Origin of the sequence: Psychrobacter sp. DAB_AL62B, from assembly GCF_028895345.1 — a bacterium.
GTDB lineage: Bacteria > Pseudomonadota > Gammaproteobacteria > Pseudomonadales > Moraxellaceae > Psychrobacter.
The window spans coordinates 346,029-403,699 of sequence record NZ_SAXC01000002.1 but is presented as its reverse complement, the minus strand read 5'-3'; the positions used below and the strand labels follow the sequence as shown (position 1 = coordinate 403,699).

The 57,671-nt window shown below is 42.1% G+C and carries 43 protein-coding genes; 23 read left to right on the top strand and 20 right to left on the bottom strand.

Annotated features, from left to right (window positions below):
• The first annotated feature begins 382 nt into the window (after nucleotides 1-382).
• The 4 genes from EPB74_RS04650 to EPB74_RS04635 all read left to right on the top strand — a co-directional run bounded on the left by EPB74_RS04650 (nucleotide 383) and on the right by EPB74_RS04635 (nucleotide 4,329).
• Entirely contained in the window at nucleotides 383-1,684 is a 1,302-nt protein-coding gene (locus tag EPB74_RS04650; protein ID WP_274903036.1) for a glutamate-5-semialdehyde dehydrogenase, read from the top strand.
• 160 nt (nucleotides 1,685-1,844) lie between these two features.
• Entirely contained in the window at nucleotides 1,845-2,615 is a 771-nt protein-coding gene (locus tag EPB74_RS04645) for a ribonuclease domain-containing protein (RefSeq protein WP_274903035.1), read from the top strand.
• A gap of 1 nt (nucleotide 2,616) precedes the next feature.
• Entirely contained in the window at nucleotides 2,617-2,955 is a 339-nt protein-coding gene (locus EPB74_RS04640; protein WP_274903034.1) for a barstar family protein, read from the top strand.
• 102 nt (nucleotides 2,956-3,057) lie between these two features.
• Nucleotides 3,058-4,329, top strand: a complete 1,272-nt coding sequence (locus EPB74_RS04635) for a sodium/glutamate symporter (protein WP_079690819.1) — start codon at nucleotides 3,058-3,060, stop codon at nucleotides 4,327-4,329.
• 79 nt (nucleotides 4,330-4,408) lie between these two features.
• Here the strand turns inward: EPB74_RS04635 and EPB74_RS04630 are convergent, their stop codons facing one another.
• From EPB74_RS04630 to EPB74_RS04615, 4 genes are all read right to left on the bottom strand, one after another.
• Nucleotides 4,409-5,545 (bottom strand): hypothetical protein, encoded by a 1,137-nt coding sequence (locus tag EPB74_RS04630; protein ID WP_274903033.1) that lies wholly within the window; start codon nucleotides 5,543-5,545, stop codon nucleotides 4,409-4,411.
• Nucleotides 5,546-5,699: 154 nt separating this feature from the next.
• Entirely contained in the window at nucleotides 5,700-6,956 is a 1,257-nt protein-coding gene (glyA, locus tag EPB74_RS04625; RefSeq protein ID WP_274903032.1) for a serine hydroxymethyltransferase, read from the bottom strand.
• A gap of 394 nt (nucleotides 6,957-7,350) precedes the next feature.
• A complete protein-coding gene (locus EPB74_RS04620) occupies nucleotides 7,351-7,857 on the bottom strand; it encodes a chorismate--pyruvate lyase family protein (protein WP_274903031.1) in 507 nt (168 codons plus the stop codon).
• Nucleotides 7,858-8,070: 213 nt separating this feature from the next.
• Nucleotides 8,071-9,426 carry a GNAT family N-acetyltransferase gene (locus EPB74_RS04615; RefSeq protein ID WP_274903030.1) on the bottom strand — a complete coding sequence of 452 codons (1,356 nt, stop codon included), beginning with the start codon at nucleotides 9,424-9,426 and terminating at the stop codon, nucleotides 8,071-8,073.
• Between the two features lie 650 nt (nucleotides 9,427-10,076).
• On the opposite strand from EPB74_RS04615, the gene EPB74_RS04610 reads away from it, so the two are divergent.
• The gene (locus EPB74_RS04610; protein WP_274903029.1) at nucleotides 10,077-12,296 is read left to right on the top strand and encodes an NADP-dependent isocitrate dehydrogenase; all 2,220 of its coding nucleotides are present in this window, start codon (nucleotides 10,077-10,079) and stop codon (nucleotides 12,294-12,296) included.
• A 251-nt stretch (nucleotides 12,297-12,547) separates the two neighbouring features.
• Here EPB74_RS04610 and icd read toward each other — a convergent pair whose 3' ends face one another.
• The gene (icd, locus tag EPB74_RS04605; RefSeq protein ID WP_274903028.1) at nucleotides 12,548-13,807 is read right to left on the bottom strand and encodes an NADP-dependent isocitrate dehydrogenase; all 1,260 of its coding nucleotides are present in this window, start codon (nucleotides 13,805-13,807) and stop codon (nucleotides 12,548-12,550) included.
• Between the two features lie 216 nt (nucleotides 13,808-14,023).
• Between icd and EPB74_RS04600 the strand changes: the two genes are divergently transcribed.
• The 3 genes from EPB74_RS04600 (at nucleotide 14,024) to EPB74_RS04590 (ending at nucleotide 16,152) form a co-directional block, all read left to right on the top strand.
• Nucleotides 14,024-14,644 carry an rRNA large subunit pseudouridine synthase E gene (locus tag EPB74_RS04600; RefSeq protein ID WP_274903027.1) on the top strand — a complete coding sequence of 207 codons (621 nt, stop codon included), beginning with the start codon at nucleotides 14,024-14,026 and terminating at the stop codon, nucleotides 14,642-14,644.
• Between the two features lie 209 nt (nucleotides 14,645-14,853).
• Complete coding sequence (copM, locus tag EPB74_RS04595) at nucleotides 14,854-15,639, top strand: CopM family metallochaperone (RefSeq protein WP_274903026.1); 786 nt, start codon at nucleotides 14,854-14,856, stop codon at nucleotides 15,637-15,639.
• A gap of 147 nt (nucleotides 15,640-15,786) precedes the next feature.
• Complete coding sequence (locus tag EPB74_RS04590) at nucleotides 15,787-16,152, top strand: glutathione S-transferase N-terminal domain-containing protein (RefSeq protein WP_274903025.1); 366 nt, start codon at nucleotides 15,787-15,789, stop codon at nucleotides 16,150-16,152.
• A gap of 149 nt (nucleotides 16,153-16,301) precedes the next feature.
• On the opposite strand, the gene EPB74_RS04585 is transcribed toward EPB74_RS04590, so the two are convergent.
• Nucleotides 16,302-18,197 carry a M61 family metallopeptidase gene (locus tag EPB74_RS04585; RefSeq protein WP_274903024.1) on the bottom strand — a complete coding sequence of 632 codons (1,896 nt, stop codon included), beginning with the start codon at nucleotides 18,195-18,197 and terminating at the stop codon, nucleotides 16,302-16,304.
• Nucleotides 18,198-18,525: 328 nt separating this feature from the next.
• Here EPB74_RS04585 and EPB74_RS04580 point away from each other — a divergent pair, with 328 nt between their 5' ends.
• Complete coding sequence (locus tag EPB74_RS04580; RefSeq protein ID WP_079690809.1) at nucleotides 18,526-19,011, top strand: FKBP-type peptidyl-prolyl cis-trans isomerase; 486 nt, start codon at nucleotides 18,526-18,528, stop codon at nucleotides 19,009-19,011.
• Between the two features lie 497 nt (nucleotides 19,012-19,508).
• Here EPB74_RS04580 and EPB74_RS04575 read toward each other — a convergent pair whose 3' ends face one another.
• Entirely contained in the window at nucleotides 19,509-21,719 is a 2,211-nt protein-coding gene (locus EPB74_RS04575; RefSeq protein ID WP_079690808.1) for a carboxy terminal-processing peptidase, read from the bottom strand.
• A 473-nt stretch (nucleotides 21,720-22,192) separates the two neighbouring features.
• Here EPB74_RS04575 and nagZ point away from each other — a divergent pair, with 473 nt between their 5' ends.
• Complete coding sequence (gene nagZ / locus EPB74_RS04570) at nucleotides 22,193-23,284, top strand: beta-N-acetylhexosaminidase (protein ID WP_274903022.1); 1,092 nt, start codon at nucleotides 22,193-22,195, stop codon at nucleotides 23,282-23,284.
• A 147-nt stretch (nucleotides 23,285-23,431) separates the two neighbouring features.
• On the opposite strand, the gene EPB74_RS04565 is transcribed toward nagZ, so the two are convergent.
• Together EPB74_RS04565 and EPB74_RS04560 are read right to left on the bottom strand one after the other, a co-directional pair.
• Complete coding sequence (locus tag EPB74_RS04565; RefSeq protein WP_274903021.1) at nucleotides 23,432-25,108, bottom strand: OmpA family protein; 1,677 nt, start codon at nucleotides 25,106-25,108, stop codon at nucleotides 23,432-23,434.
• A 485-nt stretch (nucleotides 25,109-25,593) separates the two neighbouring features.
• Nucleotides 25,594-27,132, bottom strand: a complete 1,539-nt coding sequence (locus EPB74_RS04560) for a hypothetical protein (protein ID WP_274903019.1) — start codon at nucleotides 27,130-27,132, stop codon at nucleotides 25,594-25,596.
• Nucleotides 27,133-27,655: 523 nt separating this feature from the next.
• Here EPB74_RS04560 and EPB74_RS04555 point away from each other — a divergent pair.
• The 6 genes from EPB74_RS04555 (at nucleotide 27,656) to EPB74_RS04530 (ending at nucleotide 33,002) form a co-directional block, all read left to right on the top strand.
• Nucleotides 27,656-28,264 (top strand): rhomboid family intramembrane serine protease, encoded by a 609-nt coding sequence (locus EPB74_RS04555; protein WP_274903018.1) that lies wholly within the window; start codon nucleotides 27,656-27,658, stop codon nucleotides 28,262-28,264.
• Nucleotides 28,265-28,384: 120 nt separating this feature from the next.
• The gene (locus tag EPB74_RS04550) at nucleotides 28,385-29,329 is read left to right on the top strand and encodes a metallophosphoesterase (RefSeq protein ID WP_274903016.1); all 945 of its coding nucleotides are present in this window, start codon (nucleotides 28,385-28,387) and stop codon (nucleotides 29,327-29,329) included.
• Nucleotides 29,330-29,449: 120 nt separating this feature from the next.
• The gene (gene purE / locus EPB74_RS04545; RefSeq protein WP_274903014.1) at nucleotides 29,450-30,010 is read left to right on the top strand and encodes a 5-(carboxyamino)imidazole ribonucleotide mutase; all 561 of its coding nucleotides are present in this window, start codon (nucleotides 29,450-29,452) and stop codon (nucleotides 30,008-30,010) included.
• Between the two features lie 210 nt (nucleotides 30,011-30,220).
• Nucleotides 30,221-31,552: a 5-(carboxyamino)imidazole ribonucleotide synthase gene (locus EPB74_RS04540; RefSeq protein ID WP_274903013.1), complete on the top strand. Its 1,332-nt coding sequence runs from the start codon at nucleotides 30,221-30,223 to the stop codon at nucleotides 31,550-31,552.
• Nucleotides 31,552-32,001, top strand: coding sequence for a YaiI/YqxD family protein (locus EPB74_RS04535; RefSeq protein WP_021814375.1), 450 nt, complete (start codon nucleotides 31,552-31,554; stop codon nucleotides 31,999-32,001). Before EPB74_RS04540 ends, EPB74_RS04535 begins: the two co-directional genes overlap by 1 nt.
• A gap of 362 nt (nucleotides 32,002-32,363) precedes the next feature.
• Nucleotides 32,364-33,002, top strand: coding sequence for an NAD(P)H-binding protein (locus tag EPB74_RS04530; protein WP_274903012.1), 639 nt, complete (start codon nucleotides 32,364-32,366; stop codon nucleotides 33,000-33,002).
• 94 nt (nucleotides 33,003-33,096) lie between these two features.
• Here the strand turns inward: EPB74_RS04530 and epmA are convergent, their stop codons facing one another.
• From epmA to EPB74_RS04515, 3 genes are all read right to left on the bottom strand, one after another.
• Nucleotides 33,097-34,155, bottom strand: coding sequence for an EF-P lysine aminoacylase EpmA (epmA, locus tag EPB74_RS04525; protein WP_274903010.1), 1,059 nt, complete (start codon nucleotides 34,153-34,155; stop codon nucleotides 33,097-33,099).
• A 60-nt stretch (nucleotides 34,156-34,215) separates the two neighbouring features.
• Entirely contained in the window at nucleotides 34,216-35,331 is a 1,116-nt protein-coding gene (locus EPB74_RS04520) for a 4-phosphoerythronate dehydrogenase (protein ID WP_274903163.1), read from the bottom strand.
• A 151-nt stretch (nucleotides 35,332-35,482) separates the two neighbouring features.
• Nucleotides 35,483-36,625 carry an AI-2E family transporter gene (locus EPB74_RS04515; RefSeq protein ID WP_079690798.1) on the bottom strand — a complete coding sequence of 381 codons (1,143 nt, stop codon included), beginning with the start codon at nucleotides 36,623-36,625 and terminating at the stop codon, nucleotides 35,483-35,485.
• A gap of 768 nt (nucleotides 36,626-37,393) precedes the next feature.
• Between EPB74_RS04515 and EPB74_RS04510 the strand changes: the two genes are divergently transcribed.
• Both EPB74_RS04510 and EPB74_RS04505 read left to right on the top strand, forming a co-directional pair.
• A complete protein-coding gene (locus tag EPB74_RS04510) occupies nucleotides 37,394-39,097 on the top strand; it encodes an NAD+ synthase (protein WP_274903009.1) in 1,704 nt (567 codons plus the stop codon).
• Between the two features lie 242 nt (nucleotides 39,098-39,339).
• On the top strand, nucleotides 39,340-40,617 hold the full coding sequence (locus tag EPB74_RS04505; RefSeq protein ID WP_089554886.1) for a hemolysin family protein: 1,278 nt from the start codon (nucleotides 39,340-39,342) through the stop codon (nucleotides 40,615-40,617).
• A 166-nt stretch (nucleotides 40,618-40,783) separates the two neighbouring features.
• On the opposite strand, the gene EPB74_RS04500 is transcribed toward EPB74_RS04505, so the two are convergent.
• Nucleotides 40,784-41,548 (bottom strand): YggS family pyridoxal phosphate-dependent enzyme, encoded by a 765-nt coding sequence (locus EPB74_RS04500; protein ID WP_274903008.1) that lies wholly within the window; start codon nucleotides 41,546-41,548, stop codon nucleotides 40,784-40,786.
• Between the two features lie 354 nt (nucleotides 41,549-41,902).
• Between EPB74_RS04500 and EPB74_RS04495 the strand changes: the two genes are divergently transcribed.
• Nucleotides 41,903-42,958 carry a type IV pilus twitching motility protein PilT gene (locus EPB74_RS04495; protein ID WP_089554884.1) on the top strand — a complete coding sequence of 352 codons (1,056 nt, stop codon included), beginning with the start codon at nucleotides 41,903-41,905 and terminating at the stop codon, nucleotides 42,956-42,958.
• A 331-nt stretch (nucleotides 42,959-43,289) separates the two neighbouring features.
• The gene (locus tag EPB74_RS04490) at nucleotides 43,290-44,411 is read left to right on the top strand and encodes a PilT/PilU family type 4a pilus ATPase (RefSeq protein ID WP_274903007.1); all 1,122 of its coding nucleotides are present in this window, start codon (nucleotides 43,290-43,292) and stop codon (nucleotides 44,409-44,411) included.
• A gap of 162 nt (nucleotides 44,412-44,573) precedes the next feature.
• On the opposite strand, the gene fur is transcribed toward EPB74_RS04490, so the two are convergent.
• Entirely contained in the window at nucleotides 44,574-45,008 is a 435-nt protein-coding gene (fur, locus tag EPB74_RS04485; protein WP_089554883.1) for a ferric iron uptake transcriptional regulator, read from the bottom strand.
• Nucleotides 45,009-45,325: 317 nt separating this feature from the next.
• Between fur and EPB74_RS04480 the strand changes: the two genes are divergently transcribed.
• The gene (locus EPB74_RS04480; protein WP_274903004.1) at nucleotides 45,326-45,742 is read left to right on the top strand and encodes an outer membrane protein assembly factor BamE; all 417 of its coding nucleotides are present in this window, start codon (nucleotides 45,326-45,328) and stop codon (nucleotides 45,740-45,742) included.
• A gap of 25 nt (nucleotides 45,743-45,767) precedes the next feature.
• Here the strand turns inward: EPB74_RS04480 and EPB74_RS04475 are convergent, their stop codons facing one another.
• The 4 genes from EPB74_RS04475 to EPB74_RS04460 form a co-directional block, all read right to left on the bottom strand.
• Nucleotides 45,768-46,166, bottom strand: coding sequence for an RnfH family protein (locus EPB74_RS04475; protein ID WP_274903003.1), 399 nt, complete (start codon nucleotides 46,164-46,166; stop codon nucleotides 45,768-45,770).
• Complete coding sequence (locus EPB74_RS04470; protein ID WP_274903002.1) at nucleotides 46,154-47,296, bottom strand: hypothetical protein; 1,143 nt, start codon at nucleotides 47,294-47,296, stop codon at nucleotides 46,154-46,156. Before EPB74_RS04470 ends, EPB74_RS04475 begins: the two co-directional genes overlap by 13 nt.
• Nucleotides 47,297-47,547: 251 nt before the next feature.
• Nucleotides 47,548-48,216, bottom strand: coding sequence for a c-type cytochrome (locus EPB74_RS04465; protein ID WP_089554880.1), 669 nt, complete (start codon nucleotides 48,214-48,216; stop codon nucleotides 47,548-47,550).
• 324 nt (nucleotides 48,217-48,540) lie between these two features.
• A complete protein-coding gene (locus tag EPB74_RS04460) occupies nucleotides 48,541-48,876 on the bottom strand; it encodes a c-type cytochrome (RefSeq protein ID WP_079690789.1) in 336 nt (111 codons plus the stop codon).
• A 386-nt stretch (nucleotides 48,877-49,262) separates the two neighbouring features.
• On the opposite strand from EPB74_RS04460, the gene yihA reads away from it, so the two are divergent.
• Complete coding sequence (gene yihA / locus EPB74_RS04455) at nucleotides 49,263-50,036, top strand: ribosome biogenesis GTP-binding protein YihA/YsxC (protein ID WP_274902996.1); 774 nt, start codon at nucleotides 49,263-49,265, stop codon at nucleotides 50,034-50,036.
• A gap of 90 nt (nucleotides 50,037-50,126) precedes the next feature.
• Here yihA and EPB74_RS04450 read toward each other — a convergent pair whose 3' ends face one another.
• Both EPB74_RS04450 and EPB74_RS04445 read right to left on the bottom strand, forming a co-directional pair.
• Nucleotides 50,127-50,840, bottom strand: coding sequence for an HAD family hydrolase (locus EPB74_RS04450; protein ID WP_274902995.1), 714 nt, complete (start codon nucleotides 50,838-50,840; stop codon nucleotides 50,127-50,129).
• A 132-nt stretch (nucleotides 50,841-50,972) separates the two neighbouring features.
• On the bottom strand, nucleotides 50,973-51,989 hold the full coding sequence (locus tag EPB74_RS04445; protein ID WP_274902994.1) for an RluA family pseudouridine synthase: 1,017 nt from the start codon (nucleotides 51,987-51,989) through the stop codon (nucleotides 50,973-50,975).
• 1,228 nt (nucleotides 51,990-53,217) lie between these two features.
• Here EPB74_RS04445 and EPB74_RS04440 point away from each other — a divergent pair.
• Nucleotides 53,218-57,606 (top strand): Rne/Rng family ribonuclease, encoded by a 4,389-nt coding sequence (locus EPB74_RS04440; protein ID WP_274902993.1) that lies wholly within the window; start codon nucleotides 53,218-53,220, stop codon nucleotides 57,604-57,606.
• Nucleotides 57,607-57,671 lie beyond the last annotated feature (65 nt).

Genomic DNA, 57,671 nt, shown 5'->3' with positions numbered 1-57,671 from the left:
TTCTGTTAAAAATACGTAACCATAAACTGGTCTTAAAATAGCGGCTACCTCATTAAATGGACAAGACTAAATATATAGAATTAAGCATAAAAAAATAACGTCGTAAAAAGACACTGTAACGCTTGCAGAAACAGTCTTTGTTCACAAAATCGACTTTACTATCGTCGTAATCTCCTCTATGTTAAATAGCAGAGCGCCATAAGGGTGCTAAAAACCATATCTTTGTAGATTATTGATGATATTTGGCAGCTTTACTGCCTTTTTAGTTACTTTTACAGCTACTTTAGCTGCTTTTATTTATTTTCGACAATTTTATAAAAATCTAGGGTCTATCATTACGGGTCTACAAACCGCTAATTTATAAATATAAGGAATAAGATTTATGAGTCAATCGAATACCACAGATATTACCGCTTATATGCAAACGGTCGGTAAGCAAGCGCGCGCGGCATCAAGGGCACTCGCTGCTGCTAATACTGGCGATAAAAACTCAGCACTTATGGCGATTCATGAAACGCTCAAAGATGCCAAACAAGATGTTTTGGCCGCCAATAAAATCGACATGGATAATGGGCAAAAGAACGATTTAGATGCGGCTTTACTTGATCGCTTAGAGTTAAATGACGCGCGCTTCGACGCTATGCTACAAGGTTTAAAAGACGTCGCGGCGCTGCCCGACCCTATTGGTGAAGTTACTGACATGACTTATCAGCCATCCGGTATTCATCTAGGTAAAATGCGTGTGCCACTTGGTGTGGTTGGTATGATTTATGAATCGCGTCCGAACGTGACTTTAGAGGCTGCCTCTTTGGCGCTAAAGTCGGGCAACGCTATCATCCTGCGTGGTGGTTCTGAGGCATTTGAATCCAATCAAGCGATTGCTAAGTGCATTTTAAAAGGGTTACAGAAAGTCGCTATGTCTGGGCATAGTGTCCAAGTGCTAGAAACCACCGACCGCGCTGCCGTCGGTGAGCTTATTACCATGACTGATTATGTCGATGTCATCGTACCACGTGGCGGTAAAGGCTTGATTGAACGCATCAGCCGTGATGCACGCGTCCCAGTTATCAAACACCTAGACGGTAACTGCCATACCTTTATCGATAGCGATGCGGATGCTGAGATTGCCATTAAAGTAAGCGTTAATGCTAAAACCCATCGCTACGGCACTTGTAATACCATGGAAACCCTGTTGGTTGATGAATCCGTTGCCAATGAGCTATTACCAAAAATTGCTGAAGCAATCATAAAAGCTGATGATGCCATGCAACTGCGCCTTGATGATAAGTCACAGGCTATCTTGAATGACAATGCCAAGCTTAAAGGTCATTTATCAGCCGCTACCGCTGAGGACTGGGATACCGAATATCTCGCTCCTATCTTAGCGATTAAAATCCTATCCGGTATTGATGAAGCGATTGAACATATTAATACCCATGGCAGTCATCATACCGACGTTATCATTACCGATAACTATACTAAGTCGCAACGCTTTATTCGTGAAGTCGACTCAGCAAGCGTGATGATTAATGCCTCTAGCCGTTTTGCAGATGGTTTCGAGTATGGTCTTGGCGCTGAAATTGGCATCTCAACCGACAAGATTCACGCGCGTGGACCCGTTGGACTCGAAGGTCTGACCTCACAAAAGTGGATTGTTTATGGTCATGGCGAAACGCGTGCCTAACGCATTACTTCTTCACTACAATTTATAGCTTTACTTAAAGTATAATTGACACAAAACGTCAGCTTAATTGCTGGCGTTTTTTTATTATTAATAAATATGTTATATATGACATATAAAAGCTATTTACATAGTAAAAATAATCGATAGGACGATGGCACCCATGCAAAGTGGCACAATTAAGCATTGGAATTCAGATAAAGGCTATGGCTTTATCAATGTCGATAATCAAAGTGAAGATGTGTTTTTTCATGTGAGTACAGTGCGGTTATCACAGCCAATCAACGAAGGGCAACGCGTCTATTTTAATAGTGAGCGTAATGAAAAAAATCAATTAAGAGCTACTGAAGTGACCTCTAATGAGTTGAGAATATTAGAAACCGCAGATTCAAAAAGTTCAGTGTTAAATTTAGCTCATCGCCGTGCAAAAAATACTGGTCGAAATGACTCCAAGAGTACTCAAACAAATCATAAAATAAAAAACCATCGTAACAGTCAACATAAAAAAAGCACCCTATCTACTTTATTTAGCATCATCGCCATTATTGCCATAGCGGTTTATTTTTTTGCCGACTTAAAAACTAGCTTTTTTGCAGATGGCACGCAACCGACTACGATATCGCAGACTTCCTCTGAATCAGCCAGCACCTCAAACGCAACTGCTATCACCGGTGATGTGCAGATAGATCGAACCATTGCGCTGATTCAGCAAGGTGGTCCTTTTCCTTATCCTAATAAAGATGGCACGACGTTTTATAATCGAGAAGGCAGCTTGCCTACGCAGTCACAAGGCTACTATCGCGAATATACCGTACCCACGCCAGGTGTTTCTCACCGCGGCGCCAGACGCATTGTCACCGGCGGTTATCCACCGACCATTTATTATTTGACTATCGATCATTATGATAGCTTCAAAAAACTGGAGGTAAACTGATATGAGCCAAGCGATTTATTACATTAATCAAAACAGCTCTGCCCTTATTGGCAGTATTCCTGAACAAGCGATTAACATCCCTACTGGCGACGTCTTAAATAAAGAAACTCTATTGACTAGCTTAGCAAAAGTAGGTAGTTTCCCCAGTTATTTTTCGCATAACTGGGACAGTGCTTGGGACTGTTTGACTGATAGCGATATAAAATACCTAAAGATTTACTTAAATGAGGTGGAAAAAATAAATACTGAGGACTTTAATGTCTTTAAACGCATCGTTGAGGACGCCTATAACGATTTTGGCAAACCACAATTATGGATTATTGTGGCATCAAACGACTGATTTTAGTCGCTAATATCACAAGAATCTGAATTCGAGATAAAAACAGATTTATCCCGAATTCAGGTTAATTTATAGAGTTATATTTATAGAAAGGATTAACTTATGGAAGTTACATTAAATGGATATTACACGCTAATATTTGCAACACTAGTGCTGTTACTTGGGCGCTTCTTGGTTAAAAAAATTAAGTTCTTAGAGGACTTTAATATTCCAGAGCCTGTCGCGGGTGGTCTAGTTGCTGCCGCAATTGTTTATGCGCTTAATTTGCTATGGGGTTATACTTTTAACTTTCACCAAGGTCTACAAACAGCGACCATGCTGATGTTTTTTGCCTCAATTGGTCTGAGTGCCGATTTTGGACGCCTTAAAGCGGGTGGCTCACCGTTACTCATTTTTACCATCGTTGTATCTGTTTTTATTGTTTTACAGGATGTGGTTGGGGTAGCAATGGCAAGCGCACTTGGGCTTGATCCGCTGCTCGGTTTGGTCACAGGTTCTATCGCTCTAACAGGCGGGCATGGTACTGCAGGGGCATGGGGTGTTGTGTTAGAAGAACAATACGGTGTGGTTGGCGCCACAACACTCGGTATTGCCGTTGCGACTTATGGTTTGGTTGCAGGCGGTCTGGTTGGTGGTCCTGTTGCACGCAGATTGATCAATAAAATGGGCATTAAGCCAGCACCCATAAATCCAAATCAAAGTGACGTTGAAAAGCTTGCTGGTCAGCAGTCTTTATACAGTACCAAACATACCGAAGATAGTGATGACAGACATGAAGAGATGTTTGAAAAGCCGGATAACATTCGTCTGATTACCGCTTCTTCTACCATTGAAAGTCTGGCATTATTTGCAGGCGCTTTAGCGTTTGCCGATTTGATGACCATCGTTGCAGAGGGCACGGCATTTGAGTTGCCAACCTTCGTTTGGGCATTGGCAGGCGGCGTGATTATTCGTAATGCGCTGACCATGGTCTTTAACTTTGATATGTTTGACCGCGCGATTGATGTGATTGGTAATGCTTCGTTAAGCCTATTCTTAGCCATGGCGCTGTTATCCCTAAAACTGTGGGAGTTGACAGATTTGGCGGGACCGGTCTTGATAATCTTACTCGTACAAACTGCCGTCATGATTGCTTATGCTTATTTTGTCACCTTTAGAATCATGGGCAAAGATTATGATGCCGCCGTTTTGGCAGCCGGACATTCTGGTTTTGGTATGGGTGCAACGCCAACGGCTATTGCTAATATGCAGGCAGTTACTGATCGCTATTTGCCGTCACCAAAGGCATTTTTGATTGTACCGATGGTTGGTGCTTTCTTTGTCGATATCGTTAACGCGACGGTATTGCAGATATTTACTAAGATACCGTTCTAAGCTATTAATGCAACGTAATTAGACTAAAATGAATAAGGCTGGACTACGATAATGTAGCTCAGCCTTTTTTAATACTCGATTATTCTTGTGCACTCATTGCCATAGTATCGTCCATTAAATTACCATGTACATGACAACCAAACAATAAACAGCCAAAAAATGTTCTAAGGAATTCTTTTTTTATACTATCGTCAGGCTTATGATAACTATCAGCTTTTAGCCTAACTCTTATATTACTAATGACATTTTTTGTATGTTCTATAGCTTCATTTTCTTGTTCAAGTAAATCTAGCTCATTTGCTACTCGATAATTTTCAGCCTCAGCTTGAGATTCAGCCAACGATTTGACTTCGTTTTCAAGCGTAACTTGTTTCATCCTATGCCATTTATCTTGATCAGCTTGGTAGATGGCATACCATATCCATTCCCATGAATCATCTATATAATTATCTGAAACCATTTCACTTGCCAGCTCATATTCGCCTATTATTGCATAAAGGTTAGCAATATCTAAGTTATCACACTGGGTGTTTTTCTGTAATTGACTTAATAGCATTAATGCTTGTTGCCTATTTCCTATCAAAATATACAGTCGAGTTTGATTGAGTAAAAGCTTATATTTTTCATCATCTAATATAGCTTGCGATATTGCTGCCCCAAAATCATAGCTATTCAGATTTTCTAATAATTGTATACACTGTAAAAAATAACTAAGCGCTCGATCATAGTCATCCAACATAGTACAGCTACATGCAATATTGTTATATAAACCGATAGGAATTAGTGGGTACAACTGACGATGTTTGAGTGGCGCATTAGAATACTTATCCATAGCTATCAAACAGTACTTTATAACTTCCTGATAGTGCTCGACAGACTTAAAAGCAAAGCTATCGTCTGTTAACCCAACATCAAAGCTGAGCATTTGAGCATAGCTCGCATATGGATAATAAGACTGTGGTTGCAGAAGAAGAGCCTGTTTTTGTAATTCTATACCCCTCTTTTCTTCACTCCAGTACTCTCGATTTAGTTGAAATGCTAAATTATGGGTATTTTCTATCGAAGGATTAGTTTGGTAAGCTTTTTCTAAATACTCTAAGTCCTTATCACCCTCTGGATTTTCGATATAGTAAAGCGCAATTATCGCTAATAAATTATCATCATCAGGATGCTGCCCTAACTGCTCGAGTAATTCATCTATATCATAGTCTGTCATTTTTATTACTCTTTAACGGCTGTCTATTGAAGATTTAGCTTGTAATCCATAACCTATACCAAGCTATCATTATATTACTCACAAAAAAACCGCCTAGCCATTAAGCTAAGCGGTTTTTTGTTTGATAAAACTCTTAATAAGAGCAGATTAAAAATTACTGGTTTTTAGCATAGACAGGGAGCTCTTTACAGATAGCTTCTACTTTACTACGTACTTCAGCGGTGACTGTTTCATCGCCGCGGCTGTCTAGTACATCACAAATCCAACCTGCCAATTCAGCGGCTTGCGCTTCATTGAAACCACGAGTAGTAATCGCTGGTGTACCAATACGAACACCTGAAGTCACAAACGGTGATTTAGGATCGTTTGGTACTGCATTTTTATTCACAGTAATGTGCGCATCGCCAAGCCATTTGTCCGCTTCTTTACCAGTCATTTCTTGCTTCACTAAGCTGATCAGCATCAGATGGTTTTCAGTACCACCAGAGATGATTTCATAGCCACGGTCGATGATTACTTTCGCCATTGCTTGGGCGTTTTTAACCACTTGCTGCTGATAAGTTTTGAAGTTGTCTTCTAATGCTTCTTTGAATGATACCGCTTTGGCAGCGATAACGTGCATTAATGGACCACCTTGGTTGCCTGGGAATACCGCTGAGTTTAGCTTTTTCGCCAGCTTCTCATCACGAGCAAGAATCATACCTGAGCGTGGACCACGTAAGGTTTTATGCGTTGTGGTAGTAACCACATCCGCAAAAGGTACTGGGTTTGGATAAACACCACCAGCAACTAGGCCAGCAACGTGTGCCATGTCAACTAACAAATAAGCGCCAACTTCATCAGAGATCTCACGGAAACGCGCCCAATCGACCACTTGTGAATACGCTGAAAAACCAGCGATGATCATTTTAGGTTTGTGCTCTTTTGCCAAACGCTCAACTTCGTCATAATCGATAAGACCAGTTTCTTCAACCAAGCCATACTGTACCGCGTTGTAGTTCAAACCTGAGAAATTGATATGCGCGCCATGCGTCAAGTGACCACCCGCGTCTAAGCTCATACCAAGAACCGTATCATTGGCATCTAACAATGCTAAGAAAACAGCAGAGTTTGCTTGGCTACCAGAATGCGGCTGGACGTTGACATACTCGGCACCGAATAGCTCTTTTGCACGGTCAATGGCCAATTGTTCAACGACGTCGACGTGCTCACAACCACCGTAATAACGCTTACCAGGATAGCCTTCAGCGTATTTATTGGTCAGGTCAGTACCTTGCGCTTCCATAACCGCTTGTGAGCAGTAGTTCTCTGAAGCGATAAGCTCAATGTGGTTTTCTTGACGAACGCTTTCAGCAGCCATGGCTTCAGCAAGTACGGGATCAAAATCTTTGATAGAAATATCTTTAAACATAGTAAAATCCTAAGTTGTGACTGTCGTTAGTAGTAACTTTCATTGAAAAGAAGTGAGTAACAAAAGAAGTTTGAAGTAGGCAAGCAAAAGTAGTCTGCTTGTTATTAGCTTGTCAGATTTAACAATAAATTCGATACGCGCTTGCATCGATATCATCGCTAAAGTTTAAGTGTAACATGAAAATTTATGTTACGACCGCAAAAAAATCTCACCTTATATTGAGTAGCCTACATGATGATATTTATTTCTTAAAAATATATATCAATCAGTATTTTGCGAACACATAACCCAAATACAAACTATAAGACACTTATTAACTAAAAACCTCTTAATAATAAAGAGTAAAATAATAGTTGACCAATTGGTCGATCATTTTATTTTGCTAATGAAGCATTTAAAGGTCCAGCTGTGTTTGACAGAATTGCGGCAAAAACGTCTCACTAATCAGTAATTTGCGCCCATACCAATCATAAAGCGTCTGCCGTTGCCAGCCATCTGCTGTATGTTCGATAAAGCGTTGATTAGGCAATATGCGACTGCGCTTAAACAATACATAGCCAATCGGTGTGCTTTTTAACTGTTGAAGACGGCGCGCGCGACCCTGCAAACTTGATAATGGGAAAATACTTTGAGCTTGCACCCACGGCAGCTCATCATTGCCATATAGCTGCGCCTCACGTACCCACGCTAATAATGGTCGACTCAACGCTGCGCCTTGCAGCCCTAATTGCTTTTTTTGTATTAAAGACAATAACCGATAACCCTCAAAGCTGCGTTTTACGCGTAGCGGCTGCCCCGCTTTTGCCTCTAGCAAGGCAGTAAGAGAGCCTTCGGTATTTAGCCAAGATAATAGCTCAGCCGGAGGTGATGAATTGGTAATACAAGAAAGAGTACTGGTCATAGTTTATGGCTAATAGGCGCTTATTAAATAGAAGCTTGTTAAAGAAGAAAGAAGATTAATCATTGCTATAGTCAGGTCTAAATAAAAAAGATACAAGTCAAACAGTGCGTTGCTGGTATAAAATTTCCTCGCTTGCTGTGCGCTTTGCACTCCAGAGGCTTCGAAAAATTCATTCCAGCAACGCTGTATTCTTTTAAAAGTGTATGAACTATATCAAACATTAGTACTATCAAACGTTGGCATATTATCAATATTAAATGGCAAAGCCTCAAATGCCTGCTTTCGATACTGCGCCATATGTAGACGATCTTTAGCACAAAAATCGCCAATCGCTGGTACAAAGCGCGAATCATAAATGCGATGTAAAGAGTGCGTTTTAGTAGGAATAAAGCCACGAATCAGTTTATGCTCGCCTTGGGTGCCGGGGTCAAAATAAATTAAGCCTTGCTCGATCGCAAAATCAATACCTTGATAATAACACAGCTCAAAGTGCAAGCTATCATACTCACCAAGCGCACCCCAGTAACGACCGTACAAAGTCGCATTTTTACTATCGGGTTTATCATATAAAAACAAACTACTAGCGATAACTTCACCATTTACGTCAACGGCTTGCGCCAACATTAGGTGCTCAGCCATACCATTCGCCAGTGCTTTAAAAAAATCCATGGTTAAATAAGGCTGTTGTCCACGTATGGCATAGGTCATCACATAACAATGATAAAACGTTTTCCAGTCAGCCTCAGTAATCTCATCACCGCATTTTCGCTGGCAAGTGATACCTTGCTCGGCGACTTTTCGTCGCTCAGCACGAATGGTTTTACGCTTTTTGGCTCTGAGCGTCGCTAAAAACCCTTCAAAGTCAGTAAATGGTTCATCATTTTGACTGAGATTTTTATTTTGCCATAAAAACTGGCAGCCCTGGCGCTCAAGTATCGGTGTATAAGCAAATGTCGAATCAAAAGCAGGATTTTGGGCTTCAACACCAAGATTGATATCGCTATCAACGGGCATTAACGTGGTTGCGATAGCAGCAAACTCAGGCGTGACAAACAGTCCATGCCAACCTGACGCACCAACTTGCTGAGCAATATCATCTACTCCTGCAATCGCAGTTTGCACAATCTCAGCATTCAGTTTTTCGCCACGCGCCAACCATAAACGCTCGCCAGTGACTGGGGTATAAGGTGCACTAGTGACTAGCCGAGGATAATAGTCGAGACCATACTGTGCATATGCCTGCGCCCACGCATGATCAAATACAAACTCGCCTTGATGATGACCCTTTACAAATACTGGCATCACCGCAATTGGCTCTGATATATCTAATGGCGATGATGACAATGGTGCCAATGATGCTGTTGAAGAATCTGTTATCGCTGTGCTGCTAGAATCCTCTACGCGATATATCAACACATAAATAGGTAACCAGCCCGCCTGCTCGCCAATCGCTCCGGTGTCACTGAGCGCCTGCCAAAAAGCGAATGACATAAAAGGGGTGTCTGGTATTTGCCACTCTGCTCGATTCTGCCAGCTCATATCGCCAAGTAGTGCGTACTGTAAACTCATAATGCTCACTTTTTATTTTTGTACAAGCCTAGCCTAGCAAAATTCCACTCATATGCTGTCACAATTTGCAGACTAAATGAGTAAAATAGATAAAAACGCTCTCTACCTAATTATAAATCAACCATAAAAAAAGCTATCTACAGGAATATAGATGACTTTTTATGATTGATTTGCTTTTTAAAATAGCATTAGAGGCGGCTTGTCTGTTACTTGTATCTACAATGTGACTATGCGCTTTATTATTTATATTAAAGAATAGCGTTTGTATAGAAAGGATGAAATTTTATCAGATGACTGGTAGAATAAGGCTCTTAATAGCTTAATGTAATTCAGATATATTAGAAACAAGCGAAAACGCTACACTTAGTTCATTATGCGAGATTGACATCGCAGCTGATTTATAATTAGTTAACTATAATGTGGCGTCCGCCATTCACTTTCAGGTAGTTCAGACAAGACAGTCAAATTGCCTTCTTAACGAAAGAAAAACTCTAAGTAGACTCGAAAGTCTTCAAGAGACTGCCTATAAAAAAACAGCTATAAGCTATTTAGTCTAACCGCATGGCCCATTATTACATAAGGGCTGTATAGCATTATTAAATTATATTTGTGCCTTATTATTAATTACAATCAAAAGGAATGTCCTACTAATGTCAAAAATTATTTATACAAAAACTGACGAAGCACCAGCGCTAGCGACCCTCTCATTTTTGCCTATTGTTAAAGCTTTTACTCACACGGCAGGCATTGAGGTTGAAAGCACTGATATCTCTGTTGCAGCGCGCGTGCTGGCTGAATTCCCTGAATACTTAAACGAAGAACAACGCGTTCCTGATAACCTCGCTGAGCTTGGTCGACTAACGCAAGATCCTAATACCAATATTATTAAACTGCCTAACGTCAGTGCCTCTATCCCCCAGCTAAAAGCCTGTATTAAAGAGTTACAAGACAAAGGCTATGCGATACCTGATTTCCCAGATGATCCAAAAACCGATGAAGAGACAGAAATTCGTCAGCGCTACGGCAAAAGCCTAGGCAGCTCGGTGAATCCTGTATTGCGTGAAGGTAACTCAGATCGCCGTGCACCGAAAGCGGTCAAAAACTACGCGCGCAAACATCCGCATTCTATGGGTGAATGGAAACAGTGGTCACAGACGCACGTATCACACATGCACAGCGGCGACTTCTATGCTGGTGAGCAATCTATCACTCTAGATAAAGCGCGTACCGTACGTATGGAGCGCGTCGCTGAAGATGGCACTATTAATGTCTTCAAATCAGGAATTGCTTTGCTGGACAAAGAAGTCATCGACCTGATGTTTATGAGCAAAAAAGCATTGCTTGAATTTTATGAGCGTGAAATGGAAGATTGCCGCGAAGCCGGTATTTTATTTTCATTGCACGTAAAAGCCACCATGATGAAAGTATCGCATCCTATCGTATTTGGGCATGCGGTTAAAACATATTATAAAGATGCCTTTAGCAAACATGGCGCTTTCTTTGACGAGTTAGGTATTAACGTTAATAACGGCATGGCAAGTTTGTATGAAAAAATTGCCGAGTTGCCAGCCAGTAAGCGTGAAGAGATTGAGCGCGATTTACATGCTTGCCAAGTACATCGTCCACGCCTTGCTATGGTTGATTCATCAAAAGGTATCACCAACTTCCATTCGCCAAGTGACGTGATTGTCGATGCTTCTATGCCGGCTATGATTCGCTCAGGTGGTAAAATGTGGGGCGCCGATGGAAAAATGTATGACTGTAAAGCCGTCATGCCTGAGTCCACCTTTGCTCGTATCTATCAAGAAATGATTAACTTCTGTAAATGGCACGGCAATTTTGATCCAACGACGATGGGTACTGTCCCTAACGTTGGCTTGATGGCACAAAAAGCAGAAGAATATGGCTCGCATGATAAAACCTTCGAAGCGAGCGATTCGGGTATGGCTCGTATTGTTGACGAAGAAACCGATGAAGTATTGCTTGAACAGCGTGTTGAAAAGGGCGACATTTGGCGCATGTGTCAGGTAAAAGATGAGCCTATCCAAGATTGGGTGAAACTTGCAGTACGCCGCGCACGCGAATCAGATACGCCAGTTATCTTTTGGTTAGACCCTTACCGTCCACACGAAAATGAGTTGATCAAAAAAGTTCAAACCTACTTAAAAGATTACGACACCGATGGTCTGCATATTGAAATCATGTCGCAGGTTCGTGCGATGCGTTATACCTTAGAACGCGTTGCTCGTGGTCTTGATACGATTTCTGCTACTGGTAATATCTTACGTGATTACCTCACTGATTTATTCCCAATTCTAGAGTTAGGAACGAGTGCTAAAATGTTGTCAGTCGTACCGCTTATGAAAGGCGGCGGTTTGTTTGAAACGGGCGCTGGTGGTTCAGCACCTAAGCACGTTCAACAATTGCTTGAAGAAAACCATTTACGTTGGGATTCATTAGGTGAGTTTTTAGCCTTGACGGTATCTTTGGAGCATTTGGCACAGAATGACGGTAACACCAAGGCTCAAGTATTGGCGGATACGCTTGATACGGCGACCGAAAAACTGTTATTAAATGACAAGTCGCCATCACGTAAAACTGGTGAACTAGATAACCGTGGTAGTCACTTCTATCTGACCATGTACTGGGCACAAGAGCTGGCTGCGCAAGATCAAGACAGCGATCTAAAAGCACAATTTGCGCCACTTGCGCAACAGTTAGAGAGCAATGAAGCAAGTATCGTTAAAGAGCTAAACGAAGCTCAGGGCAAACCTATCGATCTTAAAGGCTACTACTTAGCAGATGAAGCATTGGCTGAGCAAGCGATGCGTCCAAGTGCCTTATTCAATGATATATTAGCGTCATTGTAATTGGCTCTAAACCAGCTTTAAATTATCTATAAACTGAGCTCAGCTAGCTGGGCTCAAGTTAGAAAAAACAAAACACCTCAAAGGTTTTAGATTTTTGAGGTGTTTTTTTGGCTGTCATTTTTGAGGACGTTAGATTTTTGAGGGTTTTGGATTTATGAGAATTTTTCAACCGCATAAAAATTCATCCCAGCAGCCCTGCCTCGTTTTTGAAGTGTTTAGCTATAATTTAAGTAATAAAGCTCATCATACAATTAAGCATTCATATGCTTGATAATCGCTTTACCAAACTCAGAAGTACTTAGTAGGATGGCATCCGGCATCAAGCGCTCAAAGTCATAAGTAACGGTTTTGTTTTTAATAGCGCCTTGGATACCTTTGATTACCAAGTCAGCCGCCTCAAGCCAGCCCATATCTCTTAACATCATCTCAGCAGAAAGAATCAATGAACCTGGATTCACTTTATTTTGTCCTGCATACTTTGGCGCTGTACCATGAGTCGCTTCATAGACCGCAATAGCGCCACCCTTATTGGCACCTGGGGCGATGCCGATACCACCGACTTCTGCTGCTAGCGCATCAGAGATGTAATCACCGTTTAGGTTCAACGTCGCAATTACTGAGTAGTCGGCAGGACGCATCAGTATTTGCTGTAAGAACGCATCAGCAATCACATCTTTGATAATAATCTCGTGACCCGTCTTTGGATTTTTCATCGTCATCCAAGGACCGCCATCTAGCAATTGGGCACCAAAGCGCTCGGTGGCAAGCTCATAACCCCATTCTTTAAACGCGCCTTCCGTGTACTTCATAATATTACCTTTATGTACGAGCGTCACACTGGGTAAATCGTTGTCGATGGCATGTTGGATTGCTTTACGGACCAGACGCTGCGTCCCTTCTTTTGACACCGGCTTGATACCGATACCACAATTTTCTGGAAAACGAATCTTCGTAACGCCCATCTCTTCTTTTAAAAACTTAATGACTTTGATCGCATCTTCACTACCCGCTTTCCACTCGATACCCGCATAGATATCTTCTGAGTTTTCACGGAAAATAATCATGTCGGTCAATTCAGGATGATGAACGGGGCTTGGAACGCCTTCGAACCAACGGACAGGACGCTGACAAACGTATAGATCAAGTTCTTGACGAAGGGCTACATTTAAGGAGCGCATACCACCGCCTACTGGCGTGGTCAGTGGGCCTTTGATACTGATAACATAATCCCGTAAGATTTCAAGCGTCTCTTCTGGCATAAATTCGCCATCGTAGATTTTGGCAGCTTTTTCGCCGCAATAGGTTTCCATCCAAACGATTGATTTCTTACCTTTGTACGCTTGTTCTACCGCCGCATCGACCACTTTAATCATGACAGGCGTGATATCTACGCCAATACCATCACCTTCGATAAAGGGAATAATAGGATGGTTTGGCACATTGAAGGATAAATCCGCGTTTACCGTTATTTTTTCGCCGTCTCTTGGTACGATAACCTTGTTATATGACATGATGTGATGCTCCTTAATATATATTATGTGTTTTAAGCTTCCTTGGCATTCTGTTATGCTAGCTGTTTTGTCATGGTGATGACAGCATTATAAATGTTTGTACAATAAGATAAACTTAAGATGCGACACGCCATTAGCTTTATGCTTTATCCATGTATTAATTTTTATAATGTATGACCTGCTATCAGTCATTTTATTTTTGGGAAACGCTATTTTATGTCCAGCTCTAGCCTTATTTTATTTAACAAACCTTACGGAGTACAAAGCCAATTCCGTGATGACAGCAATAATGACCACACCACCCTATCAGAATATTTTACGGACAAATCTCTTAGAATCGCTGGTCGGCTTGATGCAACCTCAGAAGGGCTGCTGATTTTGACCAGCGATGGACGAATTAATAAGGCCATTACTCAACCACCATCTGCTAAGAATTTTGCGCAAAACAAACAAAAACAAGGCAAGACTTATTTGGTGCAAGTGGAAGGTGTGGCAACTGCTGCGCAGCTAAACGAGCTGGCATCTGGGGTTGTATTAAAAGATGGGAAAACCTTGCCAGCATCCGCTGTGTTGGTCGCTGAAGCAGAATTACCTATGACATTATGGCAACGCGATCCGCCCATTCGTGAGCGTAAAAATATACCGACGTCATGGTTGATGCTCACTATATATGAAGGTAAAAATCGCCAAGTTAGGCGGATGACGGCGCATGTAGGGCTACCTTGTCTGCGCCTGATTCGCTGGTCAGTTGCAGGGTTTGAGCTTGGGGAATTGGGCGTTGGCGAGTTTGTGCGCATTCACCTAAATAGCGGACATTGTCAGCAATTAGGCATTTGAAATTAACCTATCATTTTTCCTTTATTAGCTCTAAAGCGCTTAACTGTTGTACTCAGCAAACATATTACGACAGGTTAAACATAGCGTCTCGAACGGGTAAGGTTTATCTGTTAAGATTTCAACCTACGTTATATATGAGCTGCTTGCTTTATTTGCTTATTGTTTATCTTATTTTTGATCGTTTGTCTTATTTATAGTAAGGATATATCATGACCGCTTCTCATCGCTTTGCCTTGTTCGCTACTGGTATTTCTGCTGCTCTGTTGCTAAGTGCTTGCCAGCCAACAGCAGATAATAGCGAGGTGATGCCAGCACAAGAAGCGACAGCGACTGAGCAGTCTGAAATTCCTGATGATATGGACGCTCATGCTGGTCTTGATATGACTGAAGGCGACGCTATAGTAGACGAGACGCAAATGACGGACATGCTCAAAGATTATACGAAGTCGATGACCAGTATGCATAATGAGATGATGGTTGGTATGGGTTATAACGATCCTGATACGGCGTTTGCAAAAAGTATGCTGGGTCATCATCGCGGTGCCATAGATATGGCAAAGATTGAGCTGAAATATGGTAATAATGACGAGATGCTTAAGCTTGCAGAAGACATTATTAACTTACAACAGCTTGAGATTGATATTATGAACAAATGGCTTGCCAGCCACCCTGATGCTCCCAAGCCTAAGCCCAACACCGAAGCCATGCAACAAGCATATGCGAGAAGCATGGATATCTTGAGTGGTGATATGGTGTTGGGTATCGCTGATCCTGATCCCGACATGGCGTTTGCGCGCGGTATGCTTGCGCATCACATTGGCGCAGTGGATATGGCAAAAGTACAGCTCAAATACGGTACTGATGAAGAAATGCGTCAATTAGCACAAGACATCATCGATGCCCAGCAGCCTGAAATCGAAGTAATGCAAGACTGGATTAGCAGAACATCATTTGATGCAGTAGAGAGTAATAATCTAACTGATAGTGCTCAGTAGATGCTAGATGCTAGATGCTAGAAAGATAACTCTTAAAAACAGCCTAATTCATTATAGATTTTTAATTTACAGATATTACCGCTTAACTGAGTATTTAAACAAGGAAGTGGTATCATCCCCCATACGATATAATCCATAGAGGTCTATATGTTAGTTAATTTGATACGAGAAGGTTTAGGACGAATCATTGCTGCTATGAGTGTATTGACTCAAGGTAAGCCAATGGTACGCAGTCAGGAACAGCAAGCGCAAGTGACTGCTGCCTGTAAAAATTTATCACTATATCAATTTTATGCCTGTCCTTTTTGTATAAAAGTGCGCCGTCAAATGCATCAATTAAATTTGCCCATCGAATTTCGAGATATAAAAAATAACCCACAACTTCGCAGTGAGCTCGCTGAGAATGGTGGGCGCGTCAAAGTACCTTGTTTGCGTATTGAAGAAAATGGTGACGTTCAGTGGATGTATGAATCAAATGATATTATTGCTTATTTACAGCAACGCTTTAGCTAATATTTCTGATAAGTGAAAGTCATTATTGGCTCGGGTTAGCAACAGCCTATTAATAACAGCCTAACCCGACCATTTATTAATCAGATCGAGTCACGCTCATTCCTTACTAACCCTAGCTACTCTACATTGATTTAAAAATTTTTATCCCTTCAAGACTTAACAAAGTCAGGTGTCAACCATTTATCAAACCCTAACTTTTCCAGCTTTAAGTTCACCTTATGCGGGCGGGCTGTAGCTACTTTATCTTGTTGGCTATCATTTATCTCACTTTCCACATTCACTGCTACGCTGACACACATCAGCTCATCACGGCGAAAAAGATGGCACTCAACGGCGCACGATGCATGACTGAGGGTTGCCAACTGCTTATTATCAACTTTGATACCATCAAGAGCAATGATGACATCATGGGCAGATATGCCTGCTTTAGCAGCAGTGCTTCCACGTCGTACCTGATTCACCTTGAGTCCAACTGGCGTTTCAGTACAGCGCATACCCCACGGTATTGACTTATCAGCCGTCTCTTTAGTATTACTATGCACCGTGATACCGTTTGCCGCTAGCAGCGCTTCTATCGGCAGCTCTTCAACGCCATTGACATAATGACACTCAAATTCTTCCCAATCTGCCAACGGCATAAACTGCCCTATCACTACACCCATATCGGCACTACTGATACCGATACGTTTATTGTCATTTTGCTTAGCTTGATTATAAAAAGCTTTAACCACATCAAACAAACGATAACGACCCTCACTTTTTGCAAGCAGCGTTAGATCTAAACATAACGCCACCAATGCGCCTTTATTATAGTAGCTGATACCAGCATTGCTGGTATTTTCATCGTTCCGATATAGCTTAATCCACGCATCAAAACTCGACTCTGCAACACTTTGATGCGCGCGACCAGGGGTTTGATAGTAGCGATTAACCTGTTCTGCCAGTAGTTTGAGATAGCTTGCTTTGTCAATAACACCTGACGCTTGCAGCATAAAATCATCAATATAAGAGGTAAAACCTTCAAATACCCATAGCAATGGCGTGAATGCCTCGCGACGTAAATCCACATCCAGCATCACATCTGGACGGACGGTTTTTACCCACCATGCATGAAAATACTCATGGCTACATAGACCTAAAAAGCGCTGATAATCGGTGCTCGGAACTTCTGGCTCATTAGCACTTGGTAAATCACGACGCGGGGTAATGAGACTGGTAGAGTTGATATGCTCTAGACCGCCATAATCTTGCCCGCTGGCATACGTCATAAAGGTGTAGTCATTGAATGGCGCATCACCTAGCCAGTTAAGATAGCTCTGACAGATTTGAGTGACGTCTTGCTGTAACCGTCCCATATTAGCATTATGCTTACCGGAGAGAAAAAAGCGATGGCTGAGCGTTTGGTGCTTATGGTCTTGAATGATAAAATCAAACTTCTCTTGTACAGCGATCTCAAATGGGTAATCAATTAATTCATGGTAGCTGTTAGCTTGCAGACTATACGCTTGCTGTGTATCGCTCTGTAAATGTGTGGCATCAAGTCCACATGCCAGTAAGACGTTGTCTTTATCTTTATCGGCAAAAAATGCTACTGGCACGATTAAACTGACTTGTACAGCTGACTGCTCTTGCCCATCAACGGCTAACGCTAAAGAGGTAAAATTACCATAGAGACGCTGCTGGTCTACATAGGCAGTGCGCACCGATAAATCATAACAGTAAACTTCGTAATGGACTTTTAGTGTCTGCCCTGCTTTAACTTCTGGTAACTGCCACGTATGTTTATCTGTTTTTTGGGCACGATAGTATTCGGAGTATTCATTATTTTCGTTTGCTGTTTGATAATGTACCGCCGTAATGTTTCGAGCAAACTCCCGTATCAAATAACTGCCTGGAATCCATGCCGGTAACCATAAGCTAGAAGCGTCTGTCTTTGCGGTGAAAGTGAGCGTGGCATCCACTAAATGTTCAAAAAAACGCTCAAAGTTAAATTGGTAATGGATATCGCATATCTGCTGATTAGAAGCATGTGAAGATAAAGTCATGGTCGTTTATTATCCTTATGTTTGTAGCTATGGTAGAAGTCATTAGCGAAAAACGCAACTGGCTGACCTTAAACAAGCAAGATGCTAATTAGAAAATATGATAAAAATTTTGGTTAATTTACTTAATTATGCGATTAATTGGCTTTTTTTATTATTTTAACCTTGAAAGTTATGGGAGTTATCGCAATTAAAGAGGCTAACTGCTAAAGTTACCCTAATAAACTGATGATAATTGACTAATGACGTGGCTTTTTGGCTGGCTGATTGGCTTTTTTAGGTTTATTGCAACCGTATTTAAATTTTAATATCAATATATTTAGGATAATTTATGACTACTATCGCAAAAGATACTGCCGTCAAGTTCAACTACACGCTAAAAGACGACGAAGGTAATATCCTTGACCAGTCTCCAGAAGGTCAACCGCTTGCTTATTTGCATGGCCATAGCAATATCATTCCAGGTCTTGAGCAACAACTAGAAGGCAAATCTGCTGGCGAAAGAGTCAATGCTGTCGTTGAGCCTGCTGATGGTTATGGCGAATACCAAGCACAAGCGGTACAACACGTACCACGTGATAACTTCCAAGGCGTTGATGATATCCAGCCTGGTATGCAGTTTCAGTCAGAAGCTGGCGGTCAAGTGATGCTGGTAACTGTTACTGAAGTCAATGATGACGAAGTAATCGTTGATGCGAACCACCCATTAGCGGGTAAGCGTTTGACTTTTGATGTTGAAATCCAAGAAGTACGCGCAGCTACTGAAGATGAACTAAACCATGGTCATGTCCATGGCGCTGGTGGCGTTGAGCACTAATCTCTGGTAGATGTAGTGAGAAATGCTTGGGCGATGAATGATTATAAAACTCATCGTCTAATAGTAAAAGGTCAGTAGAGAGTTCTACTGACCTTTTTTTATGGGTAACTTTTAACAAGCTTTTATCTAAATTATCATTCTTTAGAATTAACAAATGTTAGATGTAACAAAGCCGCATAACGACAAGCATTATGCGGCTTTTATCACCAACCATCCATGTTAATGTTATTCGATACTTAATCCCGAAGTATCTTATAACGGTCAGGCATCCAGCCTTATCATCCCTAATCAGCAAACCACCTATCCCTGATGCGATCTTTGAGATACCAATCCCTAGTATCCATGAAGCTATTCATTCAATCGTGCCGTACAGTTATAATCGCAGATTGACCCTAGGTTAGTAAGAGGTCTAAACGTCAATGCGTGTAAGCATATGCTTACACGCATTTTTAATAACCCTTTAATAGCATCATTGACAGCTGATAAGATTGCGCTTTTTACAGCTTTTCTTCAGGGCTGACCAGCACTTTTGGATTGGCACTAAGCATGATATAAGCAGCTTCATTAATGAAAGCTTCGTCTTCAGGTAGCTCTGGACGCTCCAAAGCCTTCATTTGGCTACGCTCTTCGAACTTAGCATCCATTGCCGCTTGATAAGTATTCCAATTGGCATAAGGACGCTCACCGGTTGCGATAAGACGCTTATTTTCAGCTTCTAATGAGCGTTTTTCTATCAGCTGCATTTTGGCACGGCGGCTATTGATATCGAGAGGGAAAGGTTTTTTCTCATCTTCCATATTACGGATATCATTTAGCGTTGATAGATAAACAAACTGCGGGTTTTTCTGTTGGCGAATTTTTGACTGTTGGTTAAGCGTTGCTAACGTATCAGCAGTAAACTTACCTTCAGGTTTGTACGGCGCCGTTTTAATCGTATCCCAAGGCAGCGCTTTTTTCTGTGCACGCTCGCCGAAGGTCGCGTCATCGTAGATATTAACCAATTCAACATCAGGCACGACGCCTTTATTCTGCGTACTGCCACCAGTAATACGATAAAATTTACGCTGGGTTAAAGTCGCAGAACCTAAAGCTAAGCTATCCAATTGGATTTGCGCTGAACCTTTACCAGTGGTTGTGCTACCGACGACCAGCCCACGACCGTAATCTTGAATCGCTGCAGCAAATATCTCACTAGCAGAGGCAGATGCTAGGTTGGTGATGACAACCACCTTGCCCTTATAAAGTTGCTCACCGCCATCTATATCATCATAGACTTGAATATTGCCACGATTGTCACGAATTTGCACCATTGGACCGCTTTTAATAAAGAAGCCGAGCATTTTGGCAACTTCATCGAGCGAGCCACCTGGATTGTTACGTAGATCAACCACTAGCCCGTCGATATTCTCTTTATTAAGCTCTTTGAGTGCCTTTTCGGTATCAATACTGACGCTACGGTAATCCTCACCATTACGGCGGGCGCGGTAATTTAAATAAAAGCTCGGTATCTCAAGGACCCCGATGCGCTTTGGCGTTTTATCAATATTAGGACGCTGAACTTCGACGACACGCTGAGTAACCCCTGATTCTTCTTGCTGAATGATGTCACGAACCACCGTTACATTGCGAGCGCTGGTATCAGGTGTATTGGGCTGACGCACTTTGATCGTCACCGAAGTACCGCGCTTGCCACGAATCAAACTGACAATCTCACGCGTTGACCAGCCGACCACATCGGTCATGGTTTCACCATCTTTTGCGATACCAATAATCAAATCATTGGGCTTAATCTGACCAGATTTAGCCGCTGGACCCCCATCGACTAAGGTCACAATACGGGTGTAATCTGGGTTTTTGCGGTCAGGGCGAATCGAAACGCCGATCCCTTCTAACTGTAGACTGGATTGGATTTGCAATTCATTGGCTTGAATCGGCGCATAATAATTACTGTGCGGATCATAGGTCAGCATCGCCGTATTTAAGATGGTTTCCATAATCTCATCATCTTTTAGACGGGTAAACTGCTCTTGCTGACGTGATAAGCGATTGAGCAAAATCTCACTCGGCGTGCGTTCATCATTACGCACTAGATCCTGCCCGCGAGTAATATCTGGATTGTCTAAAAATACTTTTTCTTTTGCTTTTTCGTCTTCTTGACCCAAAGTAATACTCATCAACTGAAACTTAAGCTGGCGCGTCCAATAGTCACGCTGCTCTTTTTTGGTCTTAAAGTGATTGAGCTTTTCACGGTCAAGAACGATTGTTTCCTTGCCAGTCAAATCCAGATCCGTCTTCAACATCTTTTTTGCCATGGCAAAATATTCATTAGAGCGTTTACGATAGCGCTCAAAGACTTCTACCCCAGCGGACAAATCACCACGCTTAAGGCGAGCACCGAACTCATCAGCATATTTTTTCTTAAACTCATCGACATCAGATTGCAAAAACAGCGTATGGTTTGGATCGAGGCTATCGATATACATAGACAAAATCTCGCTACCTGTCGCCGTATCGAGTGGCTGATTGAGATAATGACTACGATCCAGCAATGCGGCTACTTGGCGGGTAGTCACCTGTTGCTCAGGTGTCTGTTTAAAGCCTTCTGTATTACTATCAGCCACTGCCGTGCCGTAGCTTTGGGTAAGAATAAGGCCAGCGATACCCACTGACGCTGCACTAAGTAACCACTGTGCTGGTTGTTTTTTCATCATATATGCCTAATTATTTTAAGTTAAAAGTATGCTTGGTTTTTATCAAAATCAAAAGTTATCTATAAACAGCTGTCCATAAAATTTAGCTGCGTTTTACTCTATTATATTTACCATTAAACCATCCGTTACGCTAGCATTAAAAGCCCACAAATATATGATAGTTATTTTAGTTTTATCGTTAAAAAATCAATCAATACTAGCATGGGCATAAATACTGCACTGTCTCAAACTGTATAAACAATCTTACACGCTACGCGATAACATACCAAGTTTTCTACCGATCAATTAGACCGTGTCTATTTAATGAATATCAGCCAATGCATGCAAATCAATTAATCTGCTACATTATGCTCGGCTCGTAATAGCTGTCATAATAAGATCCTAATAGCGATGCATTATGGATGTCATTTATCATCGTTTTTCCATTTAACTTATCATATAACAATGTATAGCATAATAAGGATCACGCAATGTATGGCGTCTTAATGATTGATATCGATAGTACTGCACTGACTGCTGAAGATGTCAGCTTAATCAAACAAGCCCAAGTTGGCGGGGTCATATTATTTGCTCGAAACGTGGCAGATGCGGCGCAAGTGCGAACGTTGTGTGACGACATACGTTATCACAATGCGGATATACTCATCGGAGTTGATCAAGAAGGTGGGCGTGTCGCCCGCCTACGTAAAGGTTTTACGCCGTTGCCAGCGATGGGCAAGCTCGGTGAGTTATTTAATCAAGTTTCCAGCCACGCCCTTAGCTGCGCTTATGATTGTGGCTACCTGATGGCAGCAGAAGTATTGGCCGTCGGGATTGATTTGAGTTTTGCGCCGGTGCTCGATAGAGACGGTATCAGCCAAGTCATCGGTGATCGCAGCTTTCATCATGAACCCCAAACTATTATTGCTTTGGCGACCCAGTTTATGCGCGGGATGAAAGCGGCTGGTATGGCAACCACGGGTAAACACTTCCCGGGTCACGGTGCTATCGCTCCGGACTCGCATGTGGCAGAAGCCATCGATAATCGTAGCTTAGATGAGATTATAAATAGCGATATGCAGCCTTTTGCGCAAACGCTGCCGTGGCTGGATGCTTTAATGCCAGCACATGTTATTTTTTCACAAGTGGATAATAAACCAGCGGGATTCTCAAAAATTTGGCTCAAAGATATTATTCGAGATCAGCTTAAGTTTGATGGCGTCTTATTTTCTGATGATTTATCTATGGCAGGAGCGCAAGCGGCTGGCGACGTCAGTGCGCGCGTCACAGCAGCGATTGAAGCAGGTTGCGATATCGCTTTGGTTTGCAACGATCGCGTTGCCGCTCATGAGGCAGCAAAAGCGGCACAAGACCTGCCTTACCCCAATCAAAGCCGCATTAAAACCATGTGTGGACAGATACCAGCTTGGCAAGGTGACCTCGAATCTACTTGTCAGCAGTTTGAATATTGGCAACAGGCAAAAGATAATATCTCACAGACGTTCTTTCCTATTCAAGCAGAACCTCAAGCATCGGCTAACACTGAATTAAAAGATCCGACTAATTATAAACAATCTTTGTAAAAAATATTTTTAGCAAAATAAAAACCGCACCTCAATTAAGGTGCGGTTTTTCTGTTTTAAAATTTAATTTAAGACGAACCTTTAAGATGAAAACTTAAGACGAATCAAAGATTGATGACCCGTCATTAATACTTTACTTTCGGGTTATTAATTGCTTGCTTTCGGGTCTAATGCACTACCACGGCTGGCGTCATCACTATCTGGCATCAAATCATCGTTATCACGATCTAATGGATTTAAATCTGGATCTGGCATATTTGTGCTTACACCGCGATCATCAGCATCAGGCATTAAATCATCATTATCGCTGTCCAATGGATTCAAGTCTGGATCAAGCGCGCTGTTGCCAATTGCTATACCATCGTTTGCCGTAGCAGTCTCGTCATATACCACAAACTCAATACGGCGGTTACGGAAACGACCTTGCTCAGTTGAGTTGTCGGCCACAGGATCGGTTTCACCCATACCCTTAGTCATCAGCTTACTTGGGTCAGCACCTTGTGCTACCAAATAATCTTTCATCGACTGGGCACGCTCTTGCGATAATTTCATATTGTAGGCAGCATCCGCTGTTTTATCGGTATGACCAATGATCATGAGCTTCATATTGGGCACTTGTTCCATCAGCTTAATCGCACGGTCTAATAGCGCTTTATTAGCATCCGGAATAACAGCCTTATCTACTTCAAAATTAACTACTTGTAGACTTAGAGCACGAGCCACGTCACGAGGATCTGGATTCTCACCAAGATTGTCCATAGCGGCTTGAGAGGCTGTCAGGCTGTTATCAATCTCACTTTGAGCATCTAATGGACCTTCAGCTGTTACCGTCATTGCTGGCGCAGCAGCTTGTAAGTCAGCCACTAGCTTGCTTAGAGCGGTAGCATCCGGTGCATTGACCGTAATAGTATCGCCTTTGATCAGCATGCTAGCATTTGGTACGTTTTTGAAGATAGGCAATATAGTAGCAAGCTGAGTAGCAGCTGGCATATCTATTGAGAAGCTGTTATCGACATCCGCACGGCAATTATTGGCATCATCACCAAAGACGCCATTGAGGGCAGTCATCACATTGCTTTGTAGCGTGTCATTACCAACATTCATACGACAAGCATATAGCTCACTATTTTCGCCCGTAGCGATACGCAACGACGCAGGCTCAATACTAGCAGCGACAGATCCATCGCTATTAGCTGCCTGTTGTTCGGTAATAACGGGCGTACCAACCGGCTCAGGATTGTCTTGGCAACCTCTTAATAGCGCCCAAGCCAAGGCACCTAAAATAATCAGTCCAATGATAGGCAGTAGCGCTTTCATAAAGCTGCCATCTTTTTCTTCTTCACGTTCCAGTGGGGCCGTAGTTGTGGTAGTAGAAATGCGTTCACCAGCAGGTACAGCGGCAATCATGCCAGCAGGCAACACAGCACTTGCCCATACAGGAATATGATGCTGATAGTTGGCAAGATTATCATTTAAAAACTGTGGTACTGGCGTTGTACCAGCCAAGCTTTTTATTTCGTGATAGGCAAGTGGCGCTGCCATAGCAAGCAGACCACGCGCAGCCGTGACATCGACGTTATGTTTGCCGGCAAGCTCTCGAGCAATTTGGTCACGATGGGTGTCTTCCGTCCATACCCGATCATAAAAACCTTGGTCATCATGCGCGATATTGTCGTTGGCAAAACGATTATAGGTATCATTATCTGCTAGTCGGGCCGCAAAAATAGCGTAAAACTGTTCAAGCAAATTTTTCTTGGCAGGATTGTGATCATCACCCAATACTGCTGGGCTCACCGTCCGTGTTAAGTGACTGATAATATCCATGGTGTCATTCCTCAATTAATAATTATTTTAAGTAGCTTGTCTTATACAATTTGAGTTCTCAAAAAACAGAACTTTGGTATTAGGTAATAAACGATATTAGCTAATAACCTAAAAGCAATAAAAAGCCACGCGGCAAAAATTAGCGACGACTATATCCAACTTTTGTATTATAAAAGTATTAAGCATGCATTCACAATCAACGCGCTGTTGTACAAATGCTACATTAAGTAATATTTCAGTTGTTACTCGTAACTATAGCGCCTATAAAGTACAAACTACTAACATAGAAAGGACTGGCAGCATGATTATGAATAACGTAGTTATGAATGCCGTAGTTATAAACGGCATACGTTGAATTATTTTAGAACATAAAGGCTCGCTTATTTAAAACCTATATTTTGTTCTAAACATATTAAAAGTGCCCTATAAAAATCCTTATAGGGCACTTATTTTAGCTTTCTATTATTTTGTTAAAACAGCGTTCTTTACCTTCTGACTTGCGCAGGCTCAACCACGATGACATTGTTTGCCATCTCATCTGCTTCAGATAAGGAGATCGGACCGTTTGATCTTACAGGTGCGTTATTGAAATCATTGTTATTTCTTGCAGGAGCAGGCATCACATTATCATTTGTATCGTCATCAGCGGCTTGATATTCCACATTATTGCTATTGTTATAAGGGTTGTTTGCAGGAACACCATCATTTTGGAATTGATTATTCGAACTGTTCATTGCCGCCTCACCCTCTACTCCCGCACCATTATCAACATTACTACCGTTATTAACATTGTCAGGTAATGGTAGGGGCGCAGTACTGTCAATCATGACTGCTGGCATCAAAGTGCGTATATCCATAACCAAACGCTGAAGCTGCATACTGTCTGGCGCTTCTAAGGTGATACGGTCATTTTGCAAGTGCAAGCGAGCAAATGGAGTCGATCTTAACAATGTCAGCACATTCGGTAACGCTTCTATAGGCATATTAGCAACGCTGTTGGCAACGCCCGTCTGTACTGTCAGCTGACACATACTTGCCTGCTCACCGAAACTGGTATTAAGTGCTTGTTGCAGCGTACTTTGTAGCGCTGCGTCACCGACTGAGGCGCTACAAGTGTATAAACTACCGTTATTATCCACCCCAACAATAAGCTCAATCGGCGTTAATACTTGCGCTGGGGCCACAGGTGCTACTACAACAGGCGCTGTCACTACAGCTTCAACTGGTGGCTTATCATTTGGCTTGATTAATAATGCCCACACCAGCCCAATGACTGTGATCGCTCCTAGTAATACAAATGTCCATAACAACAGATCATTACGCTGATTGCGGGTACGAACTTTTTCGCGTTTCAAGTCTTTGTTTTCTGCTAAATGATGATCCGCAGGACTGGCATGAATAGCATTTGTACTTAGATTATTATCGAAGTTATCGAAGTTTTCGACAGCAGGTTCTGTCAGTAAGTTTGTCGATGGATTGATGGCACTAGCATCAGCGACCTCATGTTTACTTAAGATAACAGGTATCGTTGCTGCTACATTGGCATCCGCTATCACGCTTTGGCTGTGAAACAATTCATCATCAGGATTCTGCGAAGCGGTAATGATGGGTGCTGACCATGTCGGCAAATAATGGCGCAACGAGGGTTGCTCGCCTTGCAAAAATGCGGGCAAAAACTGACCGTTTGCGAGTACCTTGAGCTCATGATAGGCAAGTGGCGCGGCATTCATGAGCAATTGCATGGTCGCAAACTCATCAATATGATGGGTTGCTGCAAGCTCTTGAATCATGGTTTGTCTTACCTTTGGTGCTTGCCATAGCTGCTCAAACAAAGGCGTTTGTGCGGCATTGTCAGCAGTAATTATCTGATCATCACGCAGTAATTGTGAGTAAACTTGTGGCAATGCTAAGCGCGCCACCAAAATTGCATAAAATTGCTCTAATAAGCTGACATGGGACACGCTACTCTTGTCACCTAACACAGCTGGGGTAACCGTTTGTTCTAGTTGATCGATGATACTCATAAGTTACTGTCTCTATCAGCGTTAATGTTAAATAGTTAAAAATTGTTTATTTATCTCTACATACAGGCCGCGTTTTATAAGTTGCTTACCAAAGAAGTCGCTTACAAAACTGAGTAATTCGTTGGCAATGTTGGTATATTAATTGCCTTTATAGGTATATTAATTGCCTTTATAGTAGTGATATCGCAAGAATAGTAGAGATATCGCAAGAATTGCGTACTCGATAAGCAATAATTTAATAATATCAGTGCATTATTTTCCGATAACGTCAATCGTTACGGTCAGTATACGAAGCATTACTCATTCTGCCTAATACGGTGTTATATTATTCGATATAAACAATCATTAAAGCATAATTTTGTCGCCTATTGGTTTTTGCATCATCACTGCTACTATCGTTAATATGAGCATATAACTTTTTATGATTGGTCAGATTTAAGTGTTATTCAGCCATAATACTTAGGCTTTAAGCATTGCCACATATATCACTGCTGTTTATCAGGCTCGGCCTAAGGATTATCCATTGTTTAACCATACAACGCTTATTATTATAATCACGGTTATTATCAGTTTATTAGCGTGGCAAAACAAAACTCTCTTTAATCGACTTATTTTTTATCCCCCAGCGGTAAATAATGGTCAATGGGATCGTTTTGTCACTCATGGATTTATTCACGCTGATAGTATGCACCTCCTATTTAATATGTTTACCTTGTATTTTTTTGGTCGAGCTATTGAAGGTTTGTATCAGCCGTTTTTGCTCGGTTATGGCTTCGTGGTTTTTTATATACTCGCCATTATTGTCGCGATCATTCCAAGCTATATTAAGCATAAACAAAGCGCCAGTTACCTAAGCCTTGGTGCGTCAGGTGGGGTATCAGCCGTACTTTTTGCTTTTATTTTGCTCGCGCCTTGGGAAAAAATTTATCTATTTGCTATCATTCCAATCCCAGCAATATTATTCGCGGTCGCTTATGTTGCTTATAGCATCTATTCAGATAGACGTGGCGGCTCAAATATCAATCACTTGGCACACTTGTGGGGTGGCGCGTTTGGGGTAATAGCAACGATTATTTTAGAGCCACAAGTACTGCCGCATTTCCTAAATGCGCTATTGTCGCCTGGTTTTTAAGCGCTGCTAATTTTTACTTTGTACGAGCTTCTTATTTCTACTAACCGTTTAAATGATTGAACGGTTGTTAATATGGCTTTATATTGTGGGCAATTTTATCTTTAAATTTGATGATTTATTATGATTATAGATGTTATCGGTGATATTCATGGTTATGCAGACAAGCTATTCGGTCTGCTAAAACAATTAGGCTATGTTCATAATGGTCAGCATTTTGTGCCGCCATCAGGTCATCGGGCGCTATTTATTGGTGATTTAATTGACCGTGGCTCGCAGCAAGTAGCGACGTTAGAGACCGTCTTTGCCATGCTTGATGCGGACGTGGCTGATGCGGTAATGGGCAATCATGAATATAATGCGTTGGCATTTGCTACCCTTGATCCTAGTGATCATACCCAGTATTTACGCTCACATAATGAAATACATATACGTCAACATGAAGCATTTTTGGCAGAAGTGCCGTTTGGTTCAGAGAGCCATCAATATTGGCTACAGCGGTTATATGAAATCCCACTATGGATTGAAACGGACTACGCTTGCTTTGTGCATGCCTGCTGGGATGTGGATAGTATGGCGGTACTAAAGCCGCTATTAACTGACGATAATTGCCTAACGCTGCAGGGGTTGATAGCCACGTCTAAAGAAGGTACCGCTCCATTTGACGCGCTAGAGCGAGTATTAAAAGGCGTAGAAGTACCGCTACCTGAAGGTATTGTGATGATCGATAAAGAAGGTACTAAACGCACGCGAGTACGAGTACGCTGGTGGCTTGACAAGCTAAATAAACGCACTATTCATGAGGTTGCTCGTGCCCCTTCATCCGCATTAGCACAAATTCCAATTGACGTGCTGGCTGAAAATATTGATTTCGCTCTCAAAACTGATAAACCAGTGTTCGTTGGTCATTATTGGCTAACAGGAGAACCTGAACCACTGAGTCCACAAGTCGTTTGTACTGATTATTCAGCAGCGGTAGACAGCGGTTATATGACCTGCTATCAGCTCGATACCGAACAGCCACTGCCATTAAAAGCCAGTAATTTTGTACAATACCTACACGATTGAGACGGTAATACAGCTCAGCAATATCATTGCTATTAACCCAGCTTCTGTATTAAACAGCAAACTTGGCTTTACGAATGCAGCAAAACTTTTGTATGATGGTCTTTTTGAGGATATCAAAGCATGAGCACCACATCAGCTACGGTCAACGCGATTGATCAAAACAGCCCTATCACCTCTCCTGCTGGGCAACCAAAAGTTGGCATTATCATGGGCTCACAATCGGATTGGGCGACCATGAGCGCCGCAGCGCAATTGCTAGCAGATTTTGATATTGCTTTTGATTGTGAAGTGGTCTCGGCACATCGTACCCCTGACAGATTGTTTGACTATGCCAAAAGCGCCAAAGGTAACGGCTTGCAAATTATCATCGCTGGTGCAGGCGGAGCCGCTCATCTTCCCGGTATGTGTGCCAGCCAAACACCGCTGCCTGTCTTTGGTGTCCCTGTAAAATCATCGATGCTCAGTGGTTGGGATAGTCTACTGTCTATCGTACAGATGCCTAAAGGCGTTGCCGTTGGCACTTTAGCAATTGGTGCCGCAGGCGCGTATAATGCTGCTCTGCTTGCGATTCAAGTCTTAGCTTTGCATGATGAGTCGATTGCTAGTAAGCTCGATCATCTACGTCTATCGCAAACCGACACCATCCTTGCTAGCCCAACACCAGGTATTATTAATAACTAATGATCATTTGCTGCATTAAAGTGAATAGTAGCCGTCTTTATCTCTAATGACCATTGTTTGAATATACAAGTTCTCAACTCAAGCATTATTTTTAGATGAGCGGTAATAAACATAAGGTGCATACATTGCACCTTTTCCTATTTTAATAAATTAATTGTTAGATTTTTATATCCCAAAAACCCTATTCATTTTTAATTCAAAGAGCCTGCCATGACTACAGCGAACGCTTATCCTGTTACCCAAACCATTCGTACTATTGGTATTTTAGGCGGTGGTCAGCTTGGTATGATGCTTGCCGAAGCAGCCATGCCGTTAGGCTATCAATGCGTTTTTTTAGAAGACAGCGCTGATTGCCCTGCCAGCCTATACGGCCGTGTTTTTAGCAGTGAGCAATTAGAAGCATTTATTGAGGCTGCCGATGTCTTTACTTTAGAATTTGAAAACACGCCGACTACTACGGTTGAGCAACTGGCAAGCCTATCAAAATCCGGCAGCAAGCAAGGTATGTTTCCGCCACCGATTGCCCTTGATATCGCACAAGATCGCTTAAAAGAAAAGCAGATGTTTAATACGCTTGATATCGCAACTGTACCCTTTATGGCAGTCAATTCTGAAACCGAATTAAAACAAGCATGTGATGAATTGGGACTGCCTATCGTCTTGAAAACCAGCCGCGGCGGTTATGATGGCAAAGGTCAGTTTGTGATTAAGCAAGACAGCGATATCAAAGCAGCATGGCAAGACCTTAAAGATGCGGTTACAGGCAAAGGTACTCTTACGGCAACGCCAGCCCCACTAATCGCAGAAGGTTTCATTAACTTTAGCCGTGAGCTTTCTATTATTGCGGCACGGGCACAAAACGGTCAGGTACGCTGTTATGATTTGGTCGAAAACCATCATCATCATGGTATTTTGGCCAAAACTCAAGCGCCTGCTGTTGGTACTAGCCATTTATTCAAGCAAGCAACCGATGCGATTACTACCGTCATGAATCATTTAGGCTATGTTGGCGTGATGGCACTTGAGTTATTTGTGACCAAAGACGCTCGTGGTAATGACGCGTTACTTGCCAACGAGATTGCCCCGCGTGTGCACAACTCTGGGCACTGGAGTATTGAGGGCGCTGTCACCAGCCAATTTGAAAACCATATTCGTGCCGTGGTAAATTTACCATTAGGCGATACCGACAATGTCCATCCAGCGATTATGGTCAATGTGTTGGGCCAGTATCCTGATATCAGTGCGGTGCTCAATATTGACGGCGCGCATTATCATAGCTACCACAAGGCTGAGCGTGACGACCGCAAAATTGCGCATATTACCTTGATGCCTAATGATGTAGCAGATTTAGAACCCGCTTTAGCAAAGCTTGTTGCCGTATTGCCCAATAAAGTTGGTCTTGATAAAAAGCCAGCGGCTATTGTAGATAATGTTATTAATAATCCTGAGAAAACTTCAGAAAACACCAAATCAAGTATTGAAGATAACCAAACAGATAGTGCCGTAAATGCTAAAGCAAAAGTAAATAAGGCTCAGAAATAATGCAGATTTGGGTAGATGCTGACTCAGTGCCATTAATTGCCAAAGACTTGATCATCAAAACCGCTGAGCGCACGCAAACGATGGCGATATTCGTCGCCAATCAGCCGATTAAGCTGCGTAAGTCACCACTGCTCGTCATGACAGTGGTGCCGTCTGGCTTTGATAAAGCCGATGACTATATCGTCGAACAAATACAACCAGGCGACCTCGCTATCACCAGCGACATTCCTTTGGCCAATGATATCTTAGACAAAGGCGGCATGGTCTTGACGACCCGCGGTATGGTTTATGATAAAAATAATATCAAGCAAAAGCTCAACATGCGTGATTTTATGGACACCATGCGTGGTACAGGCGTGCTCGAGCTACAAGAAATGAGCGGGCAAAAACCTTATGGTGACCGTGATAAAAAAGCTTTTGCTGATGGTCTCAATCGTTTGGTTCGTTAGTTTTTATAGCCACTAATTTTGCAGCTTAACTTTTCTATATTTTCTATATTTTCTTAAATAGTTGAGCAAATTCACAAAAGGTACAGTGCTACTGGTATGAATTTTTTGTAGCCTCTGTCACGCCTGCGAACAGCAAGCAAAAAAAATATAGCAGTAGGACGTTGTTAGAAACGTATTTCTTTCATTTTAACCTGACTATACACTCTGGGCTTCCTTGCAAACGCTATACATTCCTCACTAAACACTATGTAATCGGCACGCTTCATAACGCAGCGTGCCGATTTTTCTTGTTAGGCTACATTCAGTTTTTAACAATAATGTCTATAACAACTCATATAAAAGTTATAACAATAGGAATGATTATGAAGATTTTAGTGATTGGCGCAAGTGGTCGAGTAGGGTCTGATTTGGTTAAGCAATTATTAGCAGATGATCATCAAGTCATCGGTACTACCCGTCAGGAAGAAAAATTATTTAACGATAACAATTATAGTCAACTAGACTTAGATATCACCGCCGAAAAAGACGCTATTCAAAGCCAAATTGATAAAGATATCGATGCTGTGTATTTTGTCGCCGGTTCTGGCGGTAAGGATGTCTTAGAAGTTGACTTGCATGGTGCGGTTAAAACCATGCAAGCAGTCCAAGACAAAGGCATCAAGCGCTACATTATGCTCAGTACGGTATTTTCATTAGATACCAGCAAATGGAACAACCCAGGTATTGCTGACTTAAAAGAATACTATATCTGCAAGCATTATGCTGATCAGTGGTTGGTCAATAATAGCAGTCTTGACTACACCATCGTCCAAGCAGGAGCGTTAAAAGAGCGGGCCGCGACAGGAAAAATCACCATCAATGATGATGAAGCCGGTGAAAACTCGATTGAAGATGTTGCCACCACGCTAGCTGCTGTATTAAATAGCGATAACACCATTAAGAAAGTGTTTAGTATGCATAATGGTGAAACGGTCATTGATAAAGCGATCGCAAAATTATAATCAAGCTGAGCGCTACCATATTTATCATTAAAGAAAAAAGCGAGTAAGCATTTCGGCTTACTCACTTTTTTCTGATGGACAATCTAATAAATTATTAAGCTACACCACTTGGAAAAGGAATAACTTCCGCTAAGCTCTTTGCACCTGTTATAACCATAAGCAATCTATCCATACCAACAGCGATACCGCTACAAGGTATCAAATCATCAGACGCAGCCAATAGATGCTCATCGATAGGCATTTGTGGTAAATCGTGGCGCTGACGCAATAGATTATCCTGCTCAAAACGTTTTCTTAACGCTTGCCCATCTGCTAGCTCATCATAGGCATTGGCAATCTCAATGCCATTAATATAGAGCTCAAAGCGCTTAGCGATTTTATTACCGTCTTTATCAAGAGCAGTTTTTGCTAAGGCGGCAGTGGCTGGGGGATACTCGATAATCAACGTTGGCAAGTCATGACCCAAATTTGGCTCTACTGCATGGCTAAATAATAAATCCAACCAATCTTGACGACAATTTTCATCATTATCTATTGCACCACTGGCATCAGTATACAAATCAGCAGTTTTAGAGTTAGCATTATTAAAATCAAAGCCGGTCAAACCTTTGTCTTCCGCTACCGCTTGTAATGCTGAGAGACTGGCTGTCAGCGGATGGATGCCAACAAAATCCATAAAAGCATCCGCATAACGGTAATGACTCATCACAATCGGGTGCTCATAAAGCGTCTCTAATAATTCGCCAAGTTCAGCGGCCATATCATCTAAGCTATAATTTGGCTGATACCATTCAAGCATGGTAAATTCAATATTGTGCCGTGTGCCTATTTCATTATCTCGAAATACTGGACAAATCTGATAAATAGGTACCTGCCAGCTGGCCAGTAAACGCTTCATGGCAAATTCAGGCGAGGTATGCAAATAATAGGTATAAGGTTTATCTTGATAGGTGACTTTTGCGGCAACTGACTGCAAAAAAGTATCGGTATTGCCTGCTTGCGATAGCAGCGGTGTTTGAACTTCCAGCACTTGCCGATTGGTAAAAAACTGACGGATAGCGTTTATGAATTGCGCCCGCTGCTGCGCCATTACCAAGGTTATGGTTGGGGCATAGCTGGGTTCAGATAAAGGCTGATTAATTGCTTGGCTCATTACTGTCTACTACGCCTCATGAATCCTAAAAACAGGGGTTTAAATGGTGATGCTTAACTTTTAAGACTGCCATTCACGGCGTAAGCGATAGTCACGGCGCAATTGGTCAAAGTCAGCACCATTTACTTGCCCATCAGCTATTTTATTTCTTAATGAAGCATCATCTTGCCTAATGTCATAAAACTTTATCAGTCTATCTGGATGGGCCTTGAGCTCAGACCATAAAAACATATTGAGCGGTAATAAAGCATGCATAGATTGAGTGGGTATTACTGCTAATTTTTCACACAGGGCATCATAAATGATTTGCGTGCCGCGCAGCTTACCTTCAACTGTATAACCTGCGATATGCGGTGTGGCAATCGCAAGCTTGGATAATAAAGCCTCAGACACCTGTGGCTCGTATTCAAACACATCAAGAACCACTTGCCGCCCAGTATGATCGATATCCGCTACAAGGTCACTTCCATCAATTACCGGTCCGCGTGCACTATTAATCAGCATGGTATGCGGCGACATCATTGCCAAAGACTTTGCATTGATGAGATGATGCGTTGGATAATCGCTGCCGTTGCTGGCTTTATCCTCACCTTTTTTATCTGTTAAAGGGACGTGAAGACTGACTACATCGCTTTGGCTCAAAACCTGCTCAAGGCTAGCGTTATTAATGTCCGAAGTTGATAGCAATGGATCATAACCCAATACTTGCCAGCCCAAATCACTGGCATACTGAGCAAGCGTGCTGCCAATATTACCAAGCCCGATGATACCCAATGTTAATGGCGGCAGGGATTGCTGCCAATACTGCGGACGCAAGGTTAAGATCGCGGTCAATACATATTGCGCGACTGAATGCTTGCTACAACCAGCAGCATTGGCAAAAGTGATGTTGCGTGTCGCCAAATAATCTTGATCAACATGATCAGTACCGATAGTCGCAGAGCCAACAAACTTCACACTATGATTATCAGCTAATAATGCCTTGTCTACTGGGGTCACAGAGCGTATCAACAATACATTTGGCTGATATTCTGCCAGCAATTGCGCATTGATATCACGTCCAACAACACGAATTACCTTCACCTGCCGCTCAGCATCCTGTCCAAGTGTCGAAGCATTAAAAAAATCATCAAGGTTTGCGATATTACTATCAGCCACAATCGTGATATTTTTAATAGTATCTACCCTGTTTTCCATAGTATTCACAACCGTTTCATTTAATAGTGGTAAGCCTTTCTATTGATATAGGCTTGTTTATATAATCTATATTTACTGGTAATTTATTTATTAAAAGCAATATTCTAACTGATCGTTTATTACGTCATTGTTAGTCAGCTGTTTTTTGATTCTGTTCATTAGTTTTGAGTAGATTTTGACCATCAGCTAACATCACTTCTTGCTGAGCAAACAACTCATTCTTATGCTGCGATATCCATTCACGCCATACCGCAAGTCCGATTGCCAACACCACAGGACCGATGAATAAACCCACAAAGCCAAAAGCTGTCAAGCCGCCCAACACACCAATAAAGATGATGATAAAAGGGATTTTGGTGGCACCACTAATGACGATAGGACGGATAAGGTTATCAACCCAGCTAATCACTAGGATGCCCCATAGCGCCAAGCCGATACCTTCAACGGTATGTCCTTGACTAAGCAGAAAAATCGATACGCCGCCCCAAACGAATGGTGTGCCAAATGGGATTAAGGCGATGATAAAAGTCAATATCGTCAGCAAAATAGGACTTGGTGCACCCGCAAAATAATAGCCGATACCAGCTAGCATTGCCTGAGCCAATGCAGTCAGACCAATACCATAGACTACCGCACGCGTAGTCGTACCAACAGAGTCAATATAACCATCGATACGATTACCGATAATATTACGTAATGCTTGGCGGATTTGTCGAATCAAGCTGGTACCATCACGGTAAAAGAAAAATATCGTCATAAGTGCCATACCAAGCTTAGCAAAACCACCAAACACCACATCAAACGCGACTTTGCCATAGTATAGATGTGACTGCACCCAAAGACGAAAAGCCTCTAGCGTCCCGTCGGGATTTTTATTGATTCTCCATAGGATGTCTTTGACTTGCTGCCCTATAAATGGCAAGTCTTTGATAGAGTCAGGCACATCCAAATACCCTACTTTAATACGATAGATTAAATTACTAATTAGGCTTAACGCTTCTTGCTGCAAGATGAATATACCGACCACCAAAGGCACACCTATCATCAAAGAGATGCTCACGGTCATAATAGCCGCGCTCAAATTTGAACTAAATCTGACTCTTTGATGAAAAAAATTATAGATAGGAAAGGTGACATATGCCAAAATCGCCGCCCACAATGCCGGTACAATAAAAAACTGTACGACTTGGAAACACAACACGAACAGCACGATTAATAAGGTAATCGCCAGCAAGCGCTGAATAATAAATTCTTTTGTCCAGTTTTCAATCATATTGTATAAACCAAGGGCGGACAGCAGCAACCTAATATGGCTCTACTGTAAAGCTTATAAATGGGTCACATCAATTACCGACGAGGTCCGTAATTTTTATCCATTAGCGAAAGTTTTAAATAGTACAGGTTTGAGTAAATTTTTGCTTCGAATGTAGTTGATTTACTATCATAGTATGCAACAAAATAGCCCAAATAAATAAGGCTATGTTGTAATCTTTACTTACAACTTTCTTTATGCCGCATCTACCTCTAAAGAAGTTAACTATCAATAATCGTAAAATAGCATTATCTGAGCAAAAGCCTAGCCAGCCATTGCTTTTTTAGTCGTTTTTAGATCCGACATCTAGCCAGCTAAATCACTGGCCGGTTCTATTAGTAGCGGTAATTGATGTTATACTAAAGCAATTAATTTAAACTTTTAAATGCCGCTACGTTGGCTTGGCTTTATTTATTTTTATCTTAATAAGCCCTTAGCGTTTTTAAAATTATTTCTCGCAATCCTCGTTTGTTAGCCTACTCTAGAAGATAGTAATATCTAATTTTCAGAGCAGCGCTACCTATGTTGGTATTACAAATAAGCATGACATTCATGCCTATACAAGCTTTGCACTCATGATATCGATTCAATATTAAAGCATCGTATTTTGAGTGAATGATTGAAAATTCATATTTTGCGTCGATTTCGGAAAAATACTTTGATTTGGTTTTATTTGAAACCAAGACGGATTCAACAAATTTAAACAACCTATTGATAGGAACAATAACAATGTCAAAAGACACGACAAAAGACTCTGACAACCCCAACCTTAATTCTTCTAATGTAGCCAACAAGGCTTCTAAACCAAAAGATAGCGTTACTTTTGCTTTAGCACAATCACACTTTTTAGTGGGCGATATCAAAGCCAATGCCGAAAAAATGCGTGCATTAGCGCTACAGGCACGTGAGCAAGGCGCCGATGTAATTATCTTTCCGGAGCTAGGACTATTAGGCTATCCGCCGCAAGATTTACTATTACGCCCAAGCTTATCAGGTCGTATCAAAAGCGCGTTATCGTCACTAAGTGATATCGATGATATCGTGATGATTGTTGGCTATCCGCATGTCGATCATCATGGAACGTTTAACTCGGCAGCTATTTTACATAACGGTCATCAAAAAGGTTTTTATCATAAACAAATCTTGCCAAACTATGGCGTGTTTGATGAGCGCCGTTACTTTGACAAAGGTCGCAATCAAGTCTTATTTGACTATAAAGGCATGACCATTGGTCTGCTTATCTGTGAAGATTTATGGGAAAAAGGTCCTATTGCGGAGCTTAAAAAGCAAGGCGCTGACCTTATTGTGAGCTTAAACGCCTCACCGTTTGAGATTGAAAAACAAGACAATCGTAAAACGATGCTCGCCAAACGTAGCCGCGAAAATAACTTACCGATTATTTATCTCAATGCCGTGGGCGGTCAAGATGATTTGGTATTTGACGGTGGTTCTATGGCGATTCAAGCAGACGGCAGTGTCGCGCATGAAGCCTCACGCTTTATGAATCAATTGCTGCTAGCAACCTATGATGTGAAAACAGCAAAATTCGATACACAAACTAAAGCACCATTGTCATTGAGCCGTGAATCAGAGATGTATCAAGCTTTGGTCGTCGGTTTGCGTGATTATGTCAATCTTTCAGGATTTACTGGCATCATCATTGGCTTATCGGGCGGCATTGATTCAGCTTTAACATTATGTATCGCTGTCGATGCATTGGGCGCTGATAAGGTTTACGCGGTCATGATGCCGTACGAATATACCTCACAAATCAGTCTAGAAGACGCGCAAGCACAAGCACGACGCTTGAATGTCTCTTATACCGTTTGTCCTATTTTCGATGCGGTCGAAGGGATCCGTCATACCCTTGCGCCACTGTTTAACAAGTCGCCTGCTGATACCACGGAAGAAAATATCCAAGCACGCGCGCGTGGTGTCGTACTAATGGCGCTATCCAACAAATTCGGGCATTTGGTTATCACGACTGGTAATAAATCAGAGCTGGCGGTTGGCTATTCAACCTTATACGGTGATATGGCAGGCGGCTTTGACGTCTTAAAAGACGTGTATAAGTCACAAGTTTATAAATTAGCCAGCTATCGCAATCGTTTAGAGGACACGCCTGTTATCCCTGAGCGCGTCATTACGCGTCCGCCATCCGCTGAGCTGCGTCCCGATCAAAAAGACCAAGACAGCTTGCCTGATTATGATGTGCTAGACGGTATCTTAATGTCATATATCGATGAAGATATGGGCTATCAAGATATTGTCGACAAAGGCTTCGATGCTGATTTGGTCGCTAAGGTTATCCAGATGGTCGATGGTAGCGAATATAAACGCTCACAAGCACCGATTGGCACCAAGATTAGCCATAAAGCCTTTGGTCGTGAGCGCCGTTATCCACTCGTCAATAAGTGGTCAATAAAAGGCTAAGCCTTGACGCTGAATTTATCATCAACAACCTTTTAGAGTGCTTTTTTAAAGGTTTGATAAATTTAAGTTTTTATATAATATAATCAAACTGTTTTATAATTAGCTGGGTGCTTGCCCAGCTTTTTTAGTTTTTGTACATAAATAACTTCTCATCATAAAATTTCTTTTGCTTCGAAACCTTCCAACCATTATTTTCAATTGATCTACCTTATCTATCCTATCTATTTCTATCCGAGTACTTCATGAGTTTGCTAACCGCTAGTATCTTTCTCCTTTTATTGCTTGCCTTAAGCGCCTTTGTATCAGCTGCCGAGATTGCAATCGCAGCAGCGCGCAAAATTAAGCTGCAAATCATCGCAAAAGAAGGCGATGTTCGAGCATTTGACGTCCTTAAAATGCAAGAGCACCCTGGTAGCTTTATCACTGTTGTACAAGTGGTTTTAAACGCAGTCGCTATTTCAGCGGGTGCCGTGGGTGAGTCAGCAATTAGCCCATACTTACAGCTTTTGGTTAATAATGAAGCAGCATCATCGGTTATATCCTTCGTTTTGATTACCAGCTTATTCTCTTTACTCGCCGATTTGATGCCCAGACGGCTGGCAATGTCCAACACTGAGACTATCGCTATACGCCTCGTACGACCAATGATGCTATTGATTTTTATATTCAAACCCGTTATCTGGATATTTGATGGGGCAGCAAACGTCATCTTTGAGTTGTTGGGCATCTCAACTGTACGTCAAGACGATATGACGCCAGAAGACATTTATGCCGTCATGGATGCGGGTGCTGAAGCTGGCGTACTTAAAAAGCAAGAACATCATCTAATAGCCAACATCTTCGATATGCAGGAGCGTACCGTCACCTCAGTGATGAATCCACGTGAACATATTGTTTATTTCGATACCAAAGCCAGTACCGAACAGGTGGTTCAGGTGATGATTAAGCAGCCGCATAATAAATTCTTGGTCTGTAACGACGATGATTTAGAACATATCATTGGTTATGTAGAATCACGCAGCTTTTTAGCTTCGGTACTTGAGCAGCAAGAAGTTTGTCTAACGGACAAAGCGTTGCTAAAACCTGCCCTGTTTATTCCCGATACCTTATCGTTGTTTGAAGTGCTGGAAACGTTTAAATCAACGGGTGCAGATTTTGCCGTCATTGTAAATGAGTACGCGTTGGTCGTTGGTGTTATTACCCTCAAAGACGTGATGAGCATCGTTATGGGCGAGCTGGTAACCTTAGAGGAGCAGCCGATTGTCCAGCGCACGGACAACTCTTGGCTGATTGATGGCATGACACCCATTGAAGATGTGATTCGCTCATTGGGCATGGTCAATTTACCGCATAGTCAGAATTACGAAACCATCAGCGGCTTTATGATGTATATGCTGCGTAAAATTCCTAAAAAAACAGACAGCGTCGAGTATGCCAATTATCGTTTTGAGATTATCGCAACTGATAATCTCAAAATCACTCAGCTGCTAGTAACAAAGTTTGAAGATGTTATTGAATAAATGCTGTGCTTCACCTTTGATAATTGCTTATTAGCTGGTGTCTTAAATAAAAGGAAAGCGAATATCATAGTGCGCTACTATTATTATTTTTCTTGCTTGCTGTGCCTGCGCAGACAGAGGCTACGAAAAACCAATAACAGTAGCGCTATACTTTCTTAAAAGTCGATCAAGCACGCGTACCAAATATTGCGGTACCAACGCGCACCATAGTGGAGCCACTAGCAATGGCATCAGCCATATCGTCGCTCATGCCCATGCTAAGCGTATCCCATTGACTCAGTTCTGGGTGTTCGCGCTTAATCTCTTCAAATAATTGCTTGGTTCGCTTAAAGGCATCCGTGTTTGCTTTGGCAGGAATTATCATCAACCCGCGCAATTGCAAACGCTCATAAGCTTTGATGACTGTTATTAATTCTGGAATTTGCTCTGGCAAACAGCCTGACTTGCTATCTTCATTATCGATATTAAGCTGAATCAAGACGTTTAGAGGTGGCAGCTCAGCGGGTCTTTGGTCATTAAGACGCTTAGCAATAATGTCACGCTCAAGCGTTTGCACCCAATCAAAATGCTCAGCGATATCGCGTGTTTTATTACGCTGAATACTACCGATATAATGCCAAACGATATTTTCGTACTCTGCCTGTCCCTGCAGGGTCTTAATTTTATCGATAGCCTCTTGCAGATAGTTTTCGCCAAAATCATGCTGCCCTTGACGCGCTAAAGTCGCGATCATTTCAACAGGCTTAGTTTTAGACACCGCAAGCAAGGTGACACTATCTGTCTGTCTATTCGCCTGCTCACACGTCTGTGTCACCTGACTGCTCACCTGCTGCCAATTTTCAATGAGGGTAAGATTCTGAACGTCCCCTTTATTATTTATAAGATTGGCAGAGGCGTTAATTGTATTTTTTTGATGAGGATTAGCATTCATAAAAAGCTCTTATAGATTAAACACTGAATTATTTTAAAAGACGATTGGCATATACTGTTTTTATGGTAGAAATAAATTTTAATAAAAATGACGTTTATTGACTTGAATAAAAAAGTGCTTATAAGCTATTTTTACATTTTATTCAGTTAGTAGATGGTTAAATAGGCAGAGTCTTGTTATGATATTGTTACATGGTTTAACATATGCTGCTAAAAACGATAGCAATAGTAACAATCATAGTCCAGCCTAGCCTATCTTAGAGAGATTGGTTTAAATAATGTCATATAATCATGCTTATTGCTTGCTTCTATGTTGTTTTGGCTTACCCTTATTTATTGATAGGAATATCCGATTATGGCTAAAAAAAACAATTTAAGCATCGAAGATTTACTACGCTTTACAGTCAAGCATAAAGCCTCAGACTTACATATTTCAGCCGGCATGCCAGCGATGATTCGAGTCGACGGCGAGATGACCCGTATCAATATGCCAGAAATGACTCATCAAGTGGTGCATCAGCTTATCTATGACATCATGAATGATAGGCAGCGTGCTGACTTTGAAGAATTCTTTGAGACGGATTTCTCTTTTGAGATTCCTAATTTAGCACGTTTTCGGGTAAATGCTTTTAACCAAAATCGCGGTGCTGGCGCAGTCTTTCGTACGATTCCGTCAAAAGTTCTCACCATGGAAGACTTAGGAATGGGTGAAGTCTTCAAACGCGTCTCCGACTTTAAGCGCGGCGTAGTGTTAGTAACCGGTCCAACTGGCTCAGGGAAATCAACGACGCTGGCGGCCATGATTGATTATATCAATGAAACCCGTAAAGAGCATATTTTGACCATTGAAGACCCAATTGAATTTGTTCATGAGTCTAAAAAGAGCTTGATCAACCAGCGTGAAGTACACCGTGATACGTTAGGTTTCGATGCAGCACTGCGCTCAGCTTTACGTGAGGATCCCGATGTTATTCTAGTTGGTGAGCTACGTGACCTTGAGACCATACGCTTGGCGCTAACCGCAGCTGAGACTGGTCACTTAGTCTTTGGAACTTTGCACACCAGCTCAGCAGCAAAAACCATTGACCGTGTCATTGACGTATTCCCTGCTGCTGAAAAAGATATGATTCGTGCGATGCTATCGGAGTCGCTACAAGCAGTGATATCCCAAACGCTGTTACGTCGTCAAACTGGCGGTCGAATTGCCGCGCATGAGATTATGTTGGGTACGCCCGCTATTCGTAACTTGATACGTGAAAACAAAATTGCTCAAATGTACTCCTCTATCCAAACGGGTGCAGGTGACGGCATGATTACGCTCGATCAAACGCTTAAAAACCTAGTATCAAAAGGCACCATCAGCAAAGACGTCGCACGACCTTATGCTAAGCAGCCTGAAGCCTTTATATAATATTGGTTTATATTATTAGTTATAATAGTCCACCCACTCTAAGAGCGATACAGTGTTGCTGGGATAAATTTCTCGAAGCCTCTAGAGTACAAAGCACACAGCAAACAAGGAAAATTTATCCCAGCAGAATGCTATTTTGAGTGTATCTCTTTTATTTTTAGCTGGTTGTAACCTTAGTTTTTATAACCTTGAGCTTTAGCAAATAACACAATGACAATGACAGATTTTTGATCGGCTTTATTTTAATGGTCATTATTCGCGATTTTCAAAAGTTTATTGAAGCAAATTTTACTCTACTTATTGCACATTTTATCGAACATATAGGTACGTTATGGACATTGATAAACTTTTACAATTGATGATCAATAAAAACGGCTCCGACCTTTTCATTACGGCGGATGTGGCACCTTCCATGAAAATTAATGGAAAAATTCTGCCCGTTGGTAAAACGCCTTTAACGGCTGAACAAACCATGAGGCTGGTCAAAGGTGTGATGACGCCAAACCAGCAACAAGAGTTTAAAGAGACGAACGAATGCCAGTTTGCGATTACCGATCAAGCCCAGCAAGCACGTTTTCGAGTCAGTGCCTTTATACAGCGCGATATGGCAGGGATGATTTTACGGAAAATTGAAAATAAAATCCCGACGGTCGAAGAGCTGCGTCTACCGCCAGCGCTAAAAGAGCTGGCAATGAAAAAGCGCGGTATTATTCTATTAGTGGGTGCAACGGGTACCGGTAAATCGACCACCCTTGCAGCCATGATTGGACACCGCAATCAAAATTCTCATGGTCATATTATTACTATCGAAGACCCCATTGAGTTTGTACATAAACATCGTGGTTGTATTATTACCCAGCGCGAAGTCGGTATCGATACCCATTCTTTTGAAGCAGGTTTAAAAAACACCTTACGCCAAGCGCCTGATGTTATTTTGATTGGTGAGATTCGTAACCTCGAAGTTATGAACTACGCAATCCAATACGCGGAAACGGGGCATTTGGTATTTGCGACCTTACACGCTAATAACGCCAACCAAGCGATTGATCGTATCATTCACTTTTTTGAAACCAGCCGCCACAACCAATTGTTTATGGATTTGTCCCTGAATCTTCAAGCTATTATTGCTCAGCAATTGATTCCAACACCTGATGGTAAAGGACGCCGTGCTGCTATTGAGATTTTATTAAACTCTCAGCTGATTAGTGACTATATCCGTAAAGGTGAAATTCATGAAATTAAAGATGTCATGACGCGCTCACGCGATAGCGGCATGCAAACCTTTGATCAAGCACTCTTTGATTTATATGAAAATGGTGAGATTACTTATAAAGAGGCCATTCTCCATGCTGACTCTCCTAATGATTTGCGCTTAAAAATTAAACTTAGCAGCAAAAATGGTAACGCTAATTTAGATGAAGGCGCCGATAGCTTGTCGTTAGATATCACTTAGCAATTAATTTCTCAGTAGCATTCATAGCGTTTTATGCTCACAAAATAAACGCATAAAAAAAGCCCTTATCATATATAAGGGCTTTTTTTATGCGCTTTCTATCATTAGTGTGCGTAAAATAATACACATAAATACAAGCAAATTATCACCAATTTAAAATGATTACTTAGCGCTGTCTCTACAGGCTTGGTTATTACAGATACCATAGAGCACCAAGGAATGACCCGATAGCTTAAAGCCATGTTCTGCCGCTACTTTTATCTGCTCTTCTTCAATTATATTATTATGGAACTCGATAATCTTGCCACAAACATCACAAACCAGATGGTCATGATGCTCTTCTTGGGTAATTTCAAATACTGATAAATTGTTTTCAAAATTATGGCGCTCGACAATACCTGCTTGCTCAAACTGAGTCAATACGCGATAGACGGTCGCTAGACCCACATCTTCGCCTTGTTCAATTAGTGCCTTATACACCTCCTCTGCACTCATATGATGCAGCTCGGCACTCTCGAGCAGCTCTAAAATTTTGATGCGTGGTAATGTTACTTTTAAACCCGCTCTACGTAAATCTTGATTGGTAAAAGAAGCCATAATATCCCTTCTGACTATGAAAGTCTTAGCAAATAAATTCAAAAAACACGAGATAAACAATCGTCAATGGTTAGCAGTTATTGGTTATGAAAAAATTAGAATCATATAGAACTAGCTACTAGTAAGTATATTTCTAACATATCTTTTCTAAAAACAGGACCACAAGTCTATGAATATAAATAATAAATGACGCAAGACATCGTTTGGTAAATAATGTCGTAAGTGGTAGGCAATTGCAAGTAAATGACGTATCATTTATCCAAGATTTTCGGCAAGACTAACATCCACCGTCCTTAGCCGTACCTAACCCATTTTTTATGAGTCATCTTACCATGATAAAGACCTTAAATTTACGTCCGTTAAGCCCTGCAAGCACATTACGCAAGATTGTCATTACCAGCATGCTTAGCGCCTCTGTTGCTATGTCTGGCTGCTCATTACTGAGTGTTTACAAGATTGATTTGCCGCAAGGAACACCCATTACTCAAACGCAAGCGCAAAAAATGCAAGTGGGTATGAATCAAAATCAGGTACTTTATATTCTTGGTAGCCCAGCGATTAAAGACACGCTAGAGCCTAAACGCTGGGATTATATTTATGACTATCAAGCAGGGACAGACGGTCGCCGCAAAGGTATCGCTGATGTTAATAATGCCAGCCAGCATTTAGTTATTTACTTTGATGATAACGGTATAGTCACCCGTATTCAAGGTCTAGAAACATTACCTAAATAATAGCTTTAATAACAAGCTTTAAGTATCAACCTCGAGATTTACTTTTACGCTGAGACATAGGATCAGCGTTTAAGCTTCTATACACCTCTATCCGGTCAAAAGGTTGCAATAGATAGCTGAGTGGCTGCTTTTGCGCATAAATTCCGACGTGCCAACGTTTAGCCGTTGGCGTTACAATATCAGCTACTTCTTCGCACCATCTTGCCAACCCTTCAAACTCTGTCAACCAACCTGATTGCTTCAACGCTTCATACAAGGTCGTACCATGACTGACTTGTAAGCTTAGATAATGCTGACGCTGTGCCTCTTCAGCATACGCTAAATACACTGTCATCATAGCCGTTTGTTGAATATTACCTTGCTGAGAATCCGGCACAGCATCAAGACTATTAACTTGACCTTCATCCGCTATTAGCTTAACCACTGCATCACCCAACCTATCAATGCTAACAGTAGCGCCAGTGGTACAATCAAACGTATTGCGATTCGCCACAAGTTATAAAAAGCTTCATTGCCAAAGTTCAAAGATTTACGCAAATGGCTGATTTTCATCTGCCAACCTGCAAAAACAGACAACAATAACACCGCAATACTACTGATAGTAACCAGTATACCCACCAGCCAAATGGTCGGTATGGCAATGACCAATAGCAGTGCTATAGTAAAAGTTAATACCAAGCTTACCAGCAATCCAAATTGATGCGCTAACTGCTGAGTACTATAGTATAGCAAGTAGCTGACCACGAACAGCACGCCAACCCAGTATAATAGCTGACCTATTGGCGGTAGCGCCATACCACTAATAAATAAAGCCACCACCCCAACCAGCAACTGCAATATCCAAATAGGTAGCACCAGTTTGGTTGCTCGATATTCACTTACTTCATGAGCGTGAGACGATTTTTGCGCATTATGATTGTCGGCTCCTACCGCAGTTACTGCTTGTTTGGTCACTAGATTTTGACCGAACCAGTATAAGCCTGTACCCGCGCCAACACTGACCAACGCCAATGCAACCGCCCTTGCCCATTCGCTTAAGCTGACATTGGTCATCGCAAAGGTAATGTTTGGCAAGCCGTTTGCCAGCCCGAGCAGTAAACCAACCAACATTAAACCCAAACCAATCGGTAAAGGCGTCACACCTAGTAAGCTTAATAACACAGCAATGACCATTAAACCTGCAGCAATCGCAAAGCTTGGGACATCAGGCGCACTATTAAGCTCAGTTAAAGCTGTTAATATGCCAGTGCTTGCACCAGATATGACGAGCGCGGCAATAATGATAGAAACTAAGGCGGCAAGCCAACCAAACCCTCGCCATAGCGAACTGGCATCCGCCTCTCGAGTGAGCTTTTGCATACCCGCCAAAGGATCTTCCGCACTGCGATAAGCCAATGCTATCTCAGCATAAATGACTGGTAGCGAAACCAAAACCATAGCTAGTAGCCACAGTAGCCAAAAATCAATCTCACCGATTGACGCCGGTGCAAACCAGCGAAATAGCAATAACGGTAGCAGCGCTGCGATAAAATAAGAAGCATAGCGAATCATCATAATCTAAATCCAAGCGATTCAAGGTGAATAACATTTAATGATACAGACCAATGATAGATGATAAACGCCACTCGGTCTGTTCATAGTTGGCTTATGTAATATAAAGACCTGCAATTATATAAGGACTGACAGTTATAAAAAAACCCCGAAATCGGGGTTTAATGGCTAAATAATAATATGTGCAGATCAAATGCCTATTCATAGTAAAAATTAGCAATAATATGAATTAGGCAAACTACGTCTATCAAAGATTAATGAATAGCGCTCACATAGTCTGACAAAATACGAATATCGCGATCAGATAGCTTAGAGGCGACGGTTTGCATCATCCCCATCTCGCCCTCTTTCGCTGCATCATTGACACGCTTCTGCTCATCGCTATCAATATCGTCTACACGACCAGCAGCACGGAAAAGCTTTAACTGAGTAGCAATATATTCCGCGTGTTGTCCGCCTAAACGTGGAAATGCTGCCCAAGCGTTACCCGCTGCATCTGGACCATGACAACCTGCACAACCGATGACACCGCGTGACTTATCACCGCCTAAAAACAACTTAGTGGCTTCTTGTGTGGTGGCAGGATTACCGAACGCGACACCCCAAGGTTTTTGGCTAGCATAATAACCTGACACGTTCGCTAAGTCTTGCTGAGATAAATTGGCCACTTGCGACTGCATGATGCCGTTTTTACGGTAGCCTGCTTTAAAATTAACCAATTGTTTATATAAGTATTTTACATTTTGACCGCCAAGGTTAGGCTGGGCTGGCACAGGGCTCACCCCATCAACACCATGACAAGCAGCACAGACTGTTTCTGCGATTTGTTTGCCGGCATTAAGATCATATTCAGGAACAGTGATAGCAGCTTGTACGCTGAAACTTGCAACACATAAGCTGGCGGCAGCGATTAACTTTTTCATTGATACAAATCCTACTAACTCGATGTAAGCATTATCTAGAGTGATTGCATTATCAAGAGACATCATATTTGCAGAGCCCTTATTTAGCCAGCTAAGCCTTATATTTTGTAGTCTTTGTCACAAGCAGCCCGAAAGCACTTACTAATATCAGGGTTTATTTTGGATTATTATAGCAAGACTTTTTACTATTTGCCTACTTAATCGTAGTATTAGATAGTTTTTCTACTCATAGCCTCAGTGCTTGCTTAATAAAAAATAAAAAGCGCAAAAGGTTCTGTGACCTTGCGCCTTATATTTACTATTTAAGCTTTTGATTTTTACTTACTACTTACTCATATACTCAATAAGCTTGCGATAATCATCATCGCTACAGTCTTCGCACAATCCACCCGCTGGCATTTGAATCATGCCGCTTTTAACAGAATTGATCAGCGCTGGCATGCCTTTTTGTTTTATCAGCTGTTGCCACTTGGCACTGTCGCCTTTTTTGATGGCATTCAAAGCGCCACTATCATGACAGGCCGCACAAGAGTCACTATAAGTCGTAGCGATATCCGCTGCACCTGCATTACTTATCATTGCAGTACTGACAATCAGCGCTGCGCCAGTGCTGGCAAGCAAGCGGTAACTGTTGGCAAAAAGTGTGGTAATTGACAACATAGGGCACCTCCTTTCGTTTATGCATTTGCGTAATCAGCGATGCTATTAAACGTATTTTATTGAACCTATCTTCTTAGATATTGTAACAACATATGTCGAATTAATATATATAAATATAGTTTAGCTTTGTTAATCTCGTTTAATAAGGCAGATAACTTCGCTAAGTGCTGGTTCATTTTAGTGGTATGCTGTGATTAATATAAGGCTAATAGCCGTTATTTCAATAACTAAGCGCATTAATAGTATAGAATAGTCGGTAATTTAAAACGCTTATTTTATGAAAGATTGGTTTTTAGTTGCTAGCTGCCAAAGAAGCTACGCTAGTCACTGACCAACTGCAAAAATTTTAACTACCGTATCTATATTTTAACAGTAATGAGTCATTTATGAGTACCCCGTTCAATGATGTCGCCGCGAAGCATGCGGATTTTAATACCAAAGCCCGTCAGCGTATTCAGCAAACTGAATTTATGACGTCAGCGCCGACCTTTCGCCTTTGTCCTCCTGATATAGGGTTAGAGGTGGCATTTGCTGGTCGTTCAAACGCTGGTAAATCTTCTGCCATTAATGCGCTTACCAATCAGCGCCAATTGGCACGCTCGTCTAAAACACCTGGTCGTACGCAGATGATTAACTTTTTTAGTATCGGCGATACCGATAGGCGTTTGGTGGACTTGCCAGGTTATGGCTATGCCGCCGTACCGCTTGAGATGAAAAAAGAATGGCAGGTTGAGCTAGAAGAGTATTTGGTGTCGCGCTCAAGCCTTGCAGGTCTGGTGTTGATGAGTGATATCCGTCATCCATTGAAATTCTTTGATGAGCAAATGCTACGCTGGGCAAATGATGGTAAGCTGCCGGTTCATATCTTGTTGACGAAAGCAGATAAGCTGAAGTATGGTGCCTCTAAAAATGCTTTGCTTAATACTCGTAAACGACTGAAGCAACTGGGTTTGAACTGTAGCATTCAGCTATTTTCAGCATTAAGAAAAGAAGGTCTTGATGAATTAGCAGGCGTTATGGGCAACTGGTATGAGTATCAGCTCGATGCAGACAAAATTATTGAGTCGTCTTTTGCGTTACTAGAAGGCGCTGAGCTAGAAGACGCAATCGAAAAGGATGCGGTCCAACAAAAAGATAGTCCTAAAGAAGAAAGCAAATAGATCTCATAGTCTTTAATAAAAAAGGGTTTATCGTTATTATCGATAAACCCTTTTTTATTGTCATTTTTAATTATTTAGAATATTTTTTATTTAAGCACACAATAGCTCAGCCAACGCTTGCGGCGTGTCGACTTGATAACTTGGCTGCTGTGCAGCAAGATCGCTACTGCTTGCCGTACCATAATTAACCGCAATACTGGTCATACCTAAACTATTGGCCATTTGAATATCATAAATGCTATCACCGATAAATACCGCATCAGAGATTTGCTGCTCGGTATACTGCAAAATATCCGTCAGCATTTGCGGGTCGGGTTTGGAGCCTGATTCGTCAGCGCAGCGCGTCATGACAAAATAATGATGGCTATTAGAGGCATCCAAGACACGATCCAATCCTTTTCTTTTTTTACCTGTGGCGATAGCAAGCTTACGATTTTTCTGCTGCAAGGTTTGCAGCATATTTTCTATCGGTGCAAAAAATGGCGTACGATGGCTGTTAGGGATATAATAATCCGCATAACTTTGCTGAATCGCCTGCTTCTGCACATCGGTTGCTTGCGGATATAAGATCTCGATACCTTTCATTAAGCTGAGTCCGATAATATCTTTGACTGCTTGATCGGTCGTCGTAAAACCATGCGCCTCGCCCGCCACATGCATAGACTCAACAATTAAGCCAATCGAGTCCATCAGCGTACCATCCCAATCAAATATGATTAATGTCTTATCTGCTAAACCATGCTTGACTGATAATTGAGAATTTTTAATAGAGGTTATAGTAGTTGTTGTAGCTGGTTCACTCATGAATTTACCTTAATGAATAGTAACAAATGGCAGATACGAAAACGTCACGGCAGCTTATTGTTGATAATAAGATATCGTGACGTTTAATATTGATGCTTATAGCATTTAGATTGAAACCAAATTACTTAAAGCTTATTTAGGCAGGCTGGTTTTAATATCTTCTGGTATCCAATTGAGCATCTCGTCTGGTAAAGGCGCAGTAATAGTCTCATAACCTGGAATATCTAAGCGCCATGCATGTAAGCACAGACGATGAACGCCAGATTTATCATGTACGTGGTACTTGTCATCACCTAAGATAGCATGCCCGATATGCGCTAAATGTACACGGATTTGATGCGTGCGTCCGGTCAACGGTTTGGCTTCAATCAAACTGACTGGCTGATCAGCGATTGTAAAGCGACCATGGGTGACAATATCTGTCTGGCTTTCTTTGGCTTGCGGATCTTGCGCATCTACCTTGACACGGCGCTCACCGCTGGCAAGCGTATAGCGTAGCAATGGCGCATCGATACGTTGTTCGTTAAGCGCAGGCTGCCCTTTTGCAATACATAAATAATGCTTTTGAATGGTTCTGTCGACCAGATACTGCTGCAATGTTTTAAGCGTCGAGCGTTTCTTAGAAATCATCAGCAAACCTGACGTATCTTTATCAATACGATGTATCAGCTCTAAGTATTTTTTACCCGTTACTTCACGCATGGCTTCAATGACACCAAAATCAAGACCACTACCGCCATGAACCGCAATACCTGATGGCTTATTGAGCACGATCAAGCCTTCATCTTCGTAGACCACACGTGCCAACAAGCTTTTGGCAAATTCGGTACTGATGATAGGTTTTTCGCGAGTAGCAAGTACTACTGGCGCAATACGTACCACGTCTTCACGCTGCACTCTATCATGCGCTTTACAGCGCTTATTATTGACTCGCACTTCATCTGAGCGAATCATTTTGTAGATATGCGGTTTTGGCAAACCCTTTAAGCGATTAAGTAGGAAATTGTCTAAACGTTGGTCATGTTGATGACGCGTGACCTCAAGATAGTTCACCTTGCCAAAGTTACTAATCTCATCGTCAGCACTTTGTGGGCGCGTTTTACTATTAAAGATGGCTGGCGCTTCGTGGATAGGTTCGTCGTTTGTCATTTTCGAGTTCGTCATTTTTAGTTAGGTATTTACACAAAGATTTGCTATAGTTTAGCATGTTGAACGCCAATACGGCAGAGGCTACGACAATAATTCCTTGTTGTTTCAGACAGCGTATCGCTATTTTACGGCTTGCTAATAACTTGCTGGTAAAAATAGTTAGACTATATAACCTGCGAAGGTTGGGCGTTTCATCTAATTTTAAGGGTGTTATACCAACAGATATACCCTATAATGCCCAATGAATTGTAATAACCATGCTGATATTTATCAGTAAAAAATCATTTATTAGTACAAAACTATTTATTCTTACAAAGCATTTTTTACAGAATATTGTGACAATAGATAGCATCGCCTTAATAAGTTTGGCAAAAGCCCTTTTATTAAGTGATAACCATATACCCTTTACTCACTAGCCGCATGATAACGACTTGCTTTGATAATTTATTGTCTAACAGTCCTTTAGCCGCGTGCAGTTGAGCAAGTATGGGTCGTTGAGAGTGCAATCGAGTATTAACACTGTGAATCTCGATAACTGCCTAAGTATTAGTGGTCAAACAGAGGACGATAAGTAGAATAGACCTGAGACACCGCGCCGATAAGCCGGTCATTTATTCTGTTTGCCAAGTACGCCCCGCTGATGACTGAAGCAGCAACACCTCGCTTTGAGACGCCCAAGATATTATTAACGTTATATCTAAAAGAACGATAAATAAAGAATGACCAATTGCTTCACCTGAATGGATAACCGCTGAGTAGTACTATTTTATATAATAGTTATTATCGACAGCGATATTATTGCTAGACCTTGATTGATTAATCGTGACAGCACGATGCTTTTTTAGTATCAGTAATACCTTTATAACTCAGTAACTATCCACCGCCGCTATGACAAAGTGCGCTGACCACCAACGTAGATAAAAATACTGATAATAAAAGATCACTAACCTGCTCGTGCATTAATCGTTATGACAAGCCTGCTTATAATAAGATATAGATGCATTATAGCCTTACACTCTATACCCTCTATATTGACGTTACCGCCATTAGCCTCGCTAATGACTTTAGGTCAAAAGCTTTTGAAAAAGCCACTGTGCTTTATTAACGCCATGCTTTACGTTCTACCGTTAATTAACATCCGCTCACGCTAATTCTGTTATTAGCAGCGCTTGCCACTTTGCTCTAAAGCCTGTCTCGTCGTCGTTATGCGTACTCATAGGATACCATTATGAAACGCATTTTGATCAACGCTACCCAAAACGAAGAAATTCGTGTTGCCCTTTGTAAAGGCAACCATCTGTACGATTTCGATTTAGAAAACCGTACCCGCGAACAAAAAAAATCCAACATTTATAAAGGTCATGTGACCCGTGTCGAGCCTTCGCTTGAAGCCGTTTTTGTAGAGTATGGCTCACAGCGTCAAGGTTTTTTGCCGATTCGTGAAATTTCTGCCGAATACTTAAGCGGCAATCCACGTGACGAAAATATCAAGAAACTGATCAAAGAAGGTGACGAGCTCATCGTCCAAGTTGAAAAAGAAGAGCGCGGTAATAAAGGTGCAGCCCTGTCGACTTATGTGTCCTTAGCAGGACGTTATCTTGTCTTAATGCCGAACAACCCTCGTGGTGGCGGTATCTCGCGTCAAATCTCAGGTAAATTACGCGAAGATATGAAACGCATGCTAGGCAGTCTTGATTTGCCAAAAGGCATGAGCGTCATCATTCGTACTGCTGGTATTGGTAAGACCCAAGAAGACTTACAACACGATTTAAATCATTTGCTTAATATCTGGCAAGCCATCCAAGAGCAAAATCAAAAATATCCATCACCGCGCTTGGTTCATCAAGAAGCAGGCGTGGTCACGCGTGCTGTGCGCGACTATCTACGCGATGATATTGCTGAGATTTGGATCGATAACGAAAACGCCTATATCGAAGCCGCTGGTTTTATCGATGCGGTCATGCCAACACAAGCAGAAAAACTGCGTAAATATACCGATTATGAGCCAATGTTTTCGCGCTTTAATATCGAAAAGCAGATTGAAACCGCTTATCAGCGTGAAGTTCGCCTGCCATCGGGTGGCTCAATCGTTATCGATCAAACTGAAGCGTTAGTTTCTATCGACATCAACTCCGCTAAATCTACCAAAGGCTCAGACGTTGCTGAGACCGCTTATCATACCAATCTAGAAGCGGCTGATGAGATTGCTCGTCAATTACGTTTACGTGATATGGGCGGCCTAATTGTCATTGATTTCATTGATATGAATGATAATAAGCATCAAAAAGAAGTCGAAAAACGTCTGATTGATGCCACTAAATATGACCGTGCCCGTGTACAATTTGGTGATATTTCTAAATTTGGTTTGATGGAGATGAGCCGTCAACGCCTACGTCCATCACTAGAAGAGTCAACCGGCTATATCTGCCCGCGTTGTCATGGCAACGGTATGATTCGTGATTTGCGTTCATTGTCACTATCAATTATGCGTCAAATAGAACAAATCGCACTAAAAGAGCGTCAAGGTGAAGTCCAAGCAGAAGTACCGACTGATATCGCAGCTTTCTTATTAAATGAAAAGCGCGATGCCTTAGTTTATCTAGAGCAAGACAGCGGCACGCGTATTACGATCTTGCCACACGCGCATTTAGAGTCGCCAAACTTTAAACTCCACTTTAACCGCGATGGCTTTGCGCCATCAAGCTATGAGCGTATCACCGATACTCAGCAGCAAGAATATAGCGAGCTTGGCTATAACGTTGATTGGCAAACAGCCGAAAAAGAGCGTCCTGAACAGCAGCCTACCCGCCAACCACGCTCAGTAGCGGACAACAGTACCAGCAGCAGTCAAGCACCGGCTCGTACTAATGCACAACCGAGCACGCCTGAGCAGCAGCAGAATAGCACCAGTCATAGTAATGAGCATCGCAACAATACCAATACCAATACCAATACCAATACCAATACCAATAATGTTTCGTCAGCACGTGCGCCGCAACCACAAAACACGCCAAATGTTGCGACCACTTCTGCTCCAGTAGCGGCTCCATCTGCTAATGTTGCTGTGGCCCAACCGCAAGCAGTCGCTTGGTTGTCTAATTTGTTTGCCCAAGCGCCGCAGGCACAGACCACGAACAGTATCAGTAGCCGTGATGCAGCTGAAGCCATTGAAGCGCTTGTAAATAACGGCGCGCAGAGTCTAGGCTCGTTTGGACAAGTGGATAACAGTGCGTTGAATGATGCTAGTCAAAGCGCTTCAGCACCTCAGCAAAATAGTAATGAGCAAAACAATAGCCAACCGTCAAACAATAACGGTCAGCGTCAGCAGACACGTCATACCGATAACGCTACTGATGATAGTAGTACTGGCGATAGTAGCGACGCTGAAGATAGAAGAAGACGCAAGCCACGTAAATCAAGACCATCTAAGCCACGCCAAAGAAAAGAGCAGGCAGATGAAACTGACAATAGCGCCGCTAGCAATACGTCTGACAGCAGCCCAACTAGCGCTGATGATAAAGCTGACAACCAAGATAAACGTCAGCAGGATAATAGACGCCCTAGTGATCGCAACCGCAACAATCGTCAAGACAACCGTCAAAATGCAAACGAGCGCAATGCTAGCGAAAGCAATGTCAACGATAGCAATGCTTCTGAAAATAATAGCAATGAGACCAAAGCCGCAGAAGAGCAAACTCGTGCTAAACGCAAATCAAACAGCCAACGTAGCTCACGCGGCAAACTCGATCGCGGTGAGACGTTAACAACGGCTAATAGCCAACAAAGCAACCAACAAAGTAATAAAGACGTTAACGGTAGCAAAAATCAATCCAATGCCCGTCGTAATCAAGATCCTAACGAAGTTGTATTGCAGGTCAATGCAGCTGCCACTGAGCTCAAGGCAGCAGAAGTTGTGCACTTGTCTTTAGATGACAGTAAATCTGTACCAGCAACACGTCAGGTGACTGCAAAGCATCATTCAGTAAATGATAGCAATGTCGCTGATACCGCAAAAGAGCGTCAAGAAAACACTGCTCAGCAGCATGCTGATAAGCAGACCGCGGTCGAGCAAAGTATCATTCAGCCGTCATCTGATATAAACAGCGATTCTACTGCTAGTACGCAAAACAGCAGTACGCAAGCCCATGCTGCTGAAAATAGCGATGCTTTAGTAGACGAAGCAAAAGTAGAGGAGGTAAAGATAAGCGCTACTGACAACAAAGCGCAAAAACCTGTCTCGACAGACGACAGTAAAGGCGACGATGAAAAACCCTTGGTAGCTGAGCAAGCAACCTCAAAAGTTAGTGCTGATAGCCAAACCGACAGTACGTCTCATGAGCAAAAATCAGTCGAGGCCAAACCAGAGGATATCGCGCCAGTAGCAGTAGTGGAAGCTCAAAAGATAGAAGCTGATGATAAAAGTGTTGATACTGACCAAGTTGATACTAACCAAGTCGCTACCGATACTAGTAGCAACAATCACTCAGCGCTTGAGCTTACTCATGACGCGTTGTTTGCTAAACGCTACATTACCGCCGCTAAATTTGGGCAAGCCAGTAATGATCCACGCGTGGTACGTCGTCAACAAACTCAATCACAAACCACTCAAACGTCTCAAAAAGATGAACAAGCCATTGTGAGCGTACCGACCATTCGTGGTACGGTTGGTGAGTTTATCCGTGCGACTCTACCAGAGGCTGAAAATCGCTTAGCCGCAGACGGTGTCATTAACTGCTTTAACGCTGCCATTGCTTTGCATTTAGAGCAGGCACACGTTCAAGTCGTCATCAACGACAAGGTTGCAAGCACCAACGACAATCAACTTGCGACTGGCGAAACTGCCAATAACAATTTTGATTTTAGCAACTACGGCTATCAGCCATTAGCAGCGGATTATCTCGCACGCTTTGAAGCGATGACACAAGCTGTCAGTCAGTTTGCAGCAACGCAAGGTAAAACAGACGTGGAGCCGCGCGCCATCGATAAACGGGCAAGCAACGACCCACGTGGTCAGCATCCTGATTATCAAGAGCCAGTAGTATTGGCTGTTTCTGACGAGCCGATCAACGAATCAGTGCAAGCTAATAGCAAGATTGATGCTCACAAAGTAGAAGCGACGGCGCTGGCAAATCCAGCGCAAGCATCCGAGGTCAGTACTGAGAGCGAACAACTGCTACAGGTAGAGCAAGCGCTAGAAAAAGTAAGCACGGAGCAAACTGAGGTTAAAGTCACTCCTGAGGCTAAAACTACGAAGGATGAAGCTGTTGATGTCAACGATGTGGAAATCGAAGAGACTGACATCAATACTGAAGTCAATGTTGAATCTGCTGAGGTTAAAGATGCTAACATCGAGCAAAGCGAGACTGAGCAGCCTACTGAATCAATAGTAGAGCCATCTACGAAAGAAGAAATTCAGGCAGCAAAGTCAAAAACGACGATAGCCAGTTATAAAAATATGATTGAAAACGTGGCTGAGCAACTGCTACCGCAAAAAGGTATGTTTAATTTAACGACCCCTAAGGTGCCAAAGGCTCGCACTCGTAAGCCTAAGGCTGAGCATAAAAAGCCAACGCAAGCTGAAAAGTCAGAGTCCGATAATTCAGATAGCGACAGCTAATCGCAGTCAATTAAAAGTAGCCTTAAATGCAAAAGCCCCAAAGTTGCCAGCAACTTTGGGGCTTT

Excerpts from the sequence above, each read along its gene's own strand:
- EPB74_RS04590 (WP_274903025.1), top strand. The coding sequence starts at position 15,787 with ATGTTAGTTAATTTGATACGAGAAGGTTTAGGACGAATCATTGCTGCT.
- EPB74_RS04585 (WP_274903024.1), bottom strand. The coding sequence starts at position 18,197 with ATGACTTTATCTTCACATGCTTCTAATCAGCAGATATGCGATATCCAT.
- glyA (WP_274903032.1), bottom strand. The coding sequence starts at position 6,956 with ATGTTTAAAGATATTTCTATCAAAGATTTTGATCCCGTACTTGCTGAA.
- EPB74_RS04495 (WP_089554884.1), top strand. The coding sequence starts at position 41,903 with ATGGCTAAAAAAAACAATTTAAGCATCGAAGATTTACTACGCTTTACA.
- EPB74_RS04560 (WP_274903019.1), bottom strand. The coding sequence starts at position 27,132 with ATGAGTATCATCGATCAACTAGAACAAACGGTTACCCCAGCTGTGTTA.
- EPB74_RS04480 (WP_274903004.1), top strand. The coding sequence starts at position 45,326 with ATGAGTCATCTTACCATGATAAAGACCTTAAATTTACGTCCGTTAAGC.
- EPB74_RS04630 (WP_274903033.1), bottom strand. The coding sequence starts at position 5,545 with ATGACAGACTATGATATAGATGAATTACTCGAGCAGTTAGGGCAGCAT.
- EPB74_RS04510 (WP_274903009.1), top strand. The coding sequence starts at position 37,394 with ATGTCAAAAGACACGACAAAAGACTCTGACAACCCCAACCTTAATTCT.
- yihA (WP_274902996.1), top strand. The coding sequence starts at position 49,263 with ATGAGTACCCCGTTCAATGATGTCGCCGCGAAGCATGCGGATTTTAAT.
- icd (WP_274903028.1), bottom strand. The coding sequence starts at position 13,807 with ATGTCATATAACAAGGTTATCGTACCAAGAGACGGCGAAAAAATAACG.
- fur (WP_089554883.1), bottom strand. The coding sequence starts at position 45,008 with ATGGCTTCTTTTACCAATCAAGATTTACGTAGAGCGGGTTTAAAAGTA.
- purE (WP_274903014.1), top strand. The coding sequence starts at position 29,450 with ATGAGCACCACATCAGCTACGGTCAACGCGATTGATCAAAACAGCCCT.
- EPB74_RS04635 (WP_079690819.1), top strand. The coding sequence starts at position 3,058 with ATGGAAGTTACATTAAATGGATATTACACGCTAATATTTGCAACACTA.
- EPB74_RS04535 (WP_021814375.1), top strand. The coding sequence starts at position 31,552 with ATGCAGATTTGGGTAGATGCTGACTCAGTGCCATTAATTGCCAAAGAC.
- EPB74_RS04490 (WP_274903007.1), top strand. The coding sequence starts at position 43,290 with ATGGACATTGATAAACTTTTACAATTGATGATCAATAAAAACGGCTCC.
- EPB74_RS04515 (WP_079690798.1), bottom strand. The coding sequence starts at position 36,625 with ATGATTGAAAACTGGACAAAAGAATTTATTATTCAGCGCTTGCTGGCG.
- EPB74_RS04600 (WP_274903027.1), top strand. The coding sequence starts at position 14,024 with ATGTCCAGCTCTAGCCTTATTTTATTTAACAAACCTTACGGAGTACAA.
- EPB74_RS04640 (WP_274903034.1), top strand. The coding sequence starts at position 2,617 with ATGAGCCAAGCGATTTATTACATTAATCAAAACAGCTCTGCCCTTATT.
- EPB74_RS04550 (WP_274903016.1), top strand. The coding sequence starts at position 28,385 with ATGATTATAGATGTTATCGGTGATATTCATGGTTATGCAGACAAGCTA.
- EPB74_RS04505 (WP_089554886.1), top strand. The coding sequence starts at position 39,340 with ATGAGTTTGCTAACCGCTAGTATCTTTCTCCTTTTATTGCTTGCCTTA.
- EPB74_RS04460 (WP_079690789.1), bottom strand. The coding sequence starts at position 48,876 with ATGTTGTCAATTACCACACTTTTTGCCAACAGTTACCGCTTGCTTGCC.
- EPB74_RS04620 (WP_274903031.1), bottom strand. The coding sequence starts at position 7,857 with ATGACCAGTACTCTTTCTTGTATTACCAATTCATCACCTCCGGCTGAG.
- EPB74_RS04440 (WP_274902993.1), top strand. The coding sequence starts at position 53,218 with ATGAAACGCATTTTGATCAACGCTACCCAAAACGAAGAAATTCGTGTT.
- EPB74_RS04610 (WP_274903029.1), top strand. The coding sequence starts at position 10,077 with ATGTCAAAAATTATTTATACAAAAACTGACGAAGCACCAGCGCTAGCG.
- EPB74_RS04445 (WP_274902994.1), bottom strand. The coding sequence starts at position 51,989 with ATGACAAACGACGAACCTATCCACGAAGCGCCAGCCATCTTTAATAGT.
- EPB74_RS04575 (WP_079690808.1), bottom strand. The coding sequence starts at position 21,719 with ATGAAAAAACAACCAGCACAGTGGTTACTTAGTGCAGCGTCAGTGGGT.
- epmA (WP_274903010.1), bottom strand. The coding sequence starts at position 34,155 with ATGAGCCAAGCAATTAATCAGCCTTTATCTGAACCCAGCTATGCCCCA.
- EPB74_RS04465 (WP_089554880.1), bottom strand. The coding sequence starts at position 48,216 with ATGAAAAAGTTAATCGCTGCCGCCAGCTTATGTGTTGCAAGTTTCAGC.
- EPB74_RS04650 (WP_274903036.1), top strand. The coding sequence starts at position 383 with ATGAGTCAATCGAATACCACAGATATTACCGCTTATATGCAAACGGTC.
- EPB74_RS04540 (WP_274903013.1), top strand. The coding sequence starts at position 30,221 with ATGACTACAGCGAACGCTTATCCTGTTACCCAAACCATTCGTACTATT.
- EPB74_RS04565 (WP_274903021.1), bottom strand. The coding sequence starts at position 25,108 with ATGGATATTATCAGTCACTTAACACGGACGGTGAGCCCAGCAGTATTG.
- copM (WP_274903026.1), top strand. The coding sequence starts at position 14,854 with ATGACCGCTTCTCATCGCTTTGCCTTGTTCGCTACTGGTATTTCTGCT.
- EPB74_RS04580 (WP_079690809.1), top strand. The coding sequence starts at position 18,526 with ATGACTACTATCGCAAAAGATACTGCCGTCAAGTTCAACTACACGCTA.
- EPB74_RS04530 (WP_274903012.1), top strand. The coding sequence starts at position 32,364 with ATGAAGATTTTAGTGATTGGCGCAAGTGGTCGAGTAGGGTCTGATTTG.
- EPB74_RS04615 (WP_274903030.1), bottom strand. The coding sequence starts at position 9,426 with ATGAGTTTACAGTACGCACTACTTGGCGATATGAGCTGGCAGAATCGA.
- EPB74_RS04500 (WP_274903008.1), bottom strand. The coding sequence starts at position 41,548 with ATGAATGCTAATCCTCATCAAAAAAATACAATTAACGCCTCTGCCAAT.
- EPB74_RS04450 (WP_274902995.1), bottom strand. The coding sequence starts at position 50,840 with ATGAGTGAACCAGCTACAACAACTACTATAACCTCTATTAAAAATTCT.
- EPB74_RS04645 (WP_274903035.1), top strand. The coding sequence starts at position 1,845 with ATGCAAAGTGGCACAATTAAGCATTGGAATTCAGATAAAGGCTATGGC.
- EPB74_RS04470 (WP_274903002.1), bottom strand. The coding sequence starts at position 47,296 with ATGATGATTCGCTATGCTTCTTATTTTATCGCAGCGCTGCTACCGTTA.
- nagZ (WP_274903022.1), top strand. The coding sequence starts at position 22,193 with ATGTATGGCGTCTTAATGATTGATATCGATAGTACTGCACTGACTGCT.